Here is a 57,671-nt window from a genome sequence, read left to right on the forward strand (position 1 = left end):
GCGTTCGGCGCCGATGCGGCGTTCAGGTGGTCGCGGCCGCCAGGGTCGCAGACCGCCGGAGTTGGAGCGCTACCGCGCCGCCCTCAACGCCGGAGCGGACCCGGATGTGGTCACCGACTGGATCGCGCAGAACCAGGCGGAACGCGCTCGCGCGGAAGCAGATCTATGCGCGAACGCGGGCACCACCCCGCCGGATGAGCCGAGCAGAGATCAGGGCCCTGGTGACCGCACTCGGCGACATCGCCGCCGTGCTCGGCGACGCCGACCTGGCCGACAAGGCCAAGGTGTGCCGGCGACGCGGACCCCGGGCTGAAACGCAAACGGTGCCCGCTGGCTGGCCTGCCCATGGTCGTCCCGAGTTCGGCGTGGCTGGAGATGCAAGGCTCGGTAGACCCGAGCGAGGTTGGCCTCGACGGTAATTGGGCTGATGATCTGACGCGGGATGCGTCGAAGGCCGTGCGGTGCGTACAGTTCCGGGTCGGACTTGGGGTGGGCCGGGTAGATCCGGCGCAGGGAACGGGATGAGACAGCGGCGGCATGACGGCGGACAAAATTACAGAAAACGGTCAATACGGCATTGACCGCGGCCGACTGGAGACCTGTCTCAGCGTCTTTGAGGCGTTGGAGGACCTGCCTCCCGATCACCCCGACGTGGTGCGGGTGCAACGGGCCACCGCGAAGCTCTACAAGGTGATCAAGCAGCGGCGACGCGAGGAACGGCGGGATGCCATCGCGGCGGCCGACCGCGCGGTGACGGCGGCCACCGCCACCGGCGCCCCTGGCCGGATCGACGACGAGACCCAGGGCATCCCGCTCGCCTCCCCCACCGTCGGTACCACGGCCGGCTTCCTGCACAATCCGCGCGGCTGCTACGTCTGCAAGCAGCGCTACCGCGAGGTGGACGCCTTCTATCATCAGCTCTGCCCGCCCTGCGCCGCGCTCAACCGGGAGCGCCGGAACGCCCGCACCGACCTGACCGGCCGGCGCGCGCTGCTCACCGGCGGCCGGGCGAAGATCGGCATGTACATCGCGCTGCGGCTGCTGCGCGACGGCGCGCACACCACGGTGACCACGCGGTTTCCGCACGACGCGGTCCGCCGATTCGCCGCGATGCCCGACAGCGCGGACTGGCTGCACCGCCTGCGGATCGTCGGGATCGACCTGCGCGACCCCGCCCAGGTGATCGCCCTCGCTGACTCGGTCAGTGGCCAGGGACCCCTCGACATCCTGATCAACAACGCGGCGCAGACCGTCCGCCGCACGCCCGGGGCGTACGCGCAGCTCGTCGCCGCAGAGGCGGCGGCCCTGCCGGACGGCCCGCTGCCGGAGATGATCACGTTCGCCAAACCGACCGGCCGGAGCGACCCGGCCGGCAGCCTGAACGCCCCACCGCAGCCGGCGATCACCGCGCACGCGCTCACCGCACTGGCGCTGACCAGCGGCTCCGCCTCGCCGGAACGGATCGCGGCAGCCACCGCCATCGACGCCGGCGGTCTGGTGCCGGACCTCGACCCCGTCAACAGCTGGGTGCAGCGGGTGCACGAGGTGAACCCGGTCGAACTGCTCGAAGTGCAGCTGTGCAACGTGACCGCGCCGTTCGTGCTGGTCAGCCGGCTGCGACCGGCGATGGCCGCAGCGACCGCCCGCCGCAAATACGTGGTGAACGTGTCAGCGATGGAGGGCCAGTTCGCCCGCGGCTACAAGGGGCCGGGCCACCCGCACACCAACATGGCCAAGGCCGCGCTGAACATGCTGACCCGGACCAGCGCCCAGGAGATGCTGGCCGACGGCATCCTCATGACCAGCGTCGACACCGGCTGGATCACCGACGAGCGACCCCACCCGACGAAGATGCGGCTGGCGGACGCCGGCTTCCACGCCCCGCTGGACCTCGTCGACGGCGCGGCCCGGGTCTACGACCCGATCGTCCGCGGCGAACAGGGCGAAGACCTGTACGGCTGCTTCCTGAAGGACTACGCGCCCTGCGCCTGGTGATCGGCGCGCCCACCCCGCAGTCGGCCACCCGGGCTCAGGCCGACATGGTCAGCACCGTCGCCCCGTCCACCACAGGTCCAAGCTGCGGTGGCTGCCGCGATGGAGCCGTTCTGAGGTCGGCTCCATGACGGGCCCCGAACTGGCCGACGATACCCTGACCGGCCTGCTCGCCTGGTTCTCCCTGATCCACATCCCCGACGACGAGTACCCAGGGTGTTCGCCGAGTTCCACCGAGTGCTGCGGCCCGGCGGGGTCATGCTGCTCGGCTTCCACGCCGGCGACGGCAGCCGGCTCAAGACGGAGGGCTACGGCGGCTACCCGATGAACGTCTACGTGCACCGCCGCCCACCGGGCCGGGTCACAGCCTGGCTGGACGCCGCCGGCTTCACCGTCGAGGCCGAGATGCTGCACCTCCCGGCCAAAACATCGAGGACGCCTTCCTCTTCGCCTATCGGTGAGGTCCCAGGCCGACGTCATCCGCGCCATTAGCCGTTGACGACCCACCGTCCGCCCTTCGGATCGCTGGTGGGCCACCGGTCTTAGGGCATGAAGACACCGACACAGCCGATCCGGCCGGCGGCGTTCGTCACTTTGATGCAAGCCGTCGAGGGCCATTGTGTGGTGTTCCACGCCGTCGGCGTCGTGGGCCTGGTAGCCGACTGCCTCAATCGATTTCTGCACCCCGTCGTGTACGAAGCATTCCCAGGCTGACTTCTGCTCGAGGGACGCTCAATTCGGCGCGGACGGGAGGGTTGGCGCCGCGACGAGCGCAGGTGCGTGCCGCTACCTCGGCGGCGAACTCGACCACTTCGGTGAGGACGGCGCGGTCAGCGGCGGCGAGTGTGCTGCGCCGTTCCGCCTTCAGCAGGTCGGCCTCGCTGAGCGCGGCGAGCATCCCGGCGGTGAAGGCGTCCCCCGCCCCGACGGTGTCCACCACATCTGTATGGTGCGCCGCAACTTCGACTTCGTGCCGGCGGGTCGCCGCCCATGCACCCAGCTCGCCGAGCGTGACGACCACAACGTGTGCGCCGAGGGCCAGCCACCTCCGCCCCGCCTCCTGGTAGGGGCGGCCCGGGTAGATCCAGTCCAGATCGTCGCCGCTGACCTTGACGACGTCGCTCAAACTGACAAAGGCGTCGATTCTTCCTCGGGCGCCGATCGGGTCGCCGGTCACTGAGGGACGGCAGTTCGGATCGAAGCTGATCATCGTCGACGGGCGTGCCCGCCGCACCAGTGCCAGCACGTCGTCGGCTCCCGGCTGTAGGACCGTGGCGAGCGATCCGGTGTGCAGGCAATCGCCGTGCGCATCCTCGACCATCTGCCCAGGGAAGGCTTGCCATTCGATGTTGAAGTCGTAGGTGGCCTGGCCCTTGGGATTCAGGTGCGTCGTCGCCACGCTTGTCTGCGCGAGGTTCAGGATCGACTGCTGGCTTAGGCGTACGCCGTTGCGCTCGATGTAGGCGCGGAGCATCCGCCCGTGGGCGTCGTGCCCGATCTGGGTCAGCAGGGTGGTGGGCTGACCGAGTCGGGCCAGAGCGGTGGCCACGTTCGCGGGGCTTCCCCCGGGGTACGCCGCCATCGTCCCCGCTGTCTCCTCGATCAGATCCACGAGGGTCTCACCCACGACGGTGATCACGTCTCTCCTTTCTGGATGGCATCGATGCTGTGCCGGGCCGTGGATCAGCTCGTTGCGTGGCCGGGAGTCTGTTCGAGGGTGGTGGCACCGGTCATGATTGCCACCGCCTCGGCCATGGTGTGCGACGACGGGCTGACCACGCCGGCGCAGCGACCCAGTCGTTGGATGTGGATGCGGTCGGCGACCTCGAACACGTGCGGCATGTTGTGGCTGATGAGGATCACCGGGAGTGTGCGGGACCGCAGTTCCTCGATCAGTCTGAGCACCTGGTTGGACTCCTTGACCCCGAGCGCGGCGGTCGGCTCGTCGAGCACGATCACCTTGCTGCCGAAGGCGGCGGCCCGCGCCACCGAGACGGCCTGCCGCTGGCCTCCGGAGAGCGTCTCGACCGCCTGCGCGACGTTCTGCAGGGTGCCGATGCCGAGGTCGGCGAGGGCTTGGGCGGCCTCGCGGCGCATGCCCTGCTGGTCGAGCATCCGGAAGACGGAGCCGAGCGGTCCGCGGCGGCGCTTCTCCCGTCCAAGGAAGAGGTTGCTCGCGATGTCCAGCGCCGGGGCGACGGCCAGGGTTTGGTAGACCGTCTCGATACCGGCGTCCCGGGCATCCTGCGGGCGCTTGAAGTGCACCGGCCGGCCCTCCAGGAACAGCTCTCCAGCGTCCGGGCTCAGCGCGCCGGTGAGGCACTTGATCAGCGTCGACTTGCCGGCGCCGTTGTCGCCGATCACGGCGAGCACCTCGCCGGGATAGAGGTCGAGGTCGACCCCGTCCAGCCCGACGACCTTGCCGAAGGTCTTCACCAACCCGCGGGCCGAGAGCACTGGCGTACGCTGCGCCGGTTCTGCCGCGGGCGGGCGGCTGCCTGGGCTGTGCGTGGTGGCGGTCATGCTCGCACCTTTCTGATCCACTGGTCGACGGCCACGGCGAGGATCACCAACAGGCCCACGGCGAGCACCCGGTACTGGTCGTCGACGCCGGCGAGGGAGAGGCCGCTGCGGAAGAACCCGACGATCAGCGCGCCGAGGAGAGTGCCAAGCAGCACTCCCCGGCCGCCGAAGAGGCTGGTGCCGCCGATCACCACAGCCGTGATGCTTTCCAGGTTGGCGTCGGTGATGGCGTTCGGGCTGGCCGCGCCCGCCCGTCCGATGAGGATCCAGGCGGTGATGCCGTAGATGGCCCCCGCCACCAGGTACACGCTCAGCAGCACCCGGTCGACCCGGATGCCAGCGAGCCGCGCGGCCTCCTTGTCGTCGCCGACCGCGTAGACGTGCCGGCCCCAGGCGGTCTTGGCCAGGGCGTAGCCCACCACCAGGTAGATGAGCACGACCGCGACGACGCCGAAGGTGATCCGGAACTCGCCCACCGGGAAGGATTCCCCGGTCCAGCTGAGCACGGGCGGCAGATCGGTGGCCTGGACACTCTGGCCATCGGAGTAGAGCAGCCCGATGGAGGTGAAGACGCTGAGCGTGCCCAGGGTGACGATGAAGGGCGGCAGCTTCAGCCGGGTCACCAGCCCGCCGTTGAGCGCGCCCGCCGCGGCGCCCACCGCGATGGCGAGCAGAACGGCGAGTACCCCCGGCAGCCCCTGCCCCTCGGCCAGTTTCGCGGAGAGCATCATCGCCAGGATGGCGATCGCGCCGACCGACAGGTCGATCCCCGCGGTGAGGATGATGAGTGTCTGCCCGACGGCGAGCGCGCCGATCACGGCAACCTGCTGCAGGACGAGCGACAGGGAGTTCGGCGCGGCGAAGCGGGGGTTGAGGGTGGAGAAGACGACGAACGCGATAACCAGCACGAGGAACGGGCTGATCGCGGGGTGGGCGTGCAGCAGGTGCTGAACGCGTTGCAGCGGTGAGTGCCGGCGCAGCGCGAACTGCTGGGCTGCGCTGGTTGGTGGAGTGGTCGTGGTCACGGGATGCTCCCTGGGGTGGTCGACGGAGGCGGACGACTGCCCGGTCGAGGGCGCGGGATGCGAGTTCCCGGGCGCCTCGACCGGGACAGCGGTGGACTCAGCCCCAGCAGCGCCCGGTGGCGTCGGCGCTGGTGATGCTCTCGACCCCGGTGGCCGGCTTGTCGGTGACCAGGGTGACGCCGGTGTCGAAGAAGTCGAGGCCACCGGTGACCTGCGGCTTCTCACCGTCGTTCGCAATTTTCTTGATGGCCTGCACGCCGAGTTCGGCCATCTTCAGCGGGTACTGCTGTGAGGTGGCGCCGATGACGCCGTCCTTGACCTGCCGTACGCCGTCGCAGCCGCCGTCGACGGAGACGACCAGGACGCCCTGGGTCTTGCCCGCCGCCTGCAGCGCCTTGTACGCGCCGACCGCGGCCGGCTCGTTAATGGTGTAGACGACGTTGATGTCGGGGTTCCTGGTCAGGCAGTTCTCCATGGCGGTGCGACCGCCGTCCTCGGCGCCCTGGGTCGGCTCGTTGCAGGCGATGGTGTAGGTGCCGCCGGAGTAGTTGCCGGTCTTCGCCTCGTCGCCGTTCTTCTTCTTGTCGGCGGTGTCGATGCCCATCCCGGCCAGGAAGCCCTGGTCCCGGTTGTAGTCGACGGAGACGACCTTGTCGTTGAACAGATCCAGCAGCGCGATGGTCGCCGGCTTGCCAGCGAGCTGGGCCGCCGTCCACTTGCCGACGAGTTCACCCGCCTTGAAGTTGTCGGTGGCGAACGTGATGTCCACGGTGTCGGCCGGGTCGGGCGGGGTGTCCAGGGCGATCACGTAGAGCCCGGCGTCACGGGCCTTCTTGATAGCGGGGTTCACCCCGGGACCGTTCGGGGTGATCAGAATGCCTTCGTCCCCCCGGGCGATCGCGTCCTCGATGGCCTGCACCTGGCCGGCCTCGTCGCCGTCCTCCTTGCCCGCGGCGACGGTGAGCTTGACGCCCTCGGCGTCGGCGGCCTTCTTCGCACCCTGCTGCATGGTCACGAAGAACGGGTTCGTGGAGTTCTTGGTGATCAGCGAGACGGCCACGGTCGGGGCGCCGCCGCCGGTTCCTTCGTCACCGGAGCCGCCGCAACCGCTGACGACCATGCTGGTCGCCGCCGCGGCGGCGACCAGCAGCGCCGTAGGGCGACGGCCAATGCGCTGGATCATGTCTTCTCCCTCGGAACCGTCCCCGGCGCCCTGCCGGGAAGCAGTGTTGACAACGATGTCAGCGCAGTTTCCAGTGACGTACCCGAAGATGTCAATGGCATGACAACGACTTTTCCAGTTGCTGCTCGCAGTCGTACCCGCGCTGTTGACATCGATGTCAAGCAGCCGCAGGATCGCTGCACCCGGCGCCCCACCACCGACGGTGTCCAGCGCGGGGACCCGGGCGCCCACCGCCGGCCGGACGGCCGGCGGTCATGACGGACGGAGGATGTGGATGAGAATCCGACGATGGTTGGCCGCATGCGCGGCCGCGGCCGTGGTGGCGGCGATGCCCGGCGCCACCGCCAGCGGTGCGACCGGCGGCACGAGGGACGAGCCGTACCGCCCGCAGATCCACTTCAGTCCCGAGCGGAACTGGATGAACGACCCGAACGGGCTGGTCTGGTACCAGGGCGAATGGCACCTCTTCTACCAACACAACCCCGAGGGTGCGCAGTGGGGCAACATGTCGTGGGGCCACGCGGTCAGCCGCGATCTGTTCCACTGGGAGGAGCTGCCGGTCGCGCTCCCCTACTCGGCCGACGAGCACATCTTCTCCGGGTCGATCGTCGTCGACGAGCGGAACACCTCGGGCTTCGGCCGCCCTGGCGTGCCGGCGATGGTCGCCGTCTACACCAGCGCCTACCCGGCTACCGGCATCCAGGCCCAGTCGCTGGCCTACAGCATCGACCACGGCCGGACGTGGACGAAGTACGCCGGGAACCCTGTGCTCGACCTCGGGTCGCGGGAGTTCCGCGACCCGAAGATCTTCTGGGACGCCGAGGCCGGCTACTGGGTCATGGCGATCGTGCTGGCCACCGAGCACAAGGTTCGCTTCTACCGCTCCGCCGACCTCAAGGCGTGGACCTACCTGAGCGACTTCGGCCCGGCCAACGCCACCGGCGGGGTCTGGGAGGTGCCGGACCTCTTCGAGGTGCCGGTCGACGGCGACCCGCAGAGCACCAAGTGGGTGCTGGTGGTCAACCTGAACCCGGGGTCAGTGGCCGGCGGGTCGGGCGCTCAGTACTTCGTCGGCGACTGGGACGGGACCACCTTCACCGCGGACAACATGGTGACCGGCGAGCCGGAGCCCCCGGCCGGAACACTCTTCGCCGACTTTGACGGCGACTACGCCGGCTGGACGATCGAGAACGACCCGACGCTGGCCCCCGGGCCTTTCGGCACCGCCCCCTACCCGGGGACGGTCCCCGGCCAGCAGCTGGTCAGCGGCTTCCGCGGCCGTTCCCTGGTGAACAGCTTCCTCGGCTTCGACACCCCGAAAGGGCGGATGATCTCCCCCGAGTTCACCCTCGACCAGGACTTCCTGAACCTCCTCGTCGGCGGTGGCGCGCACCCGCACCTGCCCGGCGCGACCACCGAGTTCGTGCCCGAGGGCGCCGAGACCGTGCTCGACTTCGAGCTGCCCGACGGCCAAACGTACGAGCAGGCGGGCTGGACGGCGACTGACGGGCTGCGCGGCCGGACGCCAGTGGTGGGTCCCGCCCGCTCGGAACGCGGGCACGTGGGCGACAAACTGCTCACCACCTTCTACGAGGCCGACACGACGACCGGGACGCTCACCTCGCCGGCGTTCCCTATCGACCGGAACCACCTCAGCGTGCTCGTCGGCGCCGGCGGTCACGTCGATGCGAGCGCGCGGACGGTGGTGGAACTGCTCGTCGACGGCGAGGTGGTCCGCACCGGCACCGGGAACTTCTCCGGCTTCGTGAACTGGCGAAGCTGGGACGTGGCCGAGTACCGGGGCCGCAGCGCCCAGCTGCGCATCGTCGACGAGAACACCGGCGGCTGGGGGCACCTCCTGGTCGACCACCTGATCGCGACCGACGAACCGGTGCTGCCCCGGTCGGTGGAGACCGCAGTCAACCTGGTCGTCGAGAACAAGGTGGTCCGCACCGCCACCGGCAAGAACAGCGAACGCCTCGACTGGGTCGCCTGGGACGTCCGTGACCTGGCCGGCCGGCGGGCCCACCTGGAGATCAACGACTTCAGCTCCGGCGGCTGGGGCCACATCCTCGTCGACCACGTCATGTTCGCCGACCGGCCGGCCGGCAGCGAACTGGAGCGCTACGACTGGGTCGACTACGGCAAGGACTACTATGCCGCGATCTCGTACAACGGCGTCCCGGGCGGCGAGCGGGTGCTCGTCGGGTGGATGAACAACTGGCAGTACGCCGGCGGCATCCCCACCTCCCCGTGGCGTGGCGCGATGGCGCTGCCCCGGGAGTTCGGGCTCGCCACGATCGACGGGGAGGTGCAGCTCGTCCAGCGACCGGTCAGCCAGATCCGCCGGCTCCGCGGGGCCGGCGGCGCGTACGCCCTGCGCGACGCCGTCGTCGGACCCGGCGTGCGGGACCTGCCGGCAGCCGCCGACGGGACCGTGCTGGAGATCGAGGCCGAGTTCGAACTCCGCGACGCCGACCGGTTCGGCCTGCACGTACGCGGCGGAGACGGCGAGCGGACCGTGATCGGGTACGACGCCGCCGCGCGGCGCCTCTACGTCGACCGGACCCGCTCCGGCGACGTCGGGTTCAGCCCGCTCTTCCCCGGCGTGCACTCCGGCCCGCTCTCCGTCGATGGCGACCGGGTGCGCATGACGATCTACCTGGACCGCTCCTCCGTCGAGGTGTTCGGCGGGGCGGGTCAGACCACCATCACCGACCAGATCTTCCCCGCGCCGGGCAGCGACCAGACGCGGCTCTTCGCCGAGGGTGGGGAGGTGCTGGTGCGGTCACTCACCGTCCGGCCGCTGCGGTCCGTGTGGCGATAACCTGGGACCCGATCATCAGCAGTCCGGGGGCCGCGGCAGGTACCGCGGTCCCCGGCGTCGCCTCCGCTAGGAGCGCTCATGGACGGTGCGGTTTCCAATTCGACGATTGCCCGGGCTCGGCCCACGCTACGGGACGTCGCCCTGCTCGCTGGCGTGAGCACGAAGACTGCCTCCCGGGTGGTCAACGGCGAACCGGGAGTCTCCCCGTCCAAGATCACGGCCGTGCAGCGGGCGATCACGCAGCTCGACTACCGTCCGAACTTCACCGCCAGCAGCCTGCGGCGCGCTGGCGGCCGCAGCGCGGCGATCGCCGCCGTCCTCGAGGACCTGGCCAACCCCTTCTCCTCGGCGCTGCACCGGGCGCTGGAGGACGCCGCCCGCGAACGGGAGGTGCTGATCTTCGCCGGAAGCGTCGACGAGAGCCCCGAGCGGGAGCGCGACCTGGTCCGGGCGTTCACCATGCGGCAGGCCGACGCCCTGGTGGTGGTGCCGGCAAGCGACAACCAGAGCTACCTGATGGGCGACGTCAACGCCGGCACCCCCGTGGTGTTCGTCGACCGGCCCCCGGTCGGGCTGCCCGTCGACGCCGTCCTCACCGACAACCACGACGGCGCCGCCGCCGCTGCCCACCACCTGGTCCGGCACGGCCACCGGGACATCGCCTACCTCGGCGACCTCCAGACGATCTCCACCGCCCGGCAGCGCTTCCGGGGTTTCAAGGAGGCGCTCAGCGACCACGGCATCCGGCCCGATGCCGCGAACATCGTCCACGACCTGCACACCGAGCGCGACTCCGAGGAGGCGGCCCGCCGGCTGCTGACCCGCGAGTCCCCGCCGACCGCCCTCTTCACCTCGCAGAACCTCGTCACCATCGGCGCCATCCGGGCGCTGCAGCAACTCGGCCGGCAGCAGCAAGTCGCCCTCGTCGGCTTCGACGACTTCCCCCTTGCCGACCTGCTCCAGCCGGGCGTCACCGTCGTCGCGCAGAACCCGTCCGAGATGGGCCGGGTCGCCGCCTCCCTGATCTTCCGCCGCCTCGACGGGGAGCAGTGGCAGCCGAGGACCCACCTCGTGCCGACCCGGCTGATCGCCCGCGGGTCGGGCGAAATCGCGGGGCCGCACCGGGACTGAGGCGCACCCGCAATGGCGGGAATGTAACGCCCGTCAGGGCGGTATCACCGGATCGCCTCATGGATGTGCAACCGGCAGGTGAGCATCGGCCGTCGCTTGCTGGCCGTCGCGCCCATTGATGACTTCGGTCAACCCGGTCTGCGTAGTCCTGTCATGCGGACTGGGATTCGGTTGGCGAGGTAGAACCCCCAGTCAGGTTCGGTGGTGCGGGCCGGCTCCGTTCGCGCGCGGCGCTGATGATCGAATCGAGTCGGTCGCGGGTGGTACACAGGTCGCGTACCTGGGCGTCGATGCGGGCGCGCTCCAAGGTGTGTGCTGGACGGACTTGCCAAACCCGCCATCCGGTCAGCCGGCGGTTGGCAGAGTGGGAAAGGTGAGCAGGAGGCGGCCGGTGCGGCAGCGGCACCAGCGCCTTGCGCGAGTCCTCGGGAACCTTCACTTCTCCACCGGGGCTGCCGGCGTCACCAAGTTGGAACTGTTCCTCGACCTGGTCTTCGTGTACGCATTCCTCGCTGCGACGAACCTCATGGCGGAGAACTTCCGAGTCGAGGGCGTGTTCCAAGGCGTCTTGGTGATCCTGCTGCTGTGGAGATGCTGGAGCTCATATGCGTTGCTCGGCAATCTAGTCAGGGTAGACCGGGGAATCATTCGGCTGGTCATGTTCGGCGTGGCCGCGACGATCCTGTTGATCGGCATCGCCGCGCCGGTGACCTTCACCGACCGGCCGGGAGGCCTGTTCGGGCCGCTGATCTTCGTCGTCGCCTTCTTGCTTGCCCGGCTCGTTGCACTGCTGATCCTGACGTACGCCGGATCAGGCGAGCAGCCGATCCGAGCGTCCGTCCTCGGCAGGTGGTTGCCCTTTGCCGGCGGCGCGGTTCTGCTGCTGTGCGGCGCGCTACTTCCTCGTCTCCTACCCTCGGGCATCGACGGTGAGACTGTCCGGCTGGCCCTATTCTTCGCCGCCGCCGCTGTCGATTTCATCGGCGTACGAGCGATCGGCATGGGTGGCGTTCGAATCGCCTCCGTGCCGCACTGGGCAGAGCGGCACCGGCTGGTCATGCTCATCGCACTGGGCGAGACGATCATCTCGATCGGCACCAGCCGCGGCCTGATCGGTGATCCCCCGATCACCTGGTCGGTCATCGGGGGTTCGGCGCTGGGCCTCATCGTGGTGGCCGTGCTCTGGTGGCGCTACTTCGACATCGCCGGATTCGCCGCCGAGCGGGCACTGGAGCAGCAGCCGGCATCCGCCAGGTCACGACTCGGCCGCGACGTGTACACGATCCTGCACCTTCCGATGATTGTCGGCCTCGCCCTGTTCGCGCTGGGGCTCAAACGTGCCTTGAGTTCGGTCGAGCCCGCCGACGCAGCCAGGTGGGACGAGCTGGGCACGCTGGTCCTTTACGGAGGTGTCCTTCTGTACCTGCTTGGCATGGTGGCTCTCGAGTACCGCACCATTCGCCTGCTGGGTCGGAGCCCGTTGCTGGGGGTCGTTCTGGTGGGTGCCGCGGTGCCGGTCGCGGTCCACCTGCCGGCGGTGGGTGCCGTAGGGCTGCTTGCCGCCCTTCTCGCCAGTATGGTCCTGGCTGACCTCACCGTCTTCCGTCGGCGGCACCGCGCGCTGCACGAACGGGTGGCGGAGGCGGCAGACCGGACCACCGGCACCGGGGTCACGCCGAAGGAACTGTTCCTGGATCTGGTGGTCGTCTATACGTTCATCCAGGTCACGGTGTTGACGAGCCGGCATTCCACCGGGCCGGGGGTCGCCCAGGCACTGGCAGTGCTCACCCTGCTGTGGATCGCCTGGTCCCGCTACACCCAGGTAGGAAACGCCCTGCGCAGCGAGTCCATCCCCGTCCGGTTGAGTGTCCTGCTGGTCGTGGCGCTGGCCCTGACCATCGGTATCGCCATCCCGCAGGCGTTCGATCACGTGCCGGACGGCCTGCCCGGGCCGACGGTCGTCGTCGCCTGCTACATCGCCCTCCGCTTACTGCACCTGGCCGCGCTCCGGCTTGTTGGCCGCCCGGACCGGGCGCCACCCGCACACGTGCTGCGGGCGAGCGTCCCGACCTTGACGGCGCTCGTCCTGCTGATGGTCGCCGCCCTGACGTCCGCGCGACCGGACGCTCCGGAGGTGCTGGGGCAGTTGGTGGCGAGCCTCTGGCTGGCAGCCATCGTCGTCGACCTCGCCGGCGGCTACCTCGTCCTGCGGTTCTGGTGCGTGAGTTCGGCCAGACACTGGAGCGACCGGTACGCCCTGATCATCCTCATTGCACTGGGAGAATCGATCATCTCAACGGGAGTGGCAGTTTCCGGCCGCCCCATCTCGTGGTCGGTCGTCGGTGCCATCGTCACCAGCATGGTCCTGCTGGCCACGCTCTGGTGGGCGTACTTCGACACCGACGCCGTTGTCGGAGAGCGCACCTTGCAAGCCCGCACTGGCGATCAGCGGGCGGCGCTGGCCCGCGACGCGTACGCCTACCTCCACCTGCCGATGATTGCCGGGCTGATGCTGCTCGCCGTCGGCCTGCGTGAGATTCTCGACGTGCTGAGCGAACCGTCAGGACCGGCGCGTACCCCGTTGGGACACGCCATCCTCTTCGCCGGGACAATCGTCTATCTTCTTGCCAACCAGGCATTCTGGTGGCGTGTCCAGCGCGAGGTCCGCTGGGTCCGCGTTGTCGGAATCCTGTTCGTGATGGTCCTCGCGCTGGTGACCAGCCCGCTGTCGCCGCTGCTGGCGCTGACTATCCTGACCGCCACCAGCGTTTCCGTGATGGCGATCGACTCGCTCCGTGCCGCCGACCTACGGCGACGACTGTCCGAACCACGCTCGGCCATCCTGACCGACGCCCGGCCGGGCAACCCGATCACGTAGCCCGGTGGAGCGCCGTCCCGTTCCTGACCTTTCCGCACCCGAGATCTGTCGAATCGTGTGCATGAGGAGGATGAGGTGCATCAACGCGAGGCTGCGCAACCTCTCTCAGGCGAACGATCGACACGTCCCGTTGCGGGACGATCAGCGCCTCGGACGCGGTGGACGCCGCCCTGTGACAGGTCGAGTCGCGGTGGATGATCCGCGACCATGGGCTCGCGCCGCCGCCCGTCGTCCGCGGGTGGCAAGGGCGTGCTCGTCCCGCTGCCACCGGCTGCGGCCGAGCTACGACAAGGCCGTCGACGACCGCACCAGCGGACCGATCCTGCGCAACACCGTCGGCGTGCGGATGGACCGGCACGCCGCCACCCGCCGGCTCAAGCACCGGACCCAGGCCGCAGGGATCCGAATGCCGAGGATGCATCCCCACATGCTGCGCCACACGTTCGTGACGACCATGCTCGGCGCCGGTGTCAGCCTGCGCGACGTGCAGATCGCCGCCCGCCACGCCGCCCCGCGAACCACCATGCGCTACGACCGGGCCCGCAAGAACCTCGACCGGCACCCCAACTACATCCTGGCCGCGTACATGGCCTCCAGGACATAGCCAGCGCTCGCGGCTTCGCCGATGAGGGGGCGGCTCGGCCGAGTTGGGGCCACGACCTCAAGGAGCGGCTCAGTCGGCAGGCGACGGCCGAGCTCGGGGGGTTACGGTCTGGTCGAGTTTGTCAGGGCCGGTTGTGCACGAACCACGCGTCCCCGGCGGGCAAGGCAACGGCGACCTCCCACCGGCTCAGGTCGAGGTTCGGGGCGAGCGCCTTGAGCTGGCCGGCCGCGTTCCATGCCTCGTCACCCGGTGCCGGCCGACGACCCACCTGGAACTGCAGCATGGTGCCCCACGACGCGACCAGGCGGGCGTCCCACCGGTGGCGCCACTGCGCCAACACCTCGGCGAGCGTCCACTGGTACTCCCGGGTGAGCGCACCGAAGAAGTCCACCCAGTACCCCGAGCTGCGGACGTCGCTGGTGGGCAGCAACATGAGCAGGACGCTGTCAGGCGTGTACCAGTAGTCGGTCTGTGTCACGAACCGCACGCTGCCAAGCACCCGGGCGTACAGGTCGGCGTCGGCGAGCAGCCGATCGTACAGCGCCCGCTCCAGCGCCTGGCGCGGAGTCGGCAGCGCCACATCCGACACCAGGGCCGTCAGGTCCAGGTCGACGCCGGCCATGCCACGCGCGTAGTACTCGACCCCGCCCTCGTCGACCTCGTCGTCCTCGCTGTAGTGGCGGTAGGCCAGCCAGGGTTCGGAAGACTCGGCCGCCTCGGCGAACGCGCGCAGCTCCGACTCCGACGGACCCGGCTCGGGCTCGGGCCGGATCCTCAGCGTGTCGTCGAAGTCGTCGGTGACCATGACGGGCCGGCGTCCGATGACCGGCACCAGTGCGTCGGCAGCCTGCCAGGCCTCGTGCAGGCGATTGGGGTCGATGTCGGCGACGAGGACAGTGCCCGACGGGCCGTGCCCGATCGGCAGGCCGGCCAGTGGCGTGCCGACGAACGCCGCTTCGATCTGGTCGAGGTCGTTTCGCACGGTGAAAGTGTCTCCGATCATCGACGCGACGCGGCGTCGAGGTGGGTCCGGGTGCAAATTACGATCCGGCGAGCAACGCACGCAGCATCGCCCAGGTCTGGTCGAGAGGTCCCCTCGCCGAGCCTCCGCGGCCATGGATGGCGCCATTCACACCGCCGCCTCCGTTCATAGCCTTGTTCGCCGCGTTGACGGTGGCATCAACATCCTGCGTCGTGATGTCCCCGAGGACGGCGGGACGACTGGCACGCCACTATTCTGCCCGTGAGCACCGGCTACAGACCCAGGCCATCTGGTTCCGTCGGGCGTGAGGCTGATGCGCTTGCCGTAGGAGCGGTCCCTCTGGCCGCGGTAGCCGAGGACGGTCAGATACATGCCCTACCAGTAGGGCCGACTCCAAGTCCTGATGCCGCCCTGACATGCCGCGCACCGTGAGCCGGGCCCGTGCCTGTGGCGTCACGGCATCGGTCTGCGCTGACCGTTGATCCTGCGTCGAGCCGGGTCGTGCGGCGGCGTCGCCGTCGCGTCAGCGGACCGCTTGATTGCCGACGGTGCAGGCTCGGATCGCGATGGTGACCTGGTTGCCCGCGGAGGGGTCGATGACGCAGTGCAGCCCGAGGTCTGTGATGCGGCCGTCGCGTGCGTTCCACTCGCGGGCACCGGCGTCACGCCCCAAGATTGAGCCGAGCGAGTCGATCGTGGCCTTCCAGAAGTTCGGCCAGGCGCGGCGGGGCCCGACCACGAACGCAAGCTGGAGGGCGATACCGCCATCGGGAAATGGTTGAGCGGCGGTGATCTGGTCGCGGATCTGCCGCGTTCATGCACGTCGCTGCCACCGTTGCTTGATCGGCTGGTCTGGGTGGTCTCCTTCGGCCGTGGGCTGATGCGGTACGTGACCGACGTCTACGCTTCGTCGCGTGCCGGTGGGATTCGGGGTAAGCCTGGTCGTCCGTGGTCAGACCGTGGACCCGGGGGGAATGCTGGTCGCCGCGGCCAGGGCCGTTGCTGCCAACGGTATCGAGATCGATCGCGTTGGCGACGTCGTGAGGTTCACCGCCGACGAGATGCGCGATCTGTCGGTCCTGGCGGCGCCGTTGGCTGGCTGGTGGCAACAGCACGGACCGACCACGGCCGGTGACGTTGCCCTACGGTTCGTCGGGCCGAACGGGGTCACCGAGCTGACCTACAGCATGCTCGACATGGCCGTCGAACACGTCCAGCACATCATCGAGGTCGACAGCGGCCGGCCCTACGGCCCGGGTGAGGCCCCCGGGCCGATACGGCGGCTCACCGCGGCGCTGTTACGCCGGGCCCGGACCGGCTTCACCGCGTCGGAACTGTCGATGCGCGACGAGGGCGCCGTCCTGTGCGTGGCTCTGGCCGGCCGCGACCTCGACGACCGGCCCCGCATCCTGGAGTTTCAGGCATTCGACCCAGCGCATGACGAGTACGACCCCGGCGACGACGACGGCTACTGCCTGCTCACCGAGCACCACGTACCGGTCTTCCAAGGGCTGGTCGCGCTCATGCTGACCCGGCGGACGCTACGCCTACAGCTGACCGACGAAGCGGCCCGAACCTGGGGAACACGGTCGGCGACGTACCCGGTCAGGCTCCACCTAGACAACCACGAGATCGAACAACTGCGCCTGGAGCTGCGGCGCCTCTTCTCCTTCGGAGACGATCGACTACCCGCACCCAAACTCGAGCTCCGATAGAAGGCGCTCACACCTCTGACCCGCTGGCCCAGCGCACGCTCATGCCGCGACTCGCGCGGGGGGTCGCGGGCTGTGCGGGTGTGCCGGGGGCAGGGAGACGAACAGGCGCGCTTCCGGCGTGCTGGTCGCTGCTGCGGCGATGGCCTGGCGTGGGTCAGTCGGTCTCCGCGTCCCGCAGCATGCGACGGGCTCTAGGGTCGTCGGCGGCGTGTTGCAGTAACGCGATCGGTGGTGCCGCGAGCCCGCACCGGGCTTCGATGGCGGCCGTCATCTGGTGCCGTTCGCGGGGAGGGAGCCGGTAGCTCTGGCCGACTGCGAACTGATACATCCAGCGCAGGTGTGGGCCGTCCTGTTCGTGCAGCCCGTCGATCAGGTAGGGCAGGAGGACCCGAACGACGATCGGGTGGACGGTCAACGCCAGCTCCGCTGGCCGTTCCCAGCGGGCATTGCGCAGGATCATGCCGCCGCCCCACTGTCCGGCCCACCAGTCACTGCTGTCGAACAGCATCGCGCACACCCACCGGGCGAAAGCCGCGCAGGGGCCGAGCCCTGCGGCAGACAGGAGGTCAACGAATTGGCTAGCGCTGGCCAAGGCGTCACGGCGCCGCCCTTGCGCCCAGCACGTCAGGTAGGTGCTCCACGCCTCGGCCAAGGGGCCGGCGGGCAGCGGTGAAGCGGAGAGCTGATCCCGACTCAGATGACGCACGTGGAGATTCTCGCCGACATCCGTCCAGTGGCTGGCCGCGGTATGCCGGCTCATCTCCGCAGCCCGGCTATCCATAAGACGAGCGCCGGATGCGGCGCCGGCGCTGGGCTGGACGAGCGCTCGCTCATGCCGCCAACCGAGCGTCGCGGTGCGTGACGGGCGTGCGCCTGCGCTCGGCGCGCGGTCTTGCCGACGACAGGACGCTAAGAGTCGGCGAGGGACACCCGAGCGCGGTATGTGCGTATCCCCATAGGCTCAGCCGCGGCTGCCGGTGCGCTCGCGGACGGCGTGGAGGTGGCGGGTGTTCCATTCGGAACGGCATTCGTCCCGCTGGCTTAGCACCAGCTCATGCCTTCGCAGTGCCCGAAGGAAGTCCAGGAACAGTGCGATCTCGAGCCCGGGCGTTGATGAGGGCATCAGGCAAGGCATCCTGACTGCCGTGAGTGATGGATACATCCGCCTGATCCCGACGGACCTGAACTGGCAGCCCACCCCCGAGGCCGCTGCCGCGGCCGTGGCCTACGTCGCTCGGCTATTTTCCGGTCCTGACGACGACATCGAGCATGTCGACCACGATTTCTACGACAAAGTCACTCTGATCGACGCCGGCGAGAACACCACGCGGATCACGTGCTCGCGCTGCGTCGGGGAGATCGATATCGAGTGGTTCTACGATCTGATCGAGGAGAGCGGCGAGAGTTTCGACAACCTGGATACGACGGTGCCGTGCTGCGCTGCGGTCGTCTCACTGGTCACACTCCGCTTCGACTGGCCGGTCGGCTTCGCGCGATTCGAGGTGTGCGCCATGAACCCGACTCGCGCGAAGTACGAACTCGATGCCCAGGAACTCGCCGACGTGGCCACCCTTCTCGGCCACCCTGTCACGCAGATCCTCGCCCACTACTGATCAGCCGGCTGCGTAGTCCGCTCGAGACTTGATTCGGCACACCGCGCCTCGTCGATTCGCGTTGCGCCCGGTCGGCGGCGCGACAATACCGCCACCGGCGAGCCGGTCGTCGAAGACGTCCCCGACGGGCAGTGGAGTCGGCCACCGGCGTTCGAATCAGGTGGCGGCGGGCTCGTCTCGACCGCCGACGACTACCTTGCCTTCGCCACGGCTCTGCTCGCGGGCAGCCCCTACCGCGGCGAGCGGGTGCTCTCGCGGCCGTCGGTGACCCTGATGACCAGCGACCACCTGACCCCGACCCAGAAGGCGGTCTCCGGGTTCTGGCCTGGGTACTTCGACACCATGGGCTGGGGTTTCGGGATGTCGGTCCGCACCCGCACGCACCTCGGCCCATCGGTCGGGAGCTACGGATGGCCCGGCTACTACGGCACCGCCTGGTGCAACGATCCCGCCGAGGACATGACGACGATCTTCATCATGCAGCGGGCGCACGCGGGCGACCAGAGGCTGCCGATGTGGCACGACTTCTGGACCGCTGTCTACCAGGCGATCGACGACTGACCGCGGGGGCCGGAGACAGCCACGTCAGGCGACGGTGTCCGCACGCGCCGCCCGGAGACCGGCCAGTGACCTACTCACTCGAAGGAGTTCTCCCGGTTGGGGGCGGGACCTGCCGCGATGACGACCAGCCGCACTCTCATTGCCAGGGTGAAGGCCAGCGGGAGGGAACAAGTCCCACCCGGGGGGCGGCCGGAATACGGCAGAAAGGGGCCGCGGCGGCGACCGGCGCGTGGTCGACGCCCAGCTCGCTGACTTCGCCCCTCAGTGTTCGGCACCAGGAAAAATTGGGTGGCCTTGCCAGCCCCTCCCGCCTTACCTTCTAACTGGATCTTCTTCTCCGACCCACTCACAAGAGGACTTCACCCCGCGTGACGCCGCCTGCTCTTTAGACCTGACACCTTCCCCGTGCATCGGTCGCCGACGTCGCCGTCGGCTCTTTTCCCATGCCTTTCGTCAGGTCTTAAGAGAGATCATGTCTACGCGTCCTCATATCGTGCTGTCCCAGACCGTTCGGCGCACGCTCCTTCCCCTGCTCGCGTTCCGCTGCGTCCACTGCCATTACGGCCTCGCCAGCACCGGCGACGGGAAGTTCCGCGTCAATGCCGCCGGCAAACTCCTCGACATCTGGCTCCTGGTCGCCTGCGTTTCCTGCGACCGCACCAGCAAAACCACCGTTCACGATCGCGTCCCGGTCCGGTACCTGGATCCGATCCTGCTGGAGGGCTACTCCGGCAACTCCTCTTCCCTTGTCGCCCGCGTCCTTCTCGACCCGTTGATCGACCGGCGCAACCGGTTCGACTCATCCTGTGAACTGCTCGCCCCGTCCCCTCCCGAAAGCCCCTGGCCCGTCCAGGTTTCGGTCATCTTCAACGACCCCGTGCCCCTTGGCCCCGAACGGCTCATCACCCAGAGGGCTGGGCATCAGCCGCGGGGAAATCGCTCGTCGCGTCAAGATCGGCATTGCGCTGGACCGCAGAACTCACAGGGATTTCTCGTTCGTCCTGCTTTCAGCCGCCGCCGTGGGCCTGAGCCGGAGCGAGAGGCAAGGTGGCCTTGCCCCGGACTGCATCACGCGGCGGTCCGCGCGCGGTCGCTCATGACCGGGCGCGAACGAAGGTCAGGGCCGGCCCGATACCGGCCACGAAGGTGATCGCCCGGGGTGCATACATCCGGACGTGCCGATGAGCGTGCGTCCTTCCGCCCGCCGGGAAAACCCATTGCGAGTGGCCGGGACCGGATGTCTGGTTGATCGGCCACCAATCACAGGAGGGAACATGACGCCCATGGCGCTGCCCACCCCCACGCTGCACACCCCTCGCCTTAGACTGCGTCCCTTCGACGACGCGGATGCGAACGACCTCTTCGCGCTGCACAGCAACGCCTACGTGCTGCGCTACTGGGACGCGCCACCGTGGAGCGAACGCGTCCGCTCTGAGCGGTTCATCACGGCTTGCCGGCAGATGGCAGAGGGGGGCACCGGGGCGCGGCTTGCCGTGGATCGTGACTCCGACGGGGCGTTCATCGGCTGGTGCAGCCTGACCCGTTGGAATCCGGACTACCGCAGCGCATCGCTGGGCTACTGCTTCGACGATGCAGCGTGGGGCCACGGCTACGCGACGGAGGCCGTGCGCGCTTTGTTGCGGTGGGCATTCGACACGCTGGACCTGAATCGCGTCCAGGCGGAGACCGATACACGCAACGTGGCATCTGCCCGCGTGCTGGAGAAGCTCGGGTTCGTGCGTGAAGGGACGTTGCGCGAAGACTGCGTCGTGAACGGCGAGGTCTCTGACTCGTGGGTCTACGGGCTGATCAGGCGAGGGTGGCGGCCGTCGTCCGAGCCGGTGCCCGCCCGCTGAGTCCTCGCTCCCTCGCGCGACGTCGCCCGGCATCCGGGTGCTTCGCTTCGCTGCGTCGAGGGGCCGGCATCGGGCATTCTCATGCCGCCGACTGCGGCGCTACGCAGTGTCACAACAACCGGATCAAGCCCGGTGCCCGGTCGTGAAAGGAGTGAGGCCGCTGCCGTCGCGTGACCTAAGAGGGATGTCTTCTTTCCCAACGTGGCCGATGTAGACGATGACTGCCTCGGGAGGGGTTGCCGGCCGTGCCGGCATGGGCTCGGCGTCGGCGTACAGCCACAGGTAGTGTGGTGTCCACGGCAGGATTCCGCCGGTCTCGCGGCAGCCGTGATAGACGGAGTGCTGCAGCAGCAGGGGCCACCCGAGGCGGCGCAGGTGGTCGACGAGTTGGGCTACCATCGCCGCGCGGGTGGCTCCGTTGGTGGCCGTCACCACAAACCGCCGTGCAGTTGCCGCTGCTGCCGCCGTCGGCGCAATTGTCGGCTGACCTCAGGTGCAGCGTTGGCGGCAGTGGAAGTACCTCGCTGTCGCGGGCGGCGAAGCAGAGCAAGTCATCATTCTCGTCGAGGACCACGGCGAACCCGCAGCAGGCGCACACCAGCCATACGGTGGCGAGCGCCGCCACGGCGGTGACCCACTGCCGGACCGGTACCGTGAGCGCGGTTGGCCCTATCCGGACACGACCGTCGGAGGGCACGAACCAATCTGGCTGTTTGCCTTGGCTCCTGCCTGGCGGCCGCGAGCCGTGACCTCGCCACCCCGCCCTTACCGCTGCACCACCGCTTCCTCGGCTCGGTACGCCAGCGCACCATCGCGGAGCCGGGAGCGAACCGCTCGTTGTATCAGGAACGTTGCACCGTTCACCCGCATTCACCAGAAGCCGCGGCGCTCTCCATCCGAGACCGTCATAGACGGCGGGTCGTGACCTTGCCTTGCGCGACCCGCGATTGTCGCCGCTCGGCGGGTGGGAACGCGGCGCGGTAGACGCGGGGCGGTACGCCGACGACCTGGCGGAAGGACTCGCGGAAGGCCGTCGGTGAGGGGAAGCCGACGAGCGTCCCGATTCGTTCCACTGGCTGGTCGGTGCGTTCCAGCAGTTGCTGCGCGCGGCGGATCCGCTGCCGGTTCAGCCACCGCAGCGGCGTGGTGCCGGTCTGGTCTCGGAAATGCCGGCTGAGGGATCGGGTGCTCATCGCGGCGTGCGCGGCGATGTCGGCCAGAGTGAGCGGACGATGCAGATTGTCGGTCAGCCAGGCCAACAGCGGTTGCAGACCGTTCTCGGCCGGCGGGGGCGGCTCGTGCGCGATGAACTGCGCCTGGCCGCCCGCGCGCTCCAGCGGCATGACACAGCTCCGCGCGGTCTCGGCCGCGACCGCGGCGCCGTGGTCGCTGCGCACGATTTGCAGGCACAGGTCGAGTCCGGCCGCCGCGCCCGCGGAGGTGAGCACGGGTCCATCCTCGACGAACAGCACGTCGGGGTCGACGGTGACGTCGGGACAGCGGCGGGCGAGCTCGGCCGCGGCGGCCCAGTGGGTGGTGGCACGGCGACCGTCGAGCCGCCCGGCGGCGGCCAACAGAAAAGCCCCGGTGCAGATCGACACCAGCCGGGCCGCAGTGGCGGAAAGAGCTTCCAGTATCCCGACGTCCACCGCCTCGTCGAGGTCGGCCATTCCCGGTACGACTACCGTGCCGGCTTCGGCCAGCGCAGTGAGATCGTGCGGCGCCCGAAGGCCGACCGCGCCGGCGCGTACCTCGGCCGTGGCCGCACAGACGCGGACCCGGTAGGCCGGACGGCCGTCGGCCAGGCGCACCCGACCGAACACCTCCACCGGCACGGACAGGTCGAACGGGACGACGCCGTCGTAGGCGAGTACCACCACATCGTGCATGGGAACATCCTGGCGCGAATCCGTCGACTGTCGGCTCGCCGCCCCCTGTCAGGGGCACCGACTCGGCCCTAGATTCGACCGCCATGACGATTCTCGTGCCCCTGCTCATCGGCGCCCTGTACGTGGGCCTCAACGCGCTGATCCGCGAGCCGCACCGACGCCACGTCAACGCGGTCATGGTGGGCGGTGCCGGAGCGGCGTACCTCAGCGGCGGTGGTGTCGGGGCATGGGAATTCCCCTTCGTCGCCCTGATGGTCTACGTCGCATGGCGGGGACTGAGGTCCTGGACATGGATCGGCGTCGGCTGGCTGCTGCACACCGCCTGGGATGTCCTCCACCACCTGAAGGGAGCCCCAATCATCCCGTTCGTGCCCGGCTCGTCGCACGGCTGCGCCATCTGCGACCCGGTCATCGCCCTGTGGTGCCTGACGGGCGGCTGGTCGGTGACGGAACAGCTGCACCGCCTCCGCCCGCGACACCCCGAGCCGGGTGAAGGCTGGGCCCACTGCCCGTTAGCCGGAACCAGACGTGGTCACGACCAGGATCAGCCAGCCGGCGCGCACTCCTGGGACTGACAGGCGCGGCAGGAGCAGGTGTTGCCGCGGCCATCGCCGGCTTCTCGTCCGCACCTGGTGGGCAGAGCCCGACTTCACCGATGAACCGTTCACGCTCGGGGTCGCCTCCGGGGATCCGCTCCCCGACGGCGTCGTACTGTGGACCCGCCTGGCCCCGGACCCGCTCGCTGCTGACGGGACCGGTGGAATGCCGCCGCACGTCGTGCCGGTGGTGTGGCAGGTCGCCGCGGTGAAGACCCGAGGCGGGCGCACGCCACCCTTACCGGCACGTTCCGGCGTCGTCGAGGCAACTCATGCTCGAAGTCAGGTGATGTGCCGCAGGCGGTTCCGGGGAACGCCTGCGGCTGCCAGCAGGTTCGCGAGGGACGCGGAGGAGTGATCGAGGTAGACGGCGACCTTGTGGTCATCACCGAGGTGGCAGGCGGCCGCAAGAGTACCGAGGTTGATCGGGTCGAGGTCCTGAACGTCGGCGAGGTCCATGACCAGGCGCAGAGGCCGCGTGTGCCGGATGGCCTGGACCAGTGTGCGGCGCAGCCCGAGGGCGTCCGCGGCGTCGAGGACGCCGTAGGGGTGGATGACGAGGGTGCCGTCGGGTCTGGTTTTGATGTCGACCGTGGTGGCGGTCATCGCGTTACCTTCCGTTACCCGGTGTTCTCCGAATCGTCAGGTTAGGGTCCGCGCCGCGGGAGGGTCGAGTGTTCTCGGAGAAAGTTCACCTGGTCACGGCCAGGTCACGACCGCCGCGATGAGCGTGAAGACCGGCGGTGATCACGCAGAACAGCAGCCCCGTCGCGATCAGCGGTCGATTGAGCACAGGATTGCCCGCACCCGGCTGACTCATGACAAGCCATGTCATGCCGCCGAGCAGGGCGAGTACGGCCACCACAAGAGAGAGCATTCTGGAACCTGACTGGTCGGCGCTGTCGAATCCAGTCTTCGCCCGGGCGCTGGACCCGGGCTGGCGCCTGCTGCTGGCTTTGCGCGTGCGCCCCGACTTCGCGGCTCGGCCATTTCGGCCACTGTTCGAGACGGTCTGCGATCACGGGCTCGGTCTGGACGCAAGCGGTCCCGCAGGTAGGCCTCACCGACTACGGGCAGGTGGTCGAGGCATTCATGGCGGGTCGACGAGCACGGGCGGGCAGTTCTCCGCTGCCCGCCCACGTCGAACCGTCAGAGTCGGTCGAGCACCGCGAACGGGTCAGCGCCGTCGCCGCAGTCGACGGCCGCGATCCGGCGCCGCAGCGTGAATGTCTCGCCCGGCGCGAGGGTCACCTGCCGCTGGCTCATCACCCAGTTGTAGGCGGCGTACGCGACGAAGCTCGTGTCCTCGTAGAGCAGTCCGTAGGTCTGCCGGTCCGAGCCGGTCATTCCGAGCCAGGGCGCGGTGGGCGGGTAGTCGGCCGGGGTGCCACTGGTGATGGTTCCGTGCCCCGGGACGCCGCTGCGTTGGCCGGCGCCGTCGTGGTCGAGCGCGTCGCCGGTCCAGAAGGTGCGCGGCGCCGTGCCGAGGTTGGTGAAGGCGCTCTCCGCCGTCACCCATGGCTCGTTCGGCCGGATGGTGTAGGTCGTGACGACCCGCAGGTCGGGCACGGCGGTGCTGGCGCCCGTGGCTCGTACGGTCGCCGCCGAGCCGCCGGCGGAGAGCACCTCCACGGCGGTGGACCGGACGGTGCGCTGCTGCCAGGCGTTGCCGCCGCGGGGCTGCGTCGCCGAGGCGTACGGCAGGTTGATCCAGTCGAGCTGGTCGAGGTGTCCGACCGCAGCCAGGTCCAGTGGCTTGCCGACGGTGACTCCGGACAGTTGCGGGTCGTCGGTGCCGGCCGAGACGCCCAGCGCCATCAGGTCGTTGCCGAGCACCAGGTCGGCCGTGCCGGCCTGGGACTGGGGTCCGGGGATCGTTCGACCGGTGCCGGCCCTGGTCGCGGCCCGGTGCAGCGGCAGGTCGAGCTTTGTCGGCGCGCCTTCGATGACAGTCACGGGATGGCTGACCGGCTCGTAGCCGACCCCGTTCACGGCGACGGTGTACCTGCCGGGCGGGGCGAAGGCGAGCACTTCGCCCGACGGGTCCGTGGTGCTCGCCACCGGCGGGATGTCGTCCGTCGCGGTCACCGTCACCTGCACGTTGGGCAGGGCCGCGCCCGTGGCTGCGTCGGTGACCCGGGCGATGATGCCGTCGCCGGCGTCAATCCGGTGCGCTCCCGGTGCGCCGTCGAGCACCTCGAACGCGGCGATGGTGTAGGCCGGCGAGGCGGCGTCTCGGGCGTTCAACACGATGCGCAGGTCGGTCCGCCAGCGCTGCTCGGTGACGTCGCAGATCACGTAACCGCGATGGCTGCCGTTGTAGAACTTGACGTGCGGGTTGGCCGCGAGGCCGGCCCGGACGTCGGCGTCCCACCCGGCGCCGGAGGAGATCGACGTGCCGACGAACTCGGTGGCGACCGTCTTCGAGCCCGGGTCGGTGAAGTCGGTCTTCAGGTCGTTGACCCAGTGGGTGTGCCAGTCCCCGCTGAGGACGATGGGATTCGAGACCTGCCGCGTGGCGATGAAGTCGAGAATGCGGGACCGCGCCGGCGGATACCCGTCCCACTGGTCCAGGTTGACGATCTGCCCGGGCCCGAGGTCGTAGTCGAAAGCGGCCATGATGGTCTGCTGGGCGATGACGTTCCAGCGTGCCTTCGACCGGCTCAGCCCGTCGAGCAGCCACCGCTCCTGCTCCGGGCCGGTCATGGTGCGGGTCGGATCGAAGACCTCGCCGGTCGGTTCCTTACGCCCGTCCCCCAGCGCCTGGTCGCTGCGGTACTGCCGGGTGTCGAGCACGCTGAACTGGGCCAGCCGGCCGAAGTTGACCCGGCGGTACATGAGCATGTCAGGCCCGGTGGGGCGCTGCTCGGGGCGGAGCGGCAGGTGCTCGTAGTAGGCCTGGTAGCCGTTGGCGCGTCGCTCCAGGAAGGGCCGGCCGTCGGCCGGGCCGGGCGGAATGGAGCCTGCGTAGTTGTTCTGCACCTCGTGGTCGTCCCAGGTCAGAACGAACGGGAACCGGGCGTGGGCGGCGCGCAGGTCCGGGGAGGTCTTGTAGAGCGCGTGCAGCCGGCGAAACTCGGTGAGGCTGCCGTTGGTGGTCTCGTAGATGTAGTCGCCGAGGTGGACGACGAAGTCGAGGTCCTGTGCGGCCAGGTCCCGGTAGGCCGGGTAGGGACCGCCGACCCAGGACTGGCAGGAGACGAAGGCGAACCGCATGTGGTCGGACTTGGCGCCGGGCGGCGGCATGGTCCGGGTACGTCCGGTGCGGCTGTACACCTCGTCGGCGCGGAAGCGGTACCAGTACCAACGGTCGGGGGCCAGGTCGCCCACGACCACGTGCACGGTGTGCGCCGTCCCCGGGGCCGCCGTCACCTCACCCGACTGGACCACGTGACGGAACTGCGGGTCGCGGGCCACCTCCCAGGCGACCTGAACGGGATACGCCGGCATCCCGCCGTCAACCGCGTTCAGTGGATCCGGCGCCAGCCGCGTCCACAGCACGACGCTCTCGTGGTCCGGCTCGCCGGACGCGACCCCGAGGGTGAACGGCGCCGGGTCCAGTTCGTCCGCGTACGCCGCAGGAAGCTCCGCGACCAGTTGGCTCACGGCAACCATGCCGGCGGTACCGCCCGCGAGGGTCAGGAACCGTCGCCGGCTGATGGAGGATGCGTCCGCCACTGCCACACCTGCTTTGATCGAGACGAAGTAGTCCCGACAGCGTCGACAGTCCGACCGCCTGGCTCCTGAAGATCATGTGAAGGACAGCGGTCCGGCGAGTGAGAATTCCGCTCAGGTGGCAACACAAGCAGACGAGGCGCAGGTTGAGGGCCCTCCGCAAGCCTGCACGCGATGCCTCGCGGAAACTTTGGGCAGGAGTGACGCGTGGCGGAGCAAGGATGGACTGACCCATCTCGTGGGTGATCAGGTGCAGTGGGGGGTGCCGGCGGTGCGGGCTTTGCGGACGGCCTGGAGCTGGAAAACGACGGGCGGGCGATGAGCCGGCCGTCGCGGACCGCGGCGGCATCCCGGTTCGGTGAGATTCGTCTGGCGCGGGGAGTGCGGGCGGGCGCAGCGGGCGACTTGGGCGGATCGCCTGTTGCGGGGTCGGCTGGTTGACAGAGTGAGGCGGTGGGAGGCTTCGGTCCGGTCCGGGTGGCGCGTGGGGAGGGCAGCGTCACTCGGCTGGAGCTGTTCCTGGACCTGATCTTCGTTTTCGCGTTTTTGAACGTCACCGGGCTGGCGGTCGAGCAGTTCAATCCGGCGGGCGTACCTCGGGGTCTGCTGCTGCTCGTGCTGCTGTGGGGTTGCTGGGCGGCCTATGCCTGGCTCGGCAACGTGGTCCGGCTGGACCGGGGCGTCATGCCGTTGTTCATATTTGGCATCAGCGCGACGCTGTTCGTGATGGCTCTGACGGCCCGGGAAGCCTTCGTCGACCGCGAAGGTGGGCTCAACGGGCCTGTTGTGTTCGCGGTTTGCTACGTGATTGCACGCAATGGCCCTCTCTTCGTCGCTACCGCCGCCGGAGTGGTGGAACCGGGAACCCGGCGAAGTCTTCGGAAAGCCTGGCCCGCGAGGTTGGGGGGCTCGCTGGCGCTGCTCGCTGCCGCCATCCTTCCCGATCATGTCCACGGCGAGGTGACCCGCGAATGGGTCCGCTTCACGCTGGTGGCCTGCGTGATCGTCGCCGATTACGCCGGGACGCTACTGCTGGGCAGCGCGAGCTGGCACATCAAGTCCATCTCGTACTGGGCCGAGCGGCACAGTTTGATCATTTTGATCGGTTTCGGCGAGGCGATCATTTCGATTGGCCTGAGCCAAGGGGCGGCAGTGGCCCAACCTCTCACTGTTCAGGTGTTGGCCGGCACGCTGCTCGGTGTGGTCCTTGCCGGGGCGCTGTGGTGGACCTACTTCGACATCGCCAGGTTCGCGGCGGAGCAGGCGATGGCAGGGGTGTCGGAGGCCCGGCGAACCGTTCTTGGACGCGACGCGTACAGCTTCCTGCACCTGCTCATGACGGCCGGCCTCGTCCTCGTCGCTCTCGGCCTGCACACCGCGCTCTACGAGCTGCGGCTGGCGTCGGAGATGCCGATCGGGAGGATGGGACTGCTGGTGCTCTACGGCGGGGTGATCCTCTACCTTGTCGGGCTGATTCTGTTCGAGCTGCGTACGCTGCGCCTGCTGGGCCGGTCACCCGTCCTCGGAGTCATCCTCGTCGGGTCACTCGCACCGATCGCGCTTCAGCTTCCTGTGCTGGTCCAGGTGGGCCTGCTCACCGCCGCGGTGGGCGCGATGGCGCTGGCCGACGCGACTGTCTTCCGGCACCGGCACCGCCAACTGCACGCTGAGATTCAGCCCGTGCTGAAGCAGGGCGGTGTGACGCCGAAGGAACTCTTCTTCGATCTGGTCTTCGTATACGCGTTCCTGCAGGTTACCGCTGTTATGTCCGGCGATCCGACCTGGCGGGGGGTGGTGCGCGGGCTGCTGGTGCTGGTTGTGCTCTGGCTCGCCTGGTGCGTCTACACCTGGCTGGGTATCGGGGTCCGCTCGGAGCACCCCGTGGTGCGCCTGGTGATGGTGCTGGTCGTCGCACTCACCACGTTCATCACCTTGGCCAGCCCGCAGGCATTCAACGATGCCGTCGGTGGTCTGTCTGGGCCCCTTGTCTTCGTGGCCTGCTACGCCCTGATCCGGCTGCTGTTCCTCGGCACATCCTGGACTGTCGTCGTCCGGCAGGCCCCCACGCAGCGGGCCAGCGTGGCGCGCAGCGCGGTGCCGACGATGCTCGCGCTGGTCATTCTGCTGGCTGCCGCGTTGATCCCGCAGCCGGCGGGCGACGTCCGGCTGCTGACGCCGGTCCGTGCCGGGCTATGGCTCGCCGCCATCGCCGTGGACCTGGTCGGCAACAGACTGGTCGGGCCCCACTTGCCGCCGGCCTGGTCTGCGAAGCACTGGGCCGACCGGTACAGCCTGATCATCATCATCGCGCTCGGTCAGGCGGTCATCTCGATGGGCACAGCCGCCGTGTACACACCGATCTCCGCCCAGATCATCGTCGCGGCCGGTCTCGGCACGGCGCTGCTCGCCGCACTCTGGTGGATCTACTTCAGCACAACCGCGGTCCACGGCGAGCCGGCCCTGGCCGCCAGCGAACCGGCACGACGCTCGAGACTTGCCGCCGACGCCTACGCGCTTCTGCATCTGCCGATGGTCGCCGGGGTCGTGCTGGTCGCGCTCGGGCTGGGCAAGACGATGTCCGTGCTGGGCAGCCAAGGTCTGCTCGACGGGGCCCCTGTCTACCTGCTCCCGCACTTCGCCCTCTTCGGCGGCGTCATTATCTACCTGCTGGCGGACCAGGGGTTCCGCTGGCGGCTGTCACGTCACGTTGACCCGCCACGGATCGCTCAGACCTTGGTAGTGACAGCACTGACGCCCGCCACCGCCAACCTCCAAGCGCTGACCGCACTCGCCATACTGACCGCAGTCTCCGTCGGATTCTCCATGATCGAAATGGCACAGCGAAACCATGAGGGCCGCATCAAGATCACATTCCGATTTCCCAGGTCGACCGGCCGGCCACACAAACGCCCCACTCAGGACGGCTGACCTGCCACTGAGTGGACGCCAGGTACTCGAACCCTGAACCCCTCCGGCGCTCTCCTCATCAACTCCAATCGGACGGATTGGCCGCCTGACCCGAGCGAGTTCTTCCCCTGCCCGCGGTTGATAGCCCCTAGTCGGCATCAGTCGCGCCCGGCGTGTGCCCGATGATCTTGCTGATCTCCGAGGCAACCCACCCCCAACGCCTCCGGCTCACCGAGGTCCAGCTCGAATGCCCGGGTCGGCCGATCCCGCAGTGTCGGGCCGTCCCGCCCCGGATGACCCGACCTCCATCCCGTGGTCGAGTTTCGCCGGCTCCCGTGGTGGTACCTGGTCCGCATGACGAACCCGGTTGATCCCTCCCCGCCCAACGAACTCGACGAGCGCGCCGGCGGTGCCGACCCCGGACCCGGCGCACCGGACCAGCTCCACGCCGACCCGGCCAAGCCCGACGAGCAGTTCCAGTCCCCGATGGGCGTCGCGGGGATCTCGTCGGGCGGCACCTCGCCCGCGGACGAGAACCCCGCCGCCGACCCAGGCGGCGCGCAGCGCGGCAACCAGTGACGACACGGCCGTACCGTGCCGGTGGGCTCACCCGGGCAGGGCTCAGCCCTGTCAGCAGCTCCCATCGCTCGTCGGCCCCGACCATGCGTACGCCGGTGCGTCGCGCCGGTCGGCCTCGGCCTCGATCACCGCGCGTATTGGCCCGTCGGCAGTTCCCCTGACCTCGGCGACTTTGGCGCAGCGCGCCGAGACGGGTGCTGGAACGTCGACGAACGGCGCTTCGCCGAGGGCTGTCATGGTGCCGGCGACGAGGATTGGGGCTTTAACACCGGGCCGCCGCAAAGCGGTGAGGCTGCCCCGGCGGACAAGGAGGTTGGCTCAGTTCCACCGGCGAGCTGTAATCCTAGCCGTCTCGAAAGCAGCGACAGGTGACCACGTCGGAGTTGCCGAAGAGGTCACCGAGCAGGAAGTCCTGGTCAGTGCGGTGGGCGATCCTCGCCGGGTCGCCCGAACCGGCGACGAGCGCCCCGCAGCCCGCCGCCAGTGCGAGCCGCGCGAGCACCGTGCCCACCTTGCCGGCGCCGAGCATGCCCAGGGCCTGTGGGCGTCGCCCTCGGCCCGGGCTGGCCTCAGGACGCGTCCATGACGGCGCAGACGCTAGGTCGCGTGCGAAGCCGAGGTCGCCAAGAAGGGTCATCACACGGTTTGGACGCGCATTCCCCTTTGGCCAATCCGAATTCACTGCGCCCCTCTACCTTGCCATCGGATCACGACCGAGACACGCCTGGCCAATCTTGAAGAGATGAGGATCGATGGCAATAAGCAAGCGGGTGGGCCTGGGTGCGGCCGTGGCCGCCCTGACCCTGACGCTGCCGGGCGCCGCGTCCGCAGCCGAGCGGAGCACGTGGGACCGGGCCGAGTTGCAAAAGTTCGCCGCACTGCCGGCAACGACCTTCGTTCCCGGCAGCGAACCGTCCGGCTCGTCGCTCGGCACTGCCCCCATCAACGGCATCATCCCGCCGTTCGCCGAGCAACCGATCCAGGGGTTCAGTGGCGTCCTCCGCAACACCGACGGCACCTTCGACGTGCTGTCCGACAACGGCTTCGGCAACAAGGCCAACAGTGCCGACTTCCTGCTGCGTGTCCAGCGGGTCGCGCCCGACTTCACCAACGGCGCCGTCGACGTGGTCGGTGGCATCAACCTGACCGACCCGTACGGCAAGGTGCCATTCCCGCTCACCCGCGCCGACCGCGTGCTGACCGGCGCCGACTTCGACGTCGAATCGATCACCCGGACGGCCGACGGCACGTACTGGATCGGTGACGAATTCGGCCCGTACCTGCTGCACTTCGACCGGGCAGGCCGCCTACTGCAGGCGCCGGTGCCGCTGCCGGGCGTGTTCGCTCCCGAGAACCCGACCCGCGGCACGACCCCGGCCAACCTCGCCAGCAGCAAGGGCTTCGAGGGCATGGCCCAGTCGCCCGACGGTGGCACGCTCTACCCGCTGCTTGAGGGTACGGTCGCCGGCGACCCGGCGGGCACCTTGCGGCTCAACGAGTTCGACGTCAAGACGAACGCGTACACCGCTCGGCGCTGGACCTACGCGCTCGACGCTCCCAACCACGCGATCGGTGACACGATCATGGTCGACCGCGACCGTCTCCTGATCATCGAGCGGGACAACGGCCAGGGCGCCACGGCGAAGGTCAAGAAGATCTACCTCGCCGACAAGCGCGACCGGGACCAAGACGGCCGCCTCGACAAGACGTTGGTCGCCGACCTGATGAACATCGCCAACCCGCGGCACGTCGGCGGGTTCGAAGGCACCTTCACGTTCCCGTTCCAGACCATCGAGGACGTGGTGATCCTCGACGACCGCACCCTGGCCGTCCTCAACGACAACAACTTCCCGTTCTCCGCGGGCCGGACGGCCGGACAGGCGGACAACAACGAGTTCATCGTGATCAAGCTGGACCGCGGCCTGGACGCGGACAAGCGCATCCTGCGTCGCTACTGACCCGATGCCCGGGGGGTGGGTGACCCGATCCGCCGCCCACCCCGTACCGGCCGACCGCAAGTCGGCCGCCACCACCTGATCTGCGCCGCCGCCGCGCCGGGCGGAGGAATGAACGCCCCGTTCAGCGATTCCGTCGACGTGCCGGACGACGTGCCGCTCGACGTAGTCGAAAAGTCATACAGCGGACGCCGGGCTTCCACGGATGGCAGCAACCGTCGTGGCTGTCTTCTCCGGCAATGCAGTCCGAAGCGTCGGTGAGTAGTCGGCTCACCAGGTCCGGAACGGCCGCGCGGGCTGCACGCAGCTGGCCCAGGCCCAGCGCGGGCAGGGACACCATCGCGACTCGGCGCCGGGCGGAGGTCTGCGCGACCAGCGGCACCCGCTCGGTGTGCAGCGGCAGGTCGGTCAGGCAGAGCGCGACGTCCCACCGATCGTCGGTGCGCCGTTGGGCAAGATCGTCGAGCAGCGCCTCAACGCCGCCGGCGCGGCGCGGCGCCACCTCACCCCAGCCTTCCCGGACGGTCCACCGCACGCCGGCGCCCACCCGCTCGGAGAGCCGGCCGGCCAGCTCGGCGGTGAGCCGCGCGGCCACCCGGGCCGGGTGGTCCGGCGGGGTCGCCACCAGTCCGACGACGAGTTCCGGGCGGCGCTGTTCACTGTGGGTCATCGGTGCTCCTCACCGGTAGCCGGGCTCGTCGTAGGTCTCGTCCGTGGCGGCCCACCCTGCCTGCACGCCGGCGGGGCGGCCACCGGCCTTGACAAGGTGATCTACAAGCAGCGCAACGTCGTGGAGCGCTGCTTCAACCGGCTCAAGCAGTGGCGTGTCGCCGGACGTCCGTCACGGCCGTCTGGCATTCCCGATATCCGCCGCTCGCCACCGGATCCGATGACACCCTGAAGCGGGGAGTGCGGTCGAGCTCAGGAGAGGCGGCATCGGGATCACGGTGAACGGCTTCTGATGCGTACCGCGTTGATCGTGTTGGCTGCGCTGGCGGCGGCCGTGGTCGTGGACCTGGTCACCGGCGTGCTGATCCGCCGGGCTGCCCGTGGCCGCTACAAGTGGCTGCTGGAGCCGCTGCGGCACGCCTGCCGCCGCCCGGCGGCCGCGGCCCTGCTGGTCGGGGCGCTGTACTACGCACTGCCGCCCGGACCGGCCGAGTGGCAGCGTTATCTGCGGCACACCGCCCTGCTGGTCCTGATCGCCCTCAGCGCGTGGCTGGTGATCCGGACATTGAATGTTGTCGAAACGGTCGCGTTCGCCAAGCTGCCCAGCGATCTGGTCACCAGCCGGCGGATCCGGCGGGCCCGGACCCAGATCCGCCCCGTGCGGCGGCTCACCGTCGCCGTGGTTACCGTCGTCGCGATCGGCCTGATCCTGATCACCTTCCGGCCGGTACGCCTCGCCGGCATCTCCATTCTGACCTCGGCCGGCGTGATCGGCGCGGTGATCGGCCTCTCCGCCCGAACCGCGCTCGGCAACGCGTTCGCCGGCATCCAGATAGCCTTCGCCGACGGGATGCACGTCGGCGACGTGCTGGTAGTGGACGGCGAATGGGGCCGGGTCGAGGAGGTGAAGCTGACCAACGTGGTGATCCGGCTCTGGGACGACCGGGTACTCATCCTGCCGACCACGTACTTCACTGAGCGGCCGTTCCAAAACTGGACCCGGAACGAGTCGCGGGTGGTCGGCAAGATCCAAATCCATGTCGACCACACCGCCGACCTGGACGACCTGCGCCGGGAGGCACGCCGACTGGTCGAGTCCTCACCGCTGTGGGACCGAGACCAGTGGGTGCTCCAGATGGTCGACGCCACCCCGCAGACCGTGGTCATCCAGGTGCAGGCCTCGGCCGCGGACGGCGCCAGCGCCTGGGACCTGCGCTGCGACCTACGCGAGGGACTGATCCGCTACATGCGGGACCACCATCCCCAGTGGCTGCCCCGCACCCGCAGCCAGTACCAGCCCTGACCGGCGGGCCATGTCGGGCGCCAACCGGCCCCCGCCGAAGTACACCGGCTGCCTGCCGGGAGTGCGTGCGCCGGGAAGCGCCAGCGCGTACCCGGTGATGTTGCGAGGATCGGTGCTGCTGCGTCAGTCGGACCAGCACCCCTGCCTCGCGTAGCCGGGCGAAGAACTCCTCCTCGGATCCGTGGGTGTGTGGCCCGACAGTCGATCAGGCGGTGTCGCCGCCTGCGTCCAGTAGGAGAACCTCGTCACGCGCCGCGCCGCCGTTTGGTGGCGCTATGGCTAACGCCCCGGCCACTGATGATCTACCCGCCCTTGGCACCGCAGCCCGGGCAACCATCGCCGACTGCGACGCCAAGCTTGAACGCAACCGAGCAGCCCTCGACGCCGGAGCCGAACCGTGCTCCGCGACGCAGACCCCGCTGACAAGGCCGAGGTCAACCGTCAGCTCGGCCTCCGACTCACGTACCAGCCAGAAACGCAAACGGTGCGCGCTGAAGCTGATCTCAGCGCGCACCGTGGGGTTATGGGTCGTGTCCGAGGGGGGACTTGAACCCCCACGCCCTATACGGGCACTAGCACCTCAAGCTAGCGCGTCTGCCATTCCGCCACCCGGACCTACTCGTCCAGCCTACCCTGTCGGCGTCGCCGGCTCTCCCGCCGGTCAGCCGCCCCTGGTGGGCCGCACGGGGCATTACTGTACACGGCCGAGATGGATCATGCACATCGCCGCCGGCCCGGTGCAATGTCGCGACATCTGCCCAGGTCAGAGGCATGGGGCGGCCAGGATCGGCGGGGGCGTGCCGTCCGGCGGGTAGCGTCCGGGCACCGTCTACCGGCAGCATTGCTCACGTGTCACAACCCTCCCCCCTCGTCGCCGCCCAGCAGCGGGCGCTCGCCCTCCGTTCCGCCGGTGATCTGCCCGCCGCCCGCCGGCTGCTGGCCGACACGATCGCCTCGGTCCGGCCGGCGTACGGCGAGGACCACCCGGAGGTGCTGGGCACCGCCCACCTGCTGGCACGGATGCACCGCGAGGCCGACGACCCGACCGCCGCCCGGCGGGTGCTGGAGGAGGCGTACGCGGCAGGCGAGCGCCGGTGGACCGGCAGCGAGCCGCTGATGCTGGCCATCTCCTTCGATCTGGGGTCGGTGGCCGAGGAGCTCGGCAACCGGCACGAGGCCCGCCGCAACTACACCCGGGTGGCCACCGCCGGGCCCGCCGTGCTCGGTGAGCACCACCCCGCGGTACGGGCGGCCCGGCAGTACCTCGGCGGCGCGGCACCGGCGATGCCCCCGCCCGTCGCCCCGCAGCCCGGGCCGGCTCCGCAGCCCGGACCGGTTCCGCTCCGGCACTCCGGGCCGCCCGCCGTTCGGCAGGCCGGACCGCCGAGCACCGCGCCGAGCACGGGCGGCGCGTTCTCCGCGCCCACGACCGGCATGCCGCAGCAGAGGCCGGTCGTACCGCCGGTGCGGCAGCAACCCACGGCGCCGGTGCCCCCGCAGCGGACCGTACCGCCGGCGCCCCAGGCGCCGCCCCTCGCTCAACAGGTCTCCGCACCACCGCAGGCCTCGCCCGCACGCCGGGTGCCGCCCGCGCCGGCACCACCCGCGCCACCGCCGCCCGTCGCGGCCTCGCAGCTTCCGCACGCGCCGCACGGGCAGTTCTCCGTGCCGCCGGCACCCCAGGTGCCGGTGCCCCGGTCGGCCCCGCCCGCGCCGCATCCGCCCGCCCGGCCGACCCCGCAGCCACCCGTGGTACCCGCTCCCATTCCGCCCCGACCCGGGCCACCCGCGCACGTCGACGCCGCCGCCCCCAACACGTCACCGTGGGCGCCGCCGCACCTGCGGGCCCCGGCCGTGCCCCCGATCGCGCCGGCGGATGCGCGGTCCGGACCCGCCGCCACGTCGCCCCTGCCGCCGGCGCCCGGGCCGGCCGCCGCGACGCCGCCGGCTCCGCAGCCCGCGCCGGCCCGGACGGCGGTGCCACCACCCCCGGTCCCTCCGCGGGCACAGGTACCGCCCGGCCCGATGACGGCGCCCGCGATCGTGCCACCGGCACCCCAGGTGCCGAGCCGGACTCCGACGGTTCCGGCGCCGCCGGTCGACGCGGCGCCGACGCCACTTCCGCCGGACCACCGGCCCGCCACGGGTACGCCGGTGACCACCGGAGGCACCACGCCGAGTCCGGTGACCACCGGTGCCACCCCGTCGCATCCGTCACCGGTCACGCCGCTTGACAGATCGACGGAGCCGGCCGGCACGGAGGTCCCGCGGCCGACGGTCCCGAAGGCGCACGGCTGGGACCGGCCGACCATCCAGGTCCAGCAGATAGATCCGCTCCTGCGCGAGGAGGCCCAGCGCCAGGCGGGAACGACCCGGGCGACGACCCGACCGACGAACGCCCCGGTCAGCACCCCGCCCGTCAACTCCCGACCGGTCAGCCCCGGCCCGGTCAGCGCGCCGCCGCACGCCGGGGCATCCCAGCCCGTCAGCGGCCCGCCGGTGAGCGCACCCCCGGTGCCCCCACCGCCCACGACCGCCCGACCAGTACCCGCACCGCCGGTCGTCAACGCACCACCGGTCTCCGCGCACCCGGCCACCGTGCACCCGGTCAGCGCTCCCCCGGTCCCCGTGCGGCCGGTGAGTGCGGCCCCCATCCCGCCGGTCAGCACGCCACCCGCACCGCCGGTCAGCGCACCACCCGGACCACCGGTCACGCCGCTGCCTGCACCGCCGGTCCCGCCGGCACCCGTGCCACCGATCAGCGCGCCGCCGGTCCCGGCGCCCACGCACCCGATCAGCGCCCCGCAACCACCGCACCGTCCGGTCGCCCCGCCGACCCACCCCGTCAGTGCGGCCCCCGCGCCCGGCACCCCGGCCAACCCGGTGAGCGCCCCGCCAACCCAGCACCATGCGGTCACCCCGCCGGCCCACCACCTCAGCGCGCCCCCCGTGACAAGCGCCGCGCCCGCACCCTCCTACCCGGTTAGCACCCCGCCGGCGCCCGCCTACCCGGTCAGCACCCCGCCGGCACCGAACCAACCCGTCGGCACCCCACCAGCATCGAACCACCCCGTCAGCACCCCGCCGGCCCTCCAGGTGCACCGTCCGTCGATGCCGCCCGTGGCCAGCAGGCCGCCGGCACCGCACCACCCGGTGAGCTCCCCGCCGGTGAGCACCCCACCGGTCAGCGCGCCACCGTGGGGGCTGACCGCGCCCCCGTGGAGCAGCGTCGCGCCGCCGCAGCCGCTGACCACCGCCCCGAGCCGCGACGAGCCGGCCGAGGACGACGACGGCAGCAGCCAGACCGACACCGACGGGCCGCTGGAACTCGTCGACGAGCCGCTGGTCGCGTACGACATGCCGCCGCAGGTGGTGCAGGAGGAGGCCGACGCCCCCGTCGAGCAGCCGCGCCAGGAGACGATGTATCCGCCGGTGTACCAGCCGCCGCCGGCGTACCCGGTCGAGGCGCCGCCGGAGCGGCGCGGGCGGGGTCGCGTGGTGCTGGCCGTCGTGGCGGGCGTCGTGGTGCTGGGGGTCGCGGGGGTCGTCGGCGCGGTGGCGTTGGACCGCGACGAGCCCGGCGTGCCGCCTGCGCCGACCAGGGGCACACCGGGGGCGGCGAAGGCGACCGGCGCGCCGCCCACCGGCCTGAAGCTGCGCGACGACGGGACGAGCGTCACGATCACCTGGTCCGACCCGGCGGGTGGCGGGGTGCCGTTCATGGTCGCCGGCGGGCGCGCCGGTAAGGCGCTCGGCGTGATGGCCACCGTCGACCCGGGACAGACGACCTACACCGTGAACGGGCTCAGCTCCACGGTGGACTACTGCTTCACGGTGCTGGCGGTGTACTCCACGGACGCCTTCGCCACGTCGGGACAGGTCTGCACGGACCGGGAGCGGCGGACGCCGGCGGGTTGACCGACCGTCCACGGCGCACACGCTGGGTGTCCACAGGGGGACCCAGCGGGTTCCCCGGTGCCGGCGCGGCCCATATGATGTCCCACGGCTCAGGGGAGGGTCGCCGGGGACACGGCGCGCCACCTGGACAGCCAGACGGGGAGGCAGCCGGACGTGGCCACCATCGACGACCCGGGGCGGAGCACCGTGACCGACACCGCCGCACCGCCACGCCGCTCCCGGATGCGCGGCGGGCTGGTCACCATCGGCACGGTGGGTGCGCTGCTGGCGGCGATGGGGCTGACGGTGCTCGGGCTGGGCGCCGCCGACAACGCGGTGGCCAACTACGACGCCAGCAGCTGGTTGTGGAGCGCGGCGCGCAGCGAGATGGCCCGGGTCAACGGTGTCACCGCGCGGGTCGACACCCGGATGGAGATCCCCGGCGCGCGGCGGCACCCGATGCAGGTCACCCAGACCGATCGGCTGCTCATCCTGCGTGACCTGAACACCGGCCAGGTCAGCTCGCTGGACCTGGCCACCCTCCAGATCACCGCGACCACCCGGACCACGCCCGGCCTCGGGGTCAACGTCGTGCTGCACGAGGACGCGGCGTTCGTCGTCGACGCCGTGCAGGGCATCGTCCGGCAGCTGGACCCGCGCTCGCTGACCCCGGTGGGTGAGCCGGTGCGCTACCCGCCGGGCATCACCGGCGGCGCGTTCGACGGCAAGGGCCGGCTCTGGATCGCGATCCCCAGCGAGGGCACCGTCTCGGCGGTCACCGCGGCGGAGCTGCCCGCCGCCCCCACTGATGGCGGCGGCCTCAGCCCGAAGCAGGTCGAGACGTACACGGTCGCGGAGCCGAGCCACGAGCTGGTGGTGTCCACGCTGGACGACGGCGTGGCGGTGCTGGACCGCACCTCGGCGTCGCTGGTCACCGTCCGCGCCGGCGAGACGGTGCGCACCCCGCTGGCCATGTCGTCCGCGGGCACGCTGCCGGCCCGGACCAGCGGCCCGGCCGTGCCGGTCACGGTGGGCGGCGAGCGGCGGGTGCACGTGGTGGCCGACGGCAGCGAGGTACGCCAGTTCACCGTGCCGGGCAGCGGTGACCGGCTCAACGCGGCGGTGGCCTGGGCCGGCCGGTTCTACTGCGCCGACGAGGCCAGTGGGACGGTCTACGCGTTCGACGGCGCCGGCAAGCTGGTCGACACCATCCGGGGCAAGGGGATGACCGGCCCGCTGGAGCTGGACGTGCGGGAGAACCACCTGTTCATCAACGCGCCCGACTCGTCGACGGCCCGGGTGGTCGACGACAAGCACCAGGTGCGCGAGGTCAACAAGTACGCCAACGACGTGCTCGGCGGCGACCCGCCGCCGGTTCCCCCGCCGCCGCCTCCGCCGAAGAAGCCGAAGGTGGGCAAGCCGAGCGCGCCGCGCAGCGTCACCGCGTCCGCCGGCAACGCGCGGGCCCGGGTGAGCTGGAAGCCGGCGGCCGCGAACGGCGCCGAGATCACCAGGTACGTGGTGGAGGGCGGCGGCCAGAAGCACGAGGTGGGCGCCAACCAGCGGGCGGTGGAGATCACCGGCCTGACCAACGGCGAGTCGTACACCTTCGCGGTGCACGCGGTGAACGCCAAGGGCGCCGGCCCGGCCCGGCGGAGCAACCCGGTCACCCCGACGGCGGCGGTGCCGGACCCGCCGGCCGGCGTGACCGCCGAGGCTCGGCCGGACGGCACGGTGCTGGTGAAGTGGCCGGCCGCGAACGGGCAGGGCAACACCATCGCGAAGTACGCGGTGACCGCGACCTCGGCCGGCACGAACGCACCGGCCGGCGAGTCGGCGAAGACGGAGCTGGTGGTGCCGGCCGGTGAGCTGGAGTACGGCACCCAGTACGCCTTCACCGTGGTGTCCGTCAACGACAAGGGCGCCGGTTCGGCGGCCTCGCCGGTGAGCAACACGGTGGTGCCGTTCGCCCCGCCGGGGCAGCCGGCCGAGTTGCGGGCGACCACGGTCGCCGACCAGCGCGGCACCGTCGCCGTGCAGTGGTCGCCGGCGCTGGACAACGGCCGCCCGGTGACGAAGTACCTGGTCGACGTCGGAGGCAAGGTCAGCGAGGTGACCGACACGCAGAAGATCGAGTCCGGGCTGAGCGACGGGCAGAGCGTGACGGTGAAGGTGAAGGCGGTCAACGAGGCCGGCCCCGGCCCGGAGGCCAGCACCACTGCGCGGACGGTCGCGGCGCCCCGGGTGACGGTGACCGGCTCGTCGGCGACCGCCACCGCGGCGACCGTCACCTTCACGGTCGACGCGGGCGGCGGGCAGGCCACCTGCTCGCTGAGCACCGCCGGTGAGGCGGCGAGGTCCGGCCCCTGTTCCAGCATCACGATGCCCGGCCTGACGCCGGGGACGGCGTACACGTTCACGGTCACGGCGAGCAACGCGGCCGGCAAGGGCACCGCGACCCGGGCGCAGACCACCGACCCGCTGTACGGCGTCGCCACCTGCAACAACGGCGCGTCCGGGCCGGAGGCGAGCTACTGCGACAACGACGTGGCCGGCCGCAACGGCAACGAGGTCTTCTCCGTGCCCCGGCAGGACAACAACAGGCAGGTCGGTTGGGCCAGGCCCGGCACCCGACTCAAGGCGTACTGCAAGAAGTCGGGCGAAGAGGTCTATGCCTACATCTACAACGACAACAAGCGCAGCACCTGGTGGGTGCAGGTCGAGTACTCCGGGCGCAACTACATCCCGTGGGCGTGGCTCAACCTGGAGGGCGGCGACAACATCAACGTCCTGCCCACCTGCTGACGCCGCACCAGCCAGTCGAGGAGCACCACCACCGTGAACAGCACCCAGGAACCGCTCACCCACCCGGAGGTGCAGGGCTTCGCCGCCCTCGCCGCCCGGCTGGCGGAGAACGTCAACGCGGTCGTGCTGGGCAAACCGCAGGTGGTACGGCTGGCGCTGACCGCGCTGTTCGCGCAGGGGCACGTCCTGCTGGAGGACGTGCCCGGCGTCGGCAAGACGACCCTGGCCCGGGCGATCGCCGCGACGGTCAAGGGTGAGTGGCGCCGCATCCAGTTCACCCCGGACCTGCTCCCCTCGGACGTCTCCGGGGTGACCATCTTCAACCAGGCCACCCGGGGCTTCGAGTTCCACCCGGGGCCGGTCTTCGCCAACATCGTCATCGCCGACGAGATCAACCGGGCCTCGCCGAAGACCCAGTCGGCGCTGCTGGAGGTGATGGAGGAGCGCACGGTCACCGTGGACGGCGTCCGGCATCCGGTGCCGCAGCCCTTCCTGGTGGTGGCCACGCAGAACCCCGTCGAGATGGACGGCACCTACCGGTTGCCGGAGGCGCAGCTGGACCGCTTCCTGGTGAAGCTGTCGGTGGGCTACCCGGACGAGGCGGTCGAGGTGGAGGTGCTGCGCGGCGCGACGGTCCGCTCCCCCGACTCGCTCAGCGCGGTCACCGACACCGCCACCGTCGGGGAGATGGTCCGGATGGCCCGCCGGGTGCACATCGCCGAGCCGCTCTACGCGTACGCGGTCCGGCTGGCCGCCGCGACCCGCAACCATCCGCAGGTACGGGTCGGGGTCAGCCCCCGGGGCGTGATCGCGTTGACCCGCGCGGCGTGCGCGTACGCGCTGATCGACGGCCGGGGCTGGATCATGCCGGAGGACCTGAAGACCCTCGCCGAGCCGGTCTTCGCGCACCGGCTGCTGCTCACCCCGGACGCGCAGGTGCGCGGGGTGACCCCCGCCGAGGTGCTGCGCCAGGCGATCGCGTCGGTGCCGGTGCCGCTGCCGTCGGGCCAGCCGGCCCCGGCGAACAGCTGACGGCCGTACGTCGATGGGGATCACCGCCCGGGGTGTCGGGCTGCTCGTCGCCGCCGTGCTGCTGCTCGGCGTCGGCTTCCGCTTCGCGTACCCGGAATTGGTGCTGCTCGGCGCGGCGGCCGCGGTGGCGGTCGGCTACGCCGTGGCGACCGCCGCCTGGCGGCCCCGCCTGGCGGTCTCCCGCAGCGCCGACCCGGACCGGGTGGCCCGGGGCGAGCCGGCCCACATGACGGTCACGGTCCGCAACGCCGGGCGGCTGCGGGCGGCGAACCTGCTGGCCGAGGACCGGTGCGGCGCGGCGACGGTGCCCGTGCCGGTGCTGCGGCTGCGTCCCGGGCGGGACACCACCGTCCGGTACGAGGTGCCGACCCGACGCCGGGGCGTGGTGCCGGTCGGCCCGCTGCGGGTGACCCGGCGCGATCCACTGGGGCTGGTGGCGCTCTCCCGCCCGTACGGTGCAACGGTGCCGGTCTGGGTGCACCCGCGGATCCACCCGCTGACCGCGGTGCCCACTGGGGCGGGGCGCAGCCTCGACGGCCGGTCGGACAGCGTGCCGCACGGGTCGATCACCTTCGACTCGCTGCGCGAGTACGTCGTCGGCGACGAGCTGCGCCGGGTGCACTGGCGCACCAGCGCCCGGGTGGGCGAGCTGATGGTGCGGGAGAACGTGGACACCAGCCTGCCCCGGATCGTGGTGCTGCTGGACAACCGGGCCGGCGCCCACCCGCAGCGGGTGGACGGGGTGGCCGAGTCCTTCGAGTCCGCCTGCGAGGCCGCCGCCTCGGTGGTCACCGCCGCCGTCCGGGAGGATCTGCCGGTGGCGCTGCTGCTGGTGGCGCCCGGGGAGGACGGGGCCGGCGAGCCGCCGCTGGACCGGCTGGCCGCCGTGGAGCTGACCGACGGCGATGCCGACACGTTGCACACCTCGGCGAGCCGGCTGCGGCAGGACCGGGCCGGCGACACGCTGGTCTTCCTCACCGGGCCGGGCGGCCGGGGTGACCTGGGGCAGGTCGGCGCGCTGCGCGGGGCGTACCCGTCGGTGGTGGTGGCGGTCTTCGGCGCGGACGGGCCGATGCCGGCCGCCGCGGCGGGCCTGGTGGTGCTGGACGTGGCCGACGGCGCCGGGTTCGCCGCCGAGTGGGACGGGGTCCGCCGGTGGTGACGACGCAGGCGCGCCCGGCCGCGTCCGGTTCGGCGGCGCCGCCGGACGACGGTCGGGGCGCGACGGTACGGCGGGGGCTGCGCGCGGTGCCGGTGCCGGTGGCGCTGGTCGTGATGACCGCGCTGGCCGGGGTGGTGCTCGGTCGGGTGTACGCCGACGACCTGCTGACCCGGCTGATGCTCGGCGCGGCGGTCGGCTCGGTGCTGGTCAGCGTGGCCGCCCGGCGGCTGCCCTCCTGGCTGGTGGCGCCGGTGTCGGTGGCCGCAATGGCCGGCTGGACGGCGTTCTCGCTGCACCTGGCCGCCCGGCACGCCGACCTGCCGGGCAGTTTCGGGCCGATCGTCGCCGACGCGGCCCGCAACGGCATCCCCCGCCTGCTCACCGCGATGATCCCGGTCGAGCCGGCGCCGGACACCGTGCTGGTGCCCCTGGTGGCGGCCTGGCTGGCCGGGCTGACCGGCGCGGAGGTGGCGCTGCGCGCCGGCCGGACCCTGCTCGGCTTCCTGCCGCCGACGCTGCTCTACGCCGGCGCGCTCTACGTGGTGGGGCCGAACGCGGACCCGGCGACCTGGCCGTCGGTGGCCTTCGCCGGCGCGGTCGCGCTGGGGCTGGCCGCCTCCGACCGGCGGGGCGCGCCGGGGGCGGCCGACCCGACGGCCGGGCTGGCCCCGTCGGTCCGGGCGGCCGTGCGGGCCCGGCTGGTGGCGGGCACCGCGCTCGGCCTGGCGGTGGTGGTGGGGCTGGCCGCCCTGCTCGGGCCGCTGCTGGCCGCCCGGGTCGACGACCGGCCGGTGGACCCGCGCCGCTACGTGGAGCCGCCGCGGGTGGAGTCGCTGGACGAGAACCCGCTGATCCGGATTTCCGGCTGGGCGCTCAACCCGGAGCAGAAGCTGCTGGACGTGACCACCCGGGCGCCGGCCGGGGCCGAGAGCCGCATCCGGCTGGCGGTGCTCAGCGACTACGACGGGGTGACCTGGCGGGTCGGCGCGACCTACCGCAACGCGGGGCGGATCCTGCCCGCCACGACATCTGACGCCGGGCCGGTGGAGACCGTCCGGCAGGAGATCACCGTGGCCGGCCTGACCGGACGGCTGCTGCCGGCGGTGGCCACCCCGCGCGAGGTCACCGGGGCGCGGGTGGCGTACGACCCGGCGACCGGGACGCTGATCCGCCCGGAGGGGCTGAGCCCGGGCTTGCGGTACACGGTCACCTCGGCGCGGGAGCGGCCGGACGCGAACCTGCTCGCCACCGCCGACGTGCCGGCCGGTGCGGAGGTGGCGCGGGTGCTGCGGGTCGCCGACGGTACGCCGGAGCCGCTGCGCAAGCTCGCCGGCCAGCTCGCCGAGGACAACGGCGCCCCGTACGCGCGGGCCGCCGCGATCGAGCAGTTCCTCGCCGAGCACTACCGGGTGGTGGCGGACGCGCCGAGCGGGCACGCGTACCCGAACTTGAACTTCTTCCTCTTCGGACCACGCGGGGGCGGCGGGCAGCGCGGCACGTCGGAGCAGTTCGCGGCGGCGTTCGCGGTGCTGGGCCGGCTGACCGGTCTACCGACCCGGGTGGTGGTGGGTTTCGAGTCGCGCGGCGACGGTCCGGTCCGGGCCGCCGACGCGTTCGCCTGGCCGGAGGTGCTCTTCTCGGGCGTCGGCTGGGTGCCGTTCGACCCGCTGCCCCGGCCGGACACCGAGCCCCGACCGGTGGAGGAGGACTTCCGGCCGACGCCGGACGACCCGCCCCCGTCCGAGGTGCCCGAGCCGACCGTGGAGCCCACCGCGACCCCGCCGGCGGTGGCCGCTGCCGACGGTCCCGCCGGTGACCGGGGCGTGTCGACGCCGGTGCTGGTCGCCGTGGCCGTCGCCGGCCTGCTGCTGCTGGTCGGGGCGGCGTTGGCCACGCTGGCCGGGATGCGCCGGGCGCAGGCCCGGGCCCGCCGGGAACGGGGTGACCCCGGCGAGCGGATCGCCGGCGCCTGGCGGGAGGTCACCGACGCGCTGCGCCTGGCGGGCCGGCCAGTCGGCGGCGACCTGGCCGCCACGGAGGTGGCCCGACACGCCCGACGAACCTTGGCCGACGCCCGCGCCACCACGACCGCCGACCGGACCGCTCCTCCGACCGCTCCTGCGATTGTCGACCGGACCGGCGAGACCGACCACGCCGGATACGCCGGGTACGGCCCGGCCGTCGCCACCGCACCGGCCATGGTGGACGGACCTGACGTGGACGAGCTGGCCGTCCTGCTCAACCAGGTCGCCTTCGCGCCCGGTAGCGCCACCCCGGCCCACGCCGACAAGGCGACGGCGCTCGCCGAGCAGTACGTGGCGGCCCTGCGCGCCGCCCGCCCCCGCTGGCGCCGCCTGCTCTGGTCGGTCCACCCCGGCCCCCTCCGCTGGCGCCCCTGACCCCACCCAGCGCCCCTGCCCATGGGCGAACCGGGCACCGCCAGCGCGGGCTCCGGCCACGGTGATCAAGAGGTTTGCGTCAGGAAACCGGCCCGCCGAGACGCAAACTTCTTGATCAATGAGCAAGCCGGCGGAAGGGCGCGGGAGGGGAAGCGGTCAGGCGCGGAGGCGGCGGACGAGTTTGCGGAGGCCGGCCTGCCAGCCGTCGGGGTCCTGGGCGCGGCGCAGGGCGTACGCGGCGACCTCGGGGTGCGGCAGGATCAGGAAACGCTCCTCGGCCAGCCCGACGATGGCCGCGTCGGCCACCTGGTCTGCGGTGAGCACCGCGCCGGAGGCCGCGATCACCCGGGCGCCGAGGTGGCCGGCGGCCAACCCGTCGGCGAGCATCGGCGTATCCACCCCCTGCGGGCAGAGCGCGCTGACCCGGATGCCCTGGTCGCGGTAGGTGATCGCCAGCCACTCGGCGAACCCGACCGCCGCGTGCTTGGTGGCGGTGTACGGGGCGTCGCCCACCGCGGTCAGCACCCCGGCCGCCGAGCAGGTGTGCAACAGGTAGCCCTCGCCCCGGGCCAGCATCGCCGGCAGCACCGCGCGGGCGGCGTACACGTGGGACAGCACGTTGACCCGCCAGGACCGGTCCCACTCCGCGTCGGCCGCCTCCACGCCCCCGCCGGTGGCCACACCCGCGTTGGCGCAGAACAGGTCGATCCGGCCGTACCGTCGCTCGGTGTCGGCGACCATGTCGCGGACCTGGTCCTCGTCGGTGACGTCCACGGCGACGGCCCGGGCGATCGGGCCGACGCTCTCGGCCACCGCGCCGGTGGCGCTGGCGTCCAGGTCGGCCAGCACCAGCGCCGCCGCGCCCTCGGCGGCGAACCGGCGCGCCAGCGCCGACCCGATGCCGCCGGCCGCTCCGGTGATCACCGCCACCCGGTCGGTCAGGTTCACGCCCGCTCCTCCCCCGCCGGCCCGAGCCGGGCGATCAGGTCGCCCAGCGCGGCGGCGCCGCCGGACGTCAGCTCCGGGGTGGGCAGCAGCGCGAGCACCGGCACGTCCACCCCCGCCTCGGCGTAGCGGCGCACCTCGGCGCGGCACCGCTCGGGCGAGCCGTGCAGCACCAGCGCGTCGACCACCTCGTCGGGCACGGCCGCGCCGGCGCCCCGCCGGTCCCCGGCGGCCCAGGCCGTCCACATCGGGCCGAGCGCGCTCTCCCGGCCCAGCCAGCGGTGGAATTCGGCGTACGCCGGCACGGTCAGGTAGCTGGTGATCAGCCGCCGGCCGAGGGTGCGGGCGTAGCCGGCGTCCTCGGTGGGGCAGACGAAGATCCGGGCGACCACCTCGAAGCCGGGGCCGCGTCCGCCCAGCTCGGCGAGGGCCTTCGGCACGTCGTCGGCGGCGAGCCAGTTGAGGATCACCCCGTCGGCCTCCGCGGCGGCCAGCCGGAGCATCCCGGGGCGCAGCGCCGCCAGCAGCACCGCCGGCGGCACCGCCGGTGGGCGTTCGAGGGTGAACCGGCGTACGGCGAAGGTGTCGAACGCGCCGTCCACCGTCTCCCCGCGCAGCGCCGCCCTGAGGAAGCGCAGCACGTCCCGGGTGCGCCGGAACGGCTCGGTGAACGGAATCGCGTTCCAGTCGTCGACCAGCACCGGCGAGGAGGCGCCGATGCCCAGCGCGAAGCGCCCCGGGGCGGCCTCGGCGAGCGCGGCGGCGCTCATCGCCAGCAGCCCGGGCCCCCGGGTGAAGACCGGGGCGATCGCGGTGCCGAGGCGCAGCCGCGGCTGCCAGGCGGCGGCGAGGGCGAGCGGGGTGAACGCGTCGGCGCCGTTGACCTCCGACGACCAGACGTCGGTGAACCCGGCCCGGTCGAGGGCCGCGTAGACCGCGGCGTGGTCGGCGAGCGGGACGCCGCCCAGCGGCACCGTCATGCCCCATCGGTTCGTCATCCGGTCGATCGTGCCCGCTCGCCGGCACGGGAACAAGAGCCGGGAACACCGCGGCACTCGACGCGTTCCGCGCGCCCGCCGGGACGGACGGCGGTGCCCGCACGAGATCTGCTCTACCGGCCCGGGCCATCGCCGGTCGGACCGGGCCAACGGCCAGCAGGTGGTGTGGGCCACTGCGGTCGGCGGCGTGAGCCATCGCCGGTCGGTGTTGTGGGCCACTCCGGTCCCGGGCGCCAGCGCGCCGCGCTCGGCGGGGACTCCCGGGTGCCCCACGGCGACGCTAACCTTCACCGGTGACCTTCTCCCTCGTCGCCCGGTCCGCCGACGGCCGCCTGCACGGCGTCGCCGTGGCCAGCAGGTTCCTCGCCGCCGGCGCCCTGGTGCCGGGGGCCGAGGCCGAGGTGGGCGCGGTGGCCAGCCAGGCCCACGCCAACCTCTCCTACCGGCCGAACGGGCTGGCGCTGCTGCGCGCGGGCGCCCCCGCCGCCGACGTGATCGCCCAACTGGTCGCCGCCGATCCGGGCCGGGACGACCGGCAGCTCGGTGTGGTCGGCGCCACCGGCCCCGGCGCCACCTGGACCGGCCCGCGCTGCGGCGGCTGGGCCGGTGGCCTGGCCGGCGACGGCTGGGCGACCCAGGGCAACATCCTGGCCGGCCCGCAGGTCGTCGAGGCGGTGCGCGACGGCTGGCTGGCCGGGGAGTCGCTGCCGTTCCCGCAGCGCCTGCTCGCCGCCCTGCGCGCCGGTGAGCAGGCCGGGGGCGACCGGCGTGGTCGCCAGAGCGCGGCCCTCCTGGTGGTCCAGCGCGGCGGTGGGTACGCGGGCACCGGTGACAACCTGGTCGACCTGCGGGTGGACGACCACCTCGACCCGGTCGGGGAGCTGCACCGGCTGCTCGACATCCACACCATGCTCTTCGGCAAGCCCGACCCGGCCACGCTGCTGAAGCTGGCCGGCCCGCTCGCCGACGAGGTAGCCGGTCTGCTGGCCGCCGCCGGCCACCCGGTCGGCGGCGCCGGGCTGACGGCCGCCGTCCACCCGGTGGGCGCTGCGGCGCCCGCGACGGTCGCCGGGCCCGCGCTGGAGGATGCGCTCGCTTCCTGGGCGGGCTGGGAGAACCTCGAGGAACGGCTGGTGCCGGGGCACATCGACCCGATCGTCCTGGCGCACCTGCGCCGCACGGTCGCCGCGATCCCCGCGCCCCGGACCGGCGACTGACCCGGTCCACGGCGACCCGCTGCCCTGCCCGGCACGGCGGCCCGCTCCTCTGCCCGGTAGGCGACCCGCTGCCCTGCCCGGCAGGCGACCCACCTGCCCTGCCGGCGCGGCGACCCACCGCTCTGCCCGGCACGGTGGGCGCGAGCCTGCCGGGGAGCCGGCGACCCGGCCGGCCGGCGGACGGGTCAGCCGGCGAAGGAGAGCCAGCGGAAATCCGCCGCCGCGATCTCGGCGCGCTCGGCCTCGGTGAGCGGCAGCCGCCCGGTGGTCTTGCGGATCAGGGTGAGCGGGTCCCAGCCCAGCCGTGCCGGGACGGGCCGGCCGCCGGTGAGCAGGTCGGCGACCACCTGGGCGGCGGTCGGGGTCAGCCACGGCCGCCGGTCCAGCGCCCGGGCCAGGTCCAGGCCGTGCACGCCGACCTCCACCACCCGGGTGACGAGGAAGTCGGACAGGGTCATCGCGTCGCCGTGCCGGGTGCGGACCACCCGGTCGGCGGGCTGCGCCGCGACGGCGGAGTCGGTGCCCCGCCAGGCGGCGGTGAAGGCCCCGGCCGTCGCCGCCGCGTCGGCCGGTCGACGGGCCTCCCGGCGGGCGTTGTCGACCCGCGCGGCGTCGACCTCCGGGGTGAACTTCGCCGCGCCGAAGTAGCCGGCGGCGTCCACCTCCGCCCGGGGCGGGGCCGGCGCGGCGAGCATGTCGACCAGGCGGCCGGCGCCGGTGCTGACGTGGGCGACGAGGTCGCGGACGGCCCAGGGTGGGCAGGGGGTCGGGCGGCCCAGGTCCGCCTCGGTCAGGGTGCGCAGCACCCCGTCGAGCCGGGCGCACTCGTCCCGGAACGCCGTCCGTACCGTCTCCACCGGGCCGATCCTCCCCCGCCGTCGTCGTGCTCGTACCCTGCCACGTCGGTTTCGGCCGGCCGGTCGCGGGTACGCGCCGGGCCGACGAGAGGGGGCGGGCGACAGATGGCCGGCATCATGCTGCGCAGCACCGCGTTCAACGACCACGACCAGTTGCCGGGGCGGTTCTCGCGAGACGGCGGGAACGCCTCACCGCCGTTGCAGTGGTCCGACGTGCCGGAGTCCACGACCGAGCTGCTGCTGCTGGTCGAGGACCCCGACGCCGGGCGGAGCCCGTTCCTGCACTGGCTGGTCACCGGGATCTCCCCGACCTCCGGCGGAGTCGGGGAGGGGCTGGTCCCCGAGGGCGGCCGGGAGTGGCCCAACGGCTTCGGCACCACCGGGTGGGGCGGGCCGCACCCGCCGAAGGGCGACGAGGCGCACCGCTACTTCTTCCGCCTGTACGCCCTGGAACGCCCGGTCGACCTGCCCGACGCCCCGCAGGCCGCCGACGTGCACGCGGCACTGGCCGGCCGGGAGCTGGCCAGCGGCACCATGGTCGGGACGTACCGGCGCTGATCAGCCCTTGTAGCGGGGCACCAGGCGGTGCATCGGGAGCAGCACCAGCGCGGCCACCACCGCCATCGTGCCGGCGATGCCGGCGGCGCTGCCCGCGTACCCGATGAAGAGCGGGCGGCGGCTCAGCTCGTCGACCGGCACCTGCTGCTGGTCGAGCAGCCAGGACAGGGCCAGCCCGCTGGCGACGACGGCCGCCAGGCCGCCCAGCCCGAGCAGGGCCGCGGCGACCCGGTGGGCGTCCTCGGCGGAGACCTGCGCCTGCTCCCGTTGGAAGACCAGCAGGAGCAGCCCGGCCAGCGCGGCCCAGACGCCGACCACGAGGAACGCCGCCACGGCGTCGCTGGGCCGGTGCCAGCCGGCGGAGAGGGTGGCCACGCCGGCGATGGCGGCGTACGCGACGCCGAGGAACGCCCCGAGCGGGCGCACCTTGGGCGGCAGCACCAGGATCAGCGCCAGCGCCACCGAGGCGGCGATGGTGGCGTGCCCGCTGGGCAGGCTGTTGCCGGCGGCGTCCCGTTCGGGGTCGATGCCCAGCGCCGGCCGGTCGAGGACGTACTTGAGCAGTTGGGTGCTGACGTTCGCGCCCGCGATCAGCAGGGTGGCCGCGACGGCGAGCGCCTTGCGGCCACGGATCAGCGCGATGAAGCCGATCACGGCGGTGGCGGCGAGCAGCGACACCACCGACATCGCGTTGAGGATCCGGTTGACCGGCCCGTCGATGCGGTCCTGGCCGATCTGGTTGCCGGTCAACGCGACCGTGTCCAGCCACTGGCCGGTCCCGGTGTGCACGGCGAAGCGCCACAGCACCATGAGAGCGGCCGCCTGGACCAGAGCCAGTACGACCAACCAGACCGCGGTCCAACCTCTTGCCGTCGCGCGCACCCGCACACCGTAGCGGCACTCCCGGCAGGTCGCTCGGCGGGACGCCGGTGCGTCCCGGCTAGGTTGGGGCCGGACCACGGGAGGTGACGGTGGGCGGTACGGCGGAACGGGAGCCGGCGGTCGCGGAGCGGCCGGAGTCGCTGGCGGACCTGCTGGGCGGGCGGCGCGGTGCGGTGGACGCGACCCTGCCGCCGGTGGCGTTCACCCTCGGCTGGCTGCTGACCGGGCGGTCCATCGCCGGCGGGGTGGCGGCGGCCGTGCTGGTCGGCACGGCGGTGGCCGGGTGGCGGCTGCGCCGGGGTGACCGGCCGAGGTCGGTGCTGGTCGGGCTGCTCGCCGTCTGCGTCGCCGCGTTGATCGCGCTCTACACCGGACGGGCCGCCGACTTCTTCCTGGTGCAGCTTCTCTCCAACGCGGCCAGCGCGCTGGTCTGGGTGGTCAGCATCGTGGTGCGCTGGCCGCTGCTCGGGGTGGTGGTCGGGGTGGCGCTGCGGCAGCGGGGCCGGTGGCGGCGGGACCGGGCGCTGCTGCGGGCGTACTCGCGGGGCAGCTGGGTCTGGGCGGCGACGTACGCGTTGCGGGTGGCGGTGTTCCTGCCGTTGTACCTCGGCGGTCAGGTGGTCGCGCTGACGGTGGCCCGGGCGGCGATGACCTGGCCGCTGGTGGCGGCGGCGCTGACGGTGAGCTGGGTGCTGATCCGGCGGTCGCTGCCGGCCGGCCACCCGGGGCTGCGGCACCCGGTCACCCCGGACGGAAGCTGAACCGGGGGGAAAAATTAAGGGAGAGGCCGCCACGGGGGGAGCGGCCTCTCCGAGAAACACGGTACTCCGTCGCACGGCGTCGTGTGATCCCGCGACGCCCTCTTTTTTCGCGGCTTTTCCCTGACGCACGCCGCGGCGGGCGGTGGGGTGGGTCGCCCGATCCGCTGCGTCGACCGAACCGTCGACCCACCCCCGGCCCGACCGTGGGAGTCGGGCCGCCCGCCGACCGGGCGGTCCGCTCCCCCGGGCCCGGTCGGCCCCCGGGTGGGTGGCGCCGCGCCACCCACCCGGGAGGGTCACCTCACCCGTTCGGGAACAGGTTGCCGTAGTCGGCGTACGCCATGGCGACGTCGGCCTGGGCCCAGAACCGGTGGTAGTTGAAGGTCGGCTCGGCGCCACCGTTGAGGTAGGCCTGCACCTTGGGCCAGTCGGGGTCGTTCTTGTAGAACGACCGGATGTCCAGGAAGCTCTTGCCGGCGGCGATGGCGTCGCCGTTGGGCATCTTCCCGGTCCAGCCGGACGGGACGTAGAGGCCCTGTCCGTCGGCGGCGTTGTAGACGTCGTCGAAGCGCCGGTAGTCGCCACGCTTCTCGGTGGTGGAGACGCCCTTGGCGTCGCTGGCCGCGTGGAGGGCGTCCAGCAGCCCCTTGGCGGTGTTCTTGGCCGACACGTTGCCCGACTTCGCCGCGTACGCGATCAGGGTGCGGGCGTAGGCGGCGGCGACGCCGACGTCCTGGCCCTTCACCGTCACCTCGACGTGCAGGTTGGTGTTCGCCTGCGGGTTGGCCGGGTCCCAGTTGTTGGGCTGGCCGGTCCACTTCATGTCCGACGGGATCGACCAGTTGGTGCCCACCGTGGTGTTGGCGATGGCCCACGGCACCCACTTGTCCAGCAGCGCCTTGGCCTTGGCGTTGCCGGTCTGCAGGTACAGCTCGGCGATCCGCTGCATCGACCAGGCCTGCATGCCGAACCACTGGTTGGACGGCGGGTCGTTGTAGACCGGGTCGACGTCGTAGTACATGCCGTAGAAGGTGGCGGTGCCGGCCGGCGGCTGGGCGTAGCTGCCGTCCCAGCTGTTGGTCGCGCCACCGGCGATGCCGCCCTCGGCGGACTGGAGCCAGGTGTAGAACTCCAGCTGCCGGTCGAAGCTCTTCTGCCAGTCGGCGACCGCGGTCGGCGACTTGGGCTTCAGCTCCGGCACGCTGGTCAGCGCCCAGGCCGCGAACGGGTTCTGGTAGCCGAAGTGGTTGTGGCTGGAGCCGATCCGCCAGGACCAGTTCTGGCTGGGGTCGTACGCGCCGCCCCAGGCGTAGTACCAGGACATCAGGTAGTGCGCCGAGTCCCGGCCGCTGCCGGCCGGGCAGGTGCTGGCCCCGACGCAGTTGCCGATCTTCTTGAAGTACTTGTCGAACATGGCGTAGCGCAGGTAGTCACCCATCTTGGCGGCCTTCGCCACGGTGGCGGCCACGTCGGCCTCCCGGCCCTGGGCCTTGGCCCAGGTCAGCGCCCAGTACGCGGCCTGCACGGCGCGGGCGTCGGCGTCCGGGGCGTTGGTGTACTTCCACTGCTTCGCGGGGGCGCTGCCCTCCTTGACGAACAGGTCGAGGTAGCCGTACTGGCCGCCGTGGGCGTAGGTGTCGCAGGAGGGCTGCGGCACGGTCTCCCACACCGACTCCTGGGTGCCCCGCTGGAAGGTGTTGATGTACGCCGGCCGGGTGGTGCCGTCGCCGCAGCGGCCGAAGCCGTAGGTGTTGTCGACGTCCAGCAGCCAGTGCATGCCGTAGATGTCACCGGTGCCGTAGGTGCTCTGCAGTTCCGAGCGCAGCGGGTCCTGGCCGACCGGGACGGAGGGCTGCAACTGCGACGGGTACTGGCTGGGCAGGTTGTACTCGGCGGCGTACTGGGCGGTGCCCGCCGCGCCGGCGGTGGGCTGGTCCGAATGATTCGGAATTATATATTTTTCCATGACTGTCCAGGCGTTGTTGAACGGGGCCCAGTTCTGGGTGACCCGGCCGTACTGCGCCTCCAGCCAGAGCCAGAAGCTGAACGCCTCCGAGGTGGTCTCGTGGCCGTGGTCGGGCGCCTCGACGATCAGCGTCTCGACCGAGTGGTACGGCACGCCCTCCTGGCTGAAGTACCCGGAGTTCTTGATCTTGCCGTACTGGTCGAGGAACCGCTTGATGTAGGCGTTGTCCCCGCCCGGGGTGTCGTTGTCGATCTCCGTGACGGCGATCGCCAGCGGCGCGAAGCCGGTGGCCGAGGCCGTGACGGTGGCGGTGCCGCCCAGGGTGTCCGCGTCCTCGGCCGCGGCGACGGTGGCCGTCACCCCGGTGTTCCAGTTGGCCGGGGTGAGCGTGACGGTCGCCGGGGTGACGGCGACGTCGGTGTCGCCGGTGCGGGTGAGGGTCACCGGCACGTTGGCGCTGGGCGCGGCGCTGAGCTTCAGGTTGACCGTGCCGGTGCCGCCCTCGGTCACGCTGACCGCCGACGGGGTGGCCACCAGCACCGGACCGGAGGCGGGGTTGACGGTGAACGCCTTCTCCGCGACCGCGACGCCGTTGGCGTTGTCGTACGCCTTGGCCTGCACGGTGTAGCTGCCGGCCGGCAGGTCCTCGAGGGTGTAGCCGTACGGGGCGGTGGTGTCGGTGTTGACCAGTAGGCCGTTGCGGTAGAACTCGACCTTGGCGATCGTGCCGTCCGGGTCGCCGGCGGTGGCGGTGAGCGGCACGTCGGCCGGCGCCTCGAACGGCCCGGTGGGCAGCCCCAGCGACACCCTCGGCGGCTGGTTGGCCGGGGTGCCGTTGCAGGCGACTCCGTTGAGGGTGAAGGCGGTGGGCTTCGGGTTGCTGCCGGAGTACGCGCCGTTGAACCCGATGGTGGTCGACGCGCCGGTGCCGAGGTTGCCGTTCCACGACTCGTTGGTCGCGGTGACCTCGCTGCCGGTCTGGCTCCACTTCGCCGACCAGCCCTGGGTGACGCGCTGGGAGCTGTTCGGGAAGGAGAACTTGAGCGTCCAGCCGGTGAGTGCGTCCCCCAGGTTCTTGACGGTGACGTTGGCGGTGAAACCGGTGTTCCAGTCGTTGGTCGCGTAGACCACGTCGCAGGCGGGGGCGGCCTGCGCGGCGCCGGCCGGCAGGGTCACCCCGCCGATGGCCAGCGCGGTGGCGGCGAGCATCGCCGTCCGGCGACGTCTTGCCCAGAGTCTCATGTGCGCGGTGTCTCCCTCAGAGGAGGGCCGGAGCCTGACGGGCCGCCGGCGAGGCGCCTCCACGCGAGCAGGGAACGCGGGGGGACGGAGGCGCCCGGGAAGGTGGTCGGTGCGGAACTGCGCCGGTCTGCCGCCCGTGGGGCGGCGGCGGTTCCTCGGGGTGCCGTCCGGAGATCCGGATGCCCTCGGCGACCCACGCTCACGCGAGCTGGCTCCGCTGCGTCGATTCGACAGTCTGCCATGGAAGCGCTCCCACGACAACACCGCAGGTGAGACACCGATCGATGTTTCGATCTCGTTTTGGGGCTTTCACAAACCCGTGACGGGCGTTACAGTCGCTGCATCGCCGATGGGAGCGCTTCCATCGACGGAGATGCAATTGTTCGACGACCGTGGTCGCCCGGCCGCGGTGCAAGCCAAGAGGCTGACGACGGGCCAGCCCGGACACCGTCGCCAGCCGACACCCGCCAGTGACGGAGGGAGGTGGAACCAGAGCCACTCGCGTGGCCCGGCTCCCGCGCGACACGCACGGCGGACGCCAATTCGACTCGTGCGTGTGTGCACCAAGGTGGGGACGGGGGTTGCCCTCCCCCGTCCCCACACTAAACCCCCGTAGTCGACGGGAAAAGAGGCCGACGGGACAGGCGCGTACGCCGCCCGGCCGGCCTCGCTCGCTATCTGCGCCCCGCCCGACGCGTCGGACGACTGACGGCGCCCGTCACATCTCACTTCCCCCATCCCGGCCGCCTCCGCGCGGCCCTCTAGGCTGGCGGTCCGCCCCGAGGCGGCCGGAACGCCGCATGCCGGTGCTGGGAGCGCTCCCGGCCGTCGGGGTGGCCCGCACCCTGAGGAGAAACACCGATGTCGATACTCACCCGACGGCGACTGCTGCACCGCGCCGCGCTCTCCGCCACCGCCAGCGCCGGGCTCTCCCCGGTCGGGGCCGCCGTGGCCGGCGCGGCCGCCGCCGTGACGGCCGGCTGCGACACCCGGCCGGACAGGGACCCGACCGCCACTCCCGGCGCGGGCACCCTGCGCTTCCCACGCGACTTCGGCTGGGGCGCGGCCACCTCGGCCTACCAGATCGAGGGCGCCGCCAAGGAGGACGGGCGCGGCGAGTCGATCTGGGACACCTTCAGCCGTACCCCGGGGCGGACCCGCAACGGCGACACCGGCGACGTGGCCGCGGACCACTACCACCGCTGGTCCGAGGACCTGGACCTGATGCGCGACCTCGACCTGCGCAGCTACCGGTTCTCCGTCTCCTGGCCCCGCATCCAGGCCGACGGCACCGGCCGACCCAACCAGCGCGGCCTCGACTTCTACCGCCGGCTCGTCGACGGCCTGCACGAGCGCGGCATCGCACCCATGGTCACCCTCTTCCACTGGGACCTGCCCCAGTCGTTGCAGGACGCCGGCGGCTGGGAGAACCGGGACACCGCATACCGCTTCGCCGACTACGCCGACGCCGTGTTCCGGGGCCTGGGTGACCAGGTGCCGGTGTGGCTGACCGTCAACGAGCCGAAGACCGTGGTGCAGAACGGCTACCTCTGGGGCCACCACGCCCCGGGCCGGCAGGATCCGGACGCCGCGTACCTGGTCGCCCACCACCTCCAGCTCGCGCACGGGCTGGCGGTGCGCGCCCTGCGGGCCACCGGCTCCACCGCGCGGATCGGGCCGGCGTTCAACCTGCACCCGTGCTACCCGGCCGACGACACTCCGGCCGCGGCGGCCGCGACCCGGCTCTACGACGGGTACGAGAACCGGCTGTACCTGGACTCCGTCCTCACCGGTGCGTACCCGGCCGACGTGCTGGCCGACCTCGGCGGGGACAGCCGGCTCGTCCGGGGCATCGCCGACGGCGACCTGGAGATCATCTCCAGCCCGGTCGACCTGCTGGCCGTGCAGTACTACACCCCGATCTACGTCACCGCCGACGGCGGCACCGTGCGGCGCTGGGCCACCTCCGAGGCGGAGTGGCAGCAGATCTACCCCGACGGGATGTACGACACCCTGACCCGGGTCACCCGCGACTACGGCCCCATCCCGATCACCGTCACCGAGAACGGCCTGCCCTGCCCGGACGTCCTGGGCGCCGACGGCACCGTCGACGACGCCGGCCGGATCGCCTTCCTGCGGGACCACTTCGCCGCCGCGCACCGCGCGATCGCCGCCGGCGTGCCGCTGGAGAGCTACCACGTCTGGTCGCTGCTGGACAACTTCGAGTGGGCCGAGGGCTACGACCAGCGCTGGGGACTGGTCTACGTGGACTACGCCACCCAGCGCCGCATCCCCAAGCGCAGCGCCCACTGGTACCGGCAGGTGATCAGCGACAACGGCCTCTGAGCCACCCGCCGGCCGGGACCGGCGCACCGGACCGCGTGGGGGCGGTCCGGTGGACGCCGACCCGCCGGGGCGGGCGGGTCCGGCCGGGCGGGACCGGCCCGCCGGTACGGCGGGAGCGGTCGTCGTCAGCGGGGCAGCGCC

45 protein-coding genes, 1 tRNA gene and 2 pseudogenes (1 of these 48 only partly in view) are annotated in these 57,671 nt (G+C 71.5%); 26 read left to right on the top strand and 22 right to left on the bottom strand.

The features are described from left to right. The first annotated feature begins 537 nt into the window (after positions 1–537). The gene (locus ACTMS9_RS14560) at positions 538–1,995 is read left to right on the top strand and encodes an SDR family NAD(P)-dependent oxidoreductase (RefSeq protein ID WP_441146570.1); all 1,458 of its coding nucleotides are present in this window, start codon (positions 538–540) and stop codon (positions 1,993–1,995) included. Positions 1,996–2,208: 213 nt separating this feature from the next. Further along, positions 2,209–2,484: a hypothetical protein gene (locus ACTMS9_RS14565; protein WP_441165190.1), complete on the top strand. Its 276-nt coding sequence runs from the start codon at positions 2,209–2,211 to the stop codon at positions 2,482–2,484. A 175-nt stretch (positions 2,485–2,659) separates the two neighbouring features. Here the strand turns inward: ACTMS9_RS14565 and ACTMS9_RS14570 are convergent, their stop codons facing one another. From ACTMS9_RS14570 to ACTMS9_RS14585, 4 genes are all read right to left on the bottom strand, one after another. Further along, positions 2,660–3,631 carry a carbohydrate kinase family protein gene (locus ACTMS9_RS14570; RefSeq protein WP_441146574.1) on the bottom strand — a complete coding sequence of 324 codons (972 nt, stop codon included), beginning with the start codon at positions 3,629–3,631 and terminating at the stop codon, positions 2,660–2,662. 44 nt (positions 3,632–3,675) lie between these two features. Continuing rightward, entirely contained in the window at positions 3,676–4,515 is an 840-nt protein-coding gene (locus ACTMS9_RS14575; protein ID WP_441146576.1) for an ATP-binding cassette domain-containing protein, read from the bottom strand. Next, complete coding sequence (locus ACTMS9_RS14580; RefSeq protein WP_441146578.1) at positions 4,512–5,540, bottom strand: ABC transporter permease; 1,029 nt, start codon at positions 5,538–5,540, stop codon at positions 4,512–4,514. The genes ACTMS9_RS14575 and ACTMS9_RS14580 overlap by 4 nt, the downstream gene beginning before the upstream one ends. A gap of 97 nt (positions 5,541–5,637) precedes the next feature. Beyond that, a complete protein-coding gene (locus tag ACTMS9_RS14585; protein WP_441165191.1) occupies positions 5,638–6,723 on the bottom strand; it encodes a substrate-binding domain-containing protein in 1,086 nt (361 codons plus the stop codon). Positions 6,724–6,997: 274 nt separating this feature from the next. On the opposite strand from ACTMS9_RS14585, the gene ACTMS9_RS14590 reads away from it, so the two are divergent. From ACTMS9_RS14590 to ACTMS9_RS14605, 4 genes are all read left to right on the top strand, one after another. Continuing rightward, positions 6,998–9,550 (top strand): GH32 C-terminal domain-containing protein, encoded by a 2,553-nt coding sequence (locus tag ACTMS9_RS14590; RefSeq protein ID WP_441165192.1) that lies wholly within the window; start codon positions 6,998–7,000, stop codon positions 9,548–9,550. Positions 9,551–9,628: 78 nt separating this feature from the next. Then, positions 9,629–10,681: a LacI family DNA-binding transcriptional regulator gene (locus ACTMS9_RS14595; RefSeq protein ID WP_441146584.1), complete on the top strand. Its 1,053-nt coding sequence runs from the start codon at positions 9,629–9,631 to the stop codon at positions 10,679–10,681. 391 nt (positions 10,682–11,072) lie between these two features. Continuing rightward, complete coding sequence (locus ACTMS9_RS14600; protein WP_441165193.1) at positions 11,073–13,559, top strand: low temperature requirement protein A; 2,487 nt, start codon at positions 11,073–11,075, stop codon at positions 13,557–13,559. 238 nt (positions 13,560–13,797) lie between these two features. After that, on the top strand, positions 13,798–14,163 hold the full coding sequence (locus ACTMS9_RS14605) for a tyrosine-type recombinase/integrase (protein WP_441146588.1): 366 nt from the start codon (positions 13,798–13,800) through the stop codon (positions 14,161–14,163). 121 nt (positions 14,164–14,284) lie between these two features. On the opposite strand, the gene ACTMS9_RS14610 is transcribed toward ACTMS9_RS14605, so the two are convergent. The 3 genes and pseudogenes from ACTMS9_RS14610 to ACTMS9_RS14620 all read right to left on the bottom strand — a co-directional run bounded on the left by ACTMS9_RS14610 (position 14,285) and on the right by ACTMS9_RS14620 (position 15,884). Further along, positions 14,285–15,145, bottom strand: coding sequence for a DUF4253 domain-containing protein (locus ACTMS9_RS14610; RefSeq protein ID WP_441165194.1), 861 nt, complete (start codon positions 15,143–15,145; stop codon positions 14,285–14,287). Between the two features lie 115 nt (positions 15,146–15,260). Beyond that, positions 15,261–15,362: pseudogene (locus ACTMS9_RS14615) on the bottom strand (O-acetyl-ADP-ribose deacetylase); the annotation flags it as partial. Positions 15,363–15,668: 306 nt separating this feature from the next. Continuing rightward, the gene (locus ACTMS9_RS14620; protein WP_441146592.1) at positions 15,669–15,884 is read right to left on the bottom strand and encodes a hypothetical protein; all 216 of its coding nucleotides are present in this window, start codon (positions 15,882–15,884) and stop codon (positions 15,669–15,671) included. Positions 15,885–16,059: 175 nt separating this feature from the next. Here ACTMS9_RS14620 and ACTMS9_RS14625 point away from each other — a divergent pair, with 175 nt between their 5' ends. Continuing rightward, complete coding sequence (locus tag ACTMS9_RS14625) at positions 16,060–16,860, top strand: hypothetical protein (RefSeq protein WP_441146594.1); 801 nt, start codon at positions 16,060–16,062, stop codon at positions 16,858–16,860. A gap of 154 nt (positions 16,861–17,014) precedes the next feature. On the opposite strand, the gene ACTMS9_RS14630 is transcribed toward ACTMS9_RS14625, so the two are convergent. Then, positions 17,015–17,368, bottom strand: coding sequence for a hypothetical protein (locus ACTMS9_RS14630; protein ID WP_441146596.1), 354 nt, complete (start codon positions 17,366–17,368; stop codon positions 17,015–17,017). A gap of 637 nt (positions 17,369–18,005) precedes the next feature. Here ACTMS9_RS14630 and ACTMS9_RS14635 point away from each other — a divergent pair. From ACTMS9_RS14635 to ACTMS9_RS14650, 4 genes are all read left to right on the top strand, one after another. Next, positions 18,006–18,473 carry a hypothetical protein gene (locus ACTMS9_RS14635; RefSeq protein WP_441165195.1) on the top strand — a complete coding sequence of 156 codons (468 nt, stop codon included), beginning with the start codon at positions 18,006–18,008 and terminating at the stop codon, positions 18,471–18,473. Positions 18,474–18,527: 54 nt separating this feature from the next. Further along, entirely contained in the window at positions 18,528–19,034 is a 507-nt protein-coding gene (locus ACTMS9_RS14640) for a serine hydrolase domain-containing protein (protein ID WP_441146821.1), read from the top strand. 472 nt (positions 19,035–19,506) lie between these two features. After that, a complete protein-coding gene (locus ACTMS9_RS14645) occupies positions 19,507–20,184 on the top strand; it encodes a DUF1062 domain-containing protein (protein ID WP_441165196.1) in 678 nt (225 codons plus the stop codon). A 133-nt stretch (positions 20,185–20,317) separates the two neighbouring features. Continuing rightward, positions 20,318–20,890, top strand: a complete 573-nt coding sequence (locus ACTMS9_RS14650; RefSeq protein ID WP_441146602.1) for a GNAT family N-acetyltransferase — start codon at positions 20,318–20,320, stop codon at positions 20,888–20,890. A gap of 123 nt (positions 20,891–21,013) precedes the next feature. Here ACTMS9_RS14650 and ACTMS9_RS14655 read toward each other — a convergent pair whose 3' ends face one another. Both ACTMS9_RS14655 and ACTMS9_RS14660 read right to left on the bottom strand, forming a co-directional pair. Next, complete coding sequence (locus ACTMS9_RS14655; protein ID WP_441165197.1) at positions 21,014–21,322, bottom strand: hypothetical protein; 309 nt, start codon at positions 21,320–21,322, stop codon at positions 21,014–21,016. Positions 21,323–21,795: 473 nt separating this feature from the next. After that, the gene (locus tag ACTMS9_RS14660; RefSeq protein ID WP_441165198.1) at positions 21,796–22,779 is read right to left on the bottom strand and encodes a GlxA family transcriptional regulator; all 984 of its coding nucleotides are present in this window, start codon (positions 22,777–22,779) and stop codon (positions 21,796–21,798) included. Between the two features lie 83 nt (positions 22,780–22,862). On the opposite strand from ACTMS9_RS14660, the gene ACTMS9_RS14665 reads away from it, so the two are divergent. Beyond that, a complete protein-coding gene (locus ACTMS9_RS14665; protein WP_441165199.1) occupies positions 22,863–23,354 on the top strand; it encodes a DUF6010 family protein in 492 nt (163 codons plus the stop codon). A 32-nt stretch (positions 23,355–23,386) separates the two neighbouring features. Next, a pseudogene (locus tag ACTMS9_RS14670) lies at positions 23,387–23,583 on the top strand (PhoD-like phosphatase N-terminal domain-containing protein); the annotation flags it as partial. Between the two features lie 74 nt (positions 23,584–23,657). Here the strand turns inward: ACTMS9_RS14670 and ACTMS9_RS14675 are convergent. The 3 genes from ACTMS9_RS14675 to ACTMS9_RS14685 all read right to left on the bottom strand — a co-directional run bounded on the left by ACTMS9_RS14675 (position 23,658) and on the right by ACTMS9_RS14685 (position 27,053). Then, positions 23,658–23,981: an STAS domain-containing protein gene (locus ACTMS9_RS14675; RefSeq protein ID WP_441165200.1), complete on the bottom strand. Its 324-nt coding sequence runs from the start codon at positions 23,979–23,981 to the stop codon at positions 23,658–23,660. Positions 23,982–24,066: 85 nt separating this feature from the next. Then, positions 24,067–24,252 (bottom strand): hypothetical protein, encoded by a 186-nt coding sequence (locus tag ACTMS9_RS14680; protein WP_441146611.1) that lies wholly within the window; start codon positions 24,250–24,252, stop codon positions 24,067–24,069. 272 nt (positions 24,253–24,524) lie between these two features. After that, complete coding sequence (locus tag ACTMS9_RS14685; RefSeq protein WP_441165201.1) at positions 24,525–27,053, bottom strand: alkaline phosphatase D family protein; 2,529 nt, start codon at positions 27,051–27,053, stop codon at positions 24,525–24,527. Between the two features lie 450 nt (positions 27,054–27,503). Between ACTMS9_RS14685 and ACTMS9_RS14690 the strand changes: the two genes are divergently transcribed. Further along, complete coding sequence (locus ACTMS9_RS14690; RefSeq protein WP_441165202.1) at positions 27,504–29,978, top strand: low temperature requirement protein A; 2,475 nt, start codon at positions 27,504–27,506, stop codon at positions 29,976–29,978. Between the two features lie 333 nt (positions 29,979–30,311). Then, on the top strand, positions 30,312–30,536 hold the full coding sequence (locus tag ACTMS9_RS14695) for a hypothetical protein (RefSeq protein ID WP_441165203.1): 225 nt from the start codon (positions 30,312–30,314) through the stop codon (positions 30,534–30,536). A 343-nt stretch (positions 30,537–30,879) separates the two neighbouring features. Here ACTMS9_RS14695 and ACTMS9_RS14700 read toward each other — a convergent pair whose 3' ends face one another. Next, entirely contained in the window at positions 30,880–31,173 is a 294-nt protein-coding gene (locus ACTMS9_RS14700; RefSeq protein WP_441165204.1) for an NAD(P)-dependent oxidoreductase, read from the bottom strand. 115 nt (positions 31,174–31,288) lie between these two features. Here ACTMS9_RS14700 and ACTMS9_RS14705 point away from each other — a divergent pair, with 115 nt between their 5' ends. Beyond that, positions 31,289–32,494: an esterase-like activity of phytase family protein gene (locus ACTMS9_RS14705; RefSeq protein ID WP_441165205.1), complete on the top strand. Its 1,206-nt coding sequence runs from the start codon at positions 31,289–31,291 to the stop codon at positions 32,492–32,494. Between the two features lie 121 nt (positions 32,495–32,615). On the opposite strand, the gene ACTMS9_RS14710 is transcribed toward ACTMS9_RS14705, so the two are convergent. Next, positions 32,616–33,161, bottom strand: coding sequence for a hypothetical protein (locus tag ACTMS9_RS14710; protein ID WP_441165206.1), 546 nt, complete (start codon positions 33,159–33,161; stop codon positions 32,616–32,618). Positions 33,162–33,452: 291 nt separating this feature from the next. Here ACTMS9_RS14710 and ACTMS9_RS14715 point away from each other — a divergent pair, with 291 nt between their 5' ends. Further along, a complete protein-coding gene (locus tag ACTMS9_RS14715) occupies positions 33,453–34,463 on the top strand; it encodes a mechanosensitive ion channel family protein (protein WP_441165207.1) in 1,011 nt (336 codons plus the stop codon). Between the two features lie 531 nt (positions 34,464–34,994). Here ACTMS9_RS14715 and ACTMS9_RS14720 read toward each other — a convergent pair. Then, a tRNA-Leu gene (locus ACTMS9_RS14720) sits at positions 34,995–35,078 on the bottom strand. Positions 35,079–35,312: 234 nt separating this feature from the next. On the opposite strand from ACTMS9_RS14720, the gene ACTMS9_RS14725 reads away from it, so the two are divergent. The 5 genes from ACTMS9_RS14725 to ACTMS9_RS14745 all read left to right on the top strand — a co-directional run bounded on the left by ACTMS9_RS14725 (position 35,313) and on the right by ACTMS9_RS14745 (position 45,758). Further along, complete coding sequence (locus tag ACTMS9_RS14725) at positions 35,313–38,381, top strand: tetratricopeptide repeat protein (protein WP_441165208.1); 3,069 nt, start codon at positions 35,313–35,315, stop codon at positions 38,379–38,381. A gap of 222 nt (positions 38,382–38,603) precedes the next feature. Then, entirely contained in the window at positions 38,604–41,165 is a 2,562-nt protein-coding gene (locus ACTMS9_RS14730; protein ID WP_441165262.1) for a fibronectin type III domain-containing protein, read from the top strand. Positions 41,166–41,198: 33 nt separating this feature from the next. Then, positions 41,199–42,197: an AAA family ATPase gene (locus ACTMS9_RS14735; protein ID WP_441165209.1), complete on the top strand. Its 999-nt coding sequence runs from the start codon at positions 41,199–41,201 to the stop codon at positions 42,195–42,197. Between the two features lie 13 nt (positions 42,198–42,210). Beyond that, entirely contained in the window at positions 42,211–43,359 is a 1,149-nt protein-coding gene (locus tag ACTMS9_RS14740) for a DUF58 domain-containing protein (protein WP_441165210.1), read from the top strand. Further along, positions 43,335–45,758: a transglutaminaseTgpA domain-containing protein gene (locus ACTMS9_RS14745; RefSeq protein WP_441165211.1), complete on the top strand. Its 2,424-nt coding sequence runs from the start codon at positions 43,335–43,337 to the stop codon at positions 45,756–45,758. Before ACTMS9_RS14740 ends, ACTMS9_RS14745 begins: the two co-directional genes overlap by 25 nt. Positions 45,759–45,914: 156 nt before the next feature. Here ACTMS9_RS14745 and ACTMS9_RS14750 read toward each other — a convergent pair whose 3' ends face one another. After that, the gene (locus ACTMS9_RS14750; RefSeq protein ID WP_441165212.1) at positions 45,915–46,706 is read right to left on the bottom strand and encodes an SDR family oxidoreductase; all 792 of its coding nucleotides are present in this window, start codon (positions 46,704–46,706) and stop codon (positions 45,915–45,917) included. Next, the gene (locus ACTMS9_RS14755) at positions 46,703–47,683 is read right to left on the bottom strand and encodes an LLM class F420-dependent oxidoreductase (RefSeq protein WP_441146825.1); all 981 of its coding nucleotides are present in this window, start codon (positions 47,681–47,683) and stop codon (positions 46,703–46,705) included. Before ACTMS9_RS14755 ends, ACTMS9_RS14750 begins: the two co-directional genes overlap by 4 nt. 311 nt (positions 47,684–47,994) lie before the next feature. On the opposite strand from ACTMS9_RS14755, the gene ACTMS9_RS14760 reads away from it, so the two are divergent. Continuing rightward, positions 47,995–48,918, top strand: a complete 924-nt coding sequence (locus ACTMS9_RS14760) for a DUF1028 domain-containing protein (RefSeq protein ID WP_441165213.1) — start codon at positions 47,995–47,997, stop codon at positions 48,916–48,918. Positions 48,919–49,103: 185 nt separating this feature from the next. On the opposite strand, the gene ACTMS9_RS14765 is transcribed toward ACTMS9_RS14760, so the two are convergent. Further along, positions 49,104–49,784, bottom strand: a complete 681-nt coding sequence (locus tag ACTMS9_RS14765; RefSeq protein ID WP_441146827.1) for a maleylpyruvate isomerase family mycothiol-dependent enzyme — start codon at positions 49,782–49,784, stop codon at positions 49,104–49,106. 96 nt (positions 49,785–49,880) lie between these two features. Between ACTMS9_RS14765 and ACTMS9_RS14770 the strand changes: the two genes are divergently transcribed. Beyond that, complete coding sequence (locus ACTMS9_RS14770) at positions 49,881–50,333, top strand: YbhB/YbcL family Raf kinase inhibitor-like protein (RefSeq protein WP_441146644.1); 453 nt, start codon at positions 49,881–49,883, stop codon at positions 50,331–50,333. On the opposite strand, the gene ACTMS9_RS14775 is transcribed toward ACTMS9_RS14770, so the two are convergent. Then, complete coding sequence (locus ACTMS9_RS14775) at positions 50,334–51,221, bottom strand: phosphatase PAP2 family protein (protein ID WP_441146829.1); 888 nt, start codon at positions 51,219–51,221, stop codon at positions 50,334–50,336. It lies immediately after the preceding gene. Between the two features lie 83 nt (positions 51,222–51,304). On the opposite strand from ACTMS9_RS14775, the gene ACTMS9_RS14780 reads away from it, so the two are divergent. After that, on the top strand, positions 51,305–51,976 hold the full coding sequence (locus ACTMS9_RS14780) for a DUF3159 domain-containing protein (RefSeq protein WP_441146646.1): 672 nt from the start codon (positions 51,305–51,307) through the stop codon (positions 51,974–51,976). Between the two features lie 301 nt (positions 51,977–52,277). On the opposite strand, the gene ACTMS9_RS14785 is transcribed toward ACTMS9_RS14780, so the two are convergent. Then, a complete protein-coding gene (locus ACTMS9_RS14785) occupies positions 52,278–55,184 on the bottom strand; it encodes a glycoside hydrolase family 48 protein (RefSeq protein ID WP_441165214.1) in 2,907 nt (968 codons plus the stop codon). Positions 55,185–56,045: 861 nt separating this feature from the next. Here ACTMS9_RS14785 and ACTMS9_RS14790 point away from each other — a divergent pair. Then, positions 56,046–57,530, top strand: a complete 1,485-nt coding sequence (locus ACTMS9_RS14790) for a GH1 family beta-glucosidase (RefSeq protein WP_441165215.1) — start codon at positions 56,046–56,048, stop codon at positions 57,528–57,530. A gap of 125 nt (positions 57,531–57,655) precedes the next feature. Here the strand turns inward: ACTMS9_RS14790 and ACTMS9_RS14795 are convergent, their stop codons facing one another. Further along, positions 57,656–57,671: the final stretch of a roadblock/LC7 domain-containing protein gene (locus ACTMS9_RS14795; protein ID WP_088961379.1), read on the bottom strand. Its footprint extends 410 nt past the window's final position; 16 of the gene's 426 nt are visible here — the last part of the coding sequence; the start codon falls outside the window, past its right edge; the stop codon is at positions 57,656–57,658.

Source organism: Micromonospora sp. L31 (genome assembly GCF_052068075.1).
Classification (GTDB): Bacteria; Actinomycetota; Actinomycetes; order Mycobacteriales; family Micromonosporaceae; genus Micromonospora; species Micromonospora purpureochromogenes.

Bases quoted from the DNA above. Each gene is read 5' to 3' on its own strand.
- ACTMS9_RS14560 (WP_441146570.1), top strand. From the start codon at position 538: ATGACGGCGGACAAAATTACAGAAAACGGTCAATACGGCATTGACCGC.
- ACTMS9_RS14575 (WP_441146576.1), bottom strand. From the start codon at position 4,515: ATGACCGCCACCACGCACAGCCCAGGCAGCCGCCCGCCCGCGGCAGAA.
- ACTMS9_RS14585 (WP_441165191.1), bottom strand. From the start codon at position 6,723: ATGATCCAGCGCATTGGCCGTCGCCCTACGGCGCTGCTGGTCGCCGCC.
- ACTMS9_RS14590 (WP_441165192.1), top strand. From the start codon at position 6,998: ATGAGAATCCGACGATGGTTGGCCGCATGCGCGGCCGCGGCCGTGGTG.
- ACTMS9_RS14595 (WP_441146584.1), top strand. From the start codon at position 9,629: ATGGACGGTGCGGTTTCCAATTCGACGATTGCCCGGGCTCGGCCCACG.
- ACTMS9_RS14630 (WP_441146596.1), bottom strand. From the start codon at position 17,368: ATGCTGTTCGACAGCAGTGACTGGTGGGCCGGACAGTGGGGCGGCGGC.
- ACTMS9_RS14645 (WP_441165196.1), top strand. From the start codon at position 19,507: ATGTCTACGCGTCCTCATATCGTGCTGTCCCAGACCGTTCGGCGCACG.
- ACTMS9_RS14650 (WP_441146602.1), top strand. From the start codon at position 20,318: ATGGCGCTGCCCACCCCCACGCTGCACACCCCTCGCCTTAGACTGCGT.
- ACTMS9_RS14660 (WP_441165198.1), bottom strand. From the start codon at position 22,779: ATGCACGATGTGGTGGTACTCGCCTACGACGGCGTCGTCCCGTTCGAC.
- ACTMS9_RS14665 (WP_441165199.1), top strand. From the start codon at position 22,863: ATGACGATTCTCGTGCCCCTGCTCATCGGCGCCCTGTACGTGGGCCTC.
- ACTMS9_RS14675 (WP_441165200.1), bottom strand. From the start codon at position 23,981: ATGACCGCCACCACGGTCGACATCAAAACCAGACCCGACGGCACCCTC.
- ACTMS9_RS14680 (WP_441146611.1), bottom strand. From the start codon at position 24,252: ATGCTCTCTCTTGTGGTGGCCGTACTCGCCCTGCTCGGCGGCATGACA.
- ACTMS9_RS14695 (WP_441165203.1), top strand. From the start codon at position 30,312: ATGACGAACCCGGTTGATCCCTCCCCGCCCAACGAACTCGACGAGCGC.
- ACTMS9_RS14700 (WP_441165204.1), bottom strand. From the start codon at position 31,173: ATGACCCTTCTTGGCGACCTCGGCTTCGCACGCGACCTAGCGTCTGCG.
- ACTMS9_RS14705 (WP_441165205.1), top strand. From the start codon at position 31,289: ATGGCAATAAGCAAGCGGGTGGGCCTGGGTGCGGCCGTGGCCGCCCTG.
- ACTMS9_RS14710 (WP_441165206.1), bottom strand. From the start codon at position 33,161: ATGACCCACAGTGAACAGCGCCGCCCGGAACTCGTCGTCGGACTGGTG.
- ACTMS9_RS14715 (WP_441165207.1), top strand. From the start codon at position 33,453: ATGCGTACCGCGTTGATCGTGTTGGCTGCGCTGGCGGCGGCCGTGGTC.
- ACTMS9_RS14730 (WP_441165262.1), top strand. From the start codon at position 38,604: ATGCGCGGCGGGCTGGTCACCATCGGCACGGTGGGTGCGCTGCTGGCG.
- ACTMS9_RS14740 (WP_441165210.1), top strand. From the start codon at position 42,211: ATGGGGATCACCGCCCGGGGTGTCGGGCTGCTCGTCGCCGCCGTGCTG.
- ACTMS9_RS14755 (WP_441146825.1), bottom strand. From the start codon at position 47,683: ATGACGGTGCCGCTGGGCGGCGTCCCGCTCGCCGACCACGCCGCGGTC.
- ACTMS9_RS14770 (WP_441146644.1), top strand. From the start codon at position 49,881: ATGGCCGGCATCATGCTGCGCAGCACCGCGTTCAACGACCACGACCAG.
- ACTMS9_RS14785 (WP_441165214.1), bottom strand. From the start codon at position 55,184: ATGAGACTCTGGGCAAGACGTCGCCGGACGGCGATGCTCGCCGCCACC.
- ACTMS9_RS14790 (WP_441165215.1), top strand. From the start codon at position 56,046: ATGTCGATACTCACCCGACGGCGACTGCTGCACCGCGCCGCGCTCTCC.